Genomic DNA, 57,671 nt, shown 5'->3' on the forward strand with positions numbered 1-57,671 from the left:
GGCGAAAAGGCCGTGTTGACCGACACCATGGACACGGTGAAGGCCAACCTCTCGGCGATGAATTCTGAAATCAAATTGCTGGCGCAGGCCGCGGCCAACGGCGACTTCAGCGTGCGTGGCGATGCGCAGCGCTTCCAGTACGACTTCCGCGCCATGGTGGAGAGCCTCAACACCTTGATGGCCACCGCCGATGGCAACCTGAGCGCCTTGTCGAAGGTGCTGCAGGCGATCGCCGCCGGTGACCTGACCGAACGCATGCACGGCGACTTCCACGGCGTGTTTGCGCAGATGCGTGACGACGCCAACGCCACCACCGAGCAGCTGTCCGGCATTGTCGGGCGCATCCAGCACGCCACGGTGTCGATCAATGCGGCCGCCAGCGAGATCGCGGCCGGCAACAACGACCTCTCGCAGCGTACCGAGCAGCAGGCAGCGAATCTGGAAGAAACCGCTGCCTCGATGGAAGAGCTCACCTCTACCGTCAAGCAGAATGCCGAGCATGCGCGCCAGGCCAACCAGCTGGCGATTGGTGCGGCATCGGTCGCCTCGCAAGGCGGCGCGGTGGTGGCGCAGGTCGTCACCACCATGTCCGGCATCGAAGTGTCATCGAAGAAGATCGCCGAGATCATCAGCGTCATCGACGGCATCGCGTTCCAGACCAATATCCTGGCGCTGAACGCAGCGGTAGAAGCCGCGCGTGCCGGCGAACAAGGCCGTGGGTTTGCCGTGGTCGCCTCGGAAGTGCGTACGCTGGCCCAACGCTCGGCCGGTGCGGCGAAAGAGATCAAGCACCTGATCGACGACTCGGTGAGCAAGGTGGCCGAAGGCTCGGTGCTGGTGGACCAGGCCGGTACCACCATGGCCGAGATCGTCGCCAGCGTGCAGCGTGTGACCGACATCATGGGGGAGATTTCTGCCGCCTCGCAGGAGCAGTCGTCCGGCATCGAGCAGGTCAACCTCACCGTCACCCAGATGGACGAAGCCACCCAGCAAAACGCCGCTTTGGTCGAAGAAGCCACTGCGGCTGCGCGTTCGATGGAAGAACAGGCCGGCCAGTTGTCCGATGCGGTGTCGATCTTCAAGCTGCAGCAGCAGAGTGCACCGATGGCAATTGCCAGCCGGCCCGCATCCACGCGTGTTGCCGGCGAGGCGCCGGCCAGCAAGCAGGCTGCGACCAGCAAGCCCGCGGCTACCAAGCCGCGTGCTTTGGCACGTCCGGTGGCCGCCGTAACGGCTTCGGCTGGCGACTCGAGCTGGCACGAGTTCTAAGCGGTAACCGCGCAACTGCCTGGCCGTCGCCAAGACGGGAGTGTCAGCGCACCTCAAAACGCCCCGATCCTGTCGGGGCGTTTTGCTATGTGGCGGCCACCGGACGGTGCTCCGCGCCCCGGTAGCCGGTATTGCTTGACCCTGCCGTTGGTCGAAAGGTGATCAAGCACACCATCCTGCGGCCGATACAGACAGCAATGAGGGCTGTCTGGCCCACACCACGTCGAGGAAGCCCGCATGCACACCACCAAGTCCATTCGTTCTGCGCACCACCTGTTGGGCTGTGCGCTCGGCGTGGCCATGCTGGCGGCCTGCGTATCGTTGCCGCCGTCACTGGCAACGCCGGCGGCGCCTGCCTCGGTGCTGCTGGACAACGTCCCGGTGGGCGCGCTGCAGTCGCTGGCGATCGACCTGGTGCAACTGCGCAACACGCAGCGTGCGCAGCTCGCCGCCGCGCACGACCCGGCCCGCATCGACGCCTACGACGAACGCCTTGGCAATCTGCGTCAGCGCATCGCGCGGCACGCAGGCTACGTCCAGGCCACCGTGCCGCAGGGCGAACAGGCGCAGCAGTTCGCGCGTGTGCAGCAGCAACTGGGCCAGTACCTGGCGCAGCACCGGCAAGCCAATCGCGCCCTGCACGATGGCGATCTGCATGCTGCCCAGGCGTTGTCGCTGGGCTATGCCGGCGACACGCGGCACCTGCTGTGGACCGAACTGCAGAGCCTGCAGCAATCGGTCGCCAGCGTGAGCAGCACGCCGCGCCGTTGAGGTCGCGGCAAGGCCGCGGCGCATCGCGCGCGGCCCCTGCCATCGCAATGCATGCAGCGCTCATTGCCGATCCACGCCAGCCCTTGCTCGAAGCACGTGCGCGGTTGCGGTTGCGGTTGCGGTTGCGCAGCGTAACCAGCGATGGATTCACGGGGTTGCCGACCACACGGCAGAACTTGCGATCAACAAAAGCGCAGGCGGCACCACCTTTAGCCCTGACGATCGCCCTCGCCTCGTGGATCAGACGCGTAGATCAGAGATGTCGCGCGCCACTGGCAGCTACTGTTGCCAAGTGAGTAACGCGTGGCTTCGCTGCGAAATCCAGCGTCCGTGCAGCAGCCGCGCGAAACATCAGTGCGCCCCTGAGCAGCCGCTCCGAGATTAGTGTCTGCCGTAGCCAGCGCTGGCATGCGTGCACCGATCGTCCAGCGCCCTGATGACGCAACGCGCGCCGGGTATCAGCTCCTTGAGCTGCCCACTCATCGCATTCCCCGCGGCAGCAAGCAAGTTACCCAGCGGTGCCAACGCGACGCCCAGTGTGTTGCACCTCCCATGGCCGAGACCGCCACGGCGCCGACGTTCAGTGCGTTGCGTGCAATCGATTGGTGCACCACCGGCCGTTTGGCACCGCGCGACTACTGAATGCGTAATGCGCTAGCACATTGAGTGTCAAGTCGCGCTCAACATTTCTGCGATCTGGTCGCTATTCGACTTAAGCCTGTCACACATTCCCTAGTCGGATACCCGTCATGACGTTCAAGACCACGATTGCAAAAACGCTGGCCAACGTACCGCTCAAGCGCAAGTTCCTCGCCCAAACGGCGCTGGTGGCGCTGGGCATCATTGCGTTGGCGGTAATCGCCGCGCGCATGCAATACGTGGATCTCACCGACACCCGTCGCGATGGCCTCAAGAGTCAGATCGAGATGGCCATGGCGGTGGTCAACGGCTACCAGGAACGCGCCGAAAAGGGCGAGATGGACGTGGACACCGCCAAGAGCCGCGCACTGGCGACCCTGTCCACCATGCGCGCGCGCGGCGGCGTGGATTACATCTACGTCACCGACCAGGCGCCGGTGATGCTGATGCACCCCACCCGCCCCGACCTCAACGGCAAGCCGCTGAACGATGTGCTGAGCCCGGACGGCAAGCGCATCTTCCCGGCCTTCGTCACCGCCGCGCAGGCCGGCGGCGGGTATGTCGACTACACCTGGGCCAAGCCCGGTGAAAAGGACCCGGTGCAGAAGACCTCCTACGCGTCGCTGTACAAGCCGTGGGGCTGGGTGATCGGCACCGGCGTGTACCTGGACGACACCCAGTCGCAGGCGCTGGTGTTCACCGGCATCGTGGCTTTCGCCGGCGGCGTGCTGGTCCTGGTCAACCTGCTGGTGGGCTGGCTGATCGGCAACTCGATCCTGGAGCCGGTGGCGCGCGCGTTGGCCGCGATCAAGGGCGTGGCACGCGGCGATTTGAGCGTGCGCACCGCCGAGCACGGCAATGACGAAATCGGCCAGATGCTCAAGGCCACCGACGACATGGTGCACACGCTGGAGCGCTTCTCCGCGCAGACCAAGGTGATGATGCACAAGCATGCCGGCGAAGACGTCAGCCACCGCATGCCCACCGATTTCCCGGGCGTGTACGGCGAACTGGCCGGTGGCATCAACACGATGATCTTCGAACACCTCGATGCCATCGTCGATGCAATCGGCATTCTCAACGAATACGCACAGGGCGATTTGTCGCGCGATGCCACGCGCCTGCCCGGCACCCGCGCGGTGCTGCACGAAGCCATGGACGCGGCCAAGGCCAGCCTGTTGGCCATCAACACCGAGATCAAGCGCCTGGCGCAGGCCGCGGCCAATGGCGACTTCAGCCAGCGTGGCGATGCAACCCGCTTCAAGCACGACTCCGCGCGCATGATCAACGACCTCAACGCGATGATGGACGTCAGCGACCGCAACCTGGGCAAGCTGTCCGAGCTGCTGGCCGCACTGGCCGAAGGCGACCTCACCGCGCGCATGGAAGGCGATTTCCACGGCGTGTTCGCACGCATGCGTGACGATGCCAACACCACCGCGTTGCAGTTGTCGGGCATCGTGGGGCGTATCCAGCAGGCCGCGCAATCGATCACCGGCTCGGCCAGCGAGATCGCTGCCGGCAACAACGATCTGTCGCAGCGCACCGAGCAGCAGGCCGCCAACCTGGAAGAAACCGCCGCCTCGATGGAGGAACTCACCTCCACCGTCAAGCAGAACGCCGAAAGCGCCCGCCAGGCCAACCAGCTGGCCATCGGCGCAGCCGGTGTCGCCTCGCAGGGCGGCCATGTCGTGAGCCAGGTGGTGGACACCATGTCCGGTATCCAGACCTCGTCGAAGAAGATCGCCGAGATCATCAGCGTCATCGACGGTATCGCGTTCCAGACCAACATCCTGGCCTTGAACGCGGCGGTGGAAGCGGCGCGTGCCGGCGAACAGGGCCGTGGGTTTGCGGTCGTCGCAAGTGAAGTGCGCACGCTTGCCCAGCGCTCGGCTGGTGCAGCGAAAGAGATCAAGCACCTCATCGACGATTCGGTGGGCAAGGTCACCCAGGGCGCGGCGTTGGTCGATCAGGCCGGCAAGACCATGGCCGACATCGTGTCTTCGGTGCAGCGCGTGACCGACATCATGGGCGAGATCTCCGCCGCCTCGCAGGAACAGTCCGCCGGCATCGAGCAGGTCAACCTCACCATCACCCAGATGGATGAGAGCACCCAGCAGAACGCGGCGCTGGTGGAAGAAGCCACCGCTGCGGCCAATGCGATGCAGCAGCAAGCGCAGCAGCTGGACGATGCGGTGTCTTCGTTCCGTGTCACCGCCACGGTGCCGTCGCTGCGCGCACGCGCCGCACAGCACACCGACGCCCTGCTTGCCAGTTATTGAGTGACGTGTCACGCCCGCCGGCACGGCGGGCTTTTCTCCCCACCATGCAGATCAGCTCCATGACCTCTACGCTCTCTTCCGCTCGTCGCGGCGCCAGCCTGGCCTATCGTCTGATGCTGGGGACGGCGGTGGTGGCACTGCTGTGTTTCGGCCTGACTGCCGCGATCACCTACTGGCAAAGCAGCCGCGCGTTGACGGCCTCGGCGCAGGCCACCATGCAGAACGCGGCACGCTATCAGGCCGAGCAGATCGGCAGCGAGCTGGGGCAGGCCCTGACCACCGGCAAGTCCGTGGCCACCACGTTGCTGGTGCAGCGCGCCAACAACAGCATCGACCGCGACACCGCTGCGGCGGTGGTGCACGACCAGCTGCAGGACCATCCCGAGTGGGTCGGCATGGGCACCTTGTGGGAAGCGCAGGCCTTCGACGCGAAAGACAGCGCCTTCGTCAGCGCCAAGGGCCACGACGCCAGCGGCCGCTTCATGACCTACTGGGGACGCGACGGCCAGTCACTGGTGCGCGAACCGCTCACCGATTACGACACCCCGGGCCTGGGCGACTGGAACCTCAAGCCGCGCGAACTTGGCCGCCAGACCGTGGCCGAACCGTACAACTACCAGATCGGCGGCAAGACCGTGCTGATGACCACCTTGTCCACGCCGATCCAGCAAGATGGCACGTTCCTGGGCGTGGTCACCGTGGACATCGCGCTGGCCGCCTTGCAGCAACGGCTGGGTGCGCTGCGCCCGATGGACAGCGGCTATGTCGAGCTGCTGTCGCCGGGCGGCATTGTGCTGGCCTCGCGCGACACCGTGCGGATCGGCAAGACCTTTACCGACGCGCGTCATCGCGCCGTGCTCGATGCCATCAAGGCCGGCAAGGACGCGGTCGATTTCGTGCCTGATGAGAACGGCGCGGTGAGCGCCTATGTGCCGCTGCAAATCGGCCAAGCGCAGGAACGCTTCGCACTGGGCGTGGTGGTGCCGTACGCCACCATCATGCAGCAGGCGCATCGCCTGCTGTGGACGATTCTGCTGGTGGGCCTGGGCTCGGCATTGGTGCTCAGCATCGCGTTGTTTGCGCTGCTACGCCGCCAGGTGGTGCGCCCGCTCGATGCCGCCGCACGCGTGGCCGATGCCATTGCCTCGGGCAAGCTGGACAACCAGATCACCGTGCAGCGCCAGGACGAAGTGGGCCGCCTGCTGAGCGCCATGCAGCGCATGCAGAGCGATCTGCGCCAGCGCATCGAACGCGACACCCAGATCGCCAACGAGAACCTGCGCATTCGCACCGCGCTGGAGCACTCGGAGATGGAAGTACTGCTGGCCGACGAACACCACACCGCGGTATTCATCACCGAGGCGCTGCACACCTCCTTCAAGCACGGCGAAGCCGCCTTCCACGCCAAGGGCCAGACCGGCTTCAGCGCCGATGCGGTGGTCGGCCAGCCGTTGGAGCACGTCTTCGGCAGCGATGCCGACGGCAAGGCGCGCATGCAGCGCCTGCAGCAGCTCACCGCCACCGTCTCGGAGCGCTACACCTTCGGCCCGGTGACGCTGGACCTCACCATGACCCCGCTGTATGCCGGCGATGGCCGCCGTAGCGGCAGCATGCTGCTGTGGCGCAATGTCAGCGCCGAGGTAAGCGTGCAAAACGAAGTGGCCGCCCTGGTGCAGTCTGCGTTGCTGGGCGACTTCACTCAGCGGTTGGCGCTGCAGGACAAGCACGGCTTCTATCTGGAATTCGGCCGCCAGCTCAACGACCTGGTGGACACCACCGCGCAAGGGCTGGAACGTATCTCGCGCCTGCTCAGCGCGCTGGCCGAGGGCGACCTCACCGTGCGCATGGACGGCGACTTTCAGGGCGTGTTTGCCCGCATGCGCGATGACGCCAATGCCACCGTGGCCCAGCTCACCGGCATCGTTTCCGGCATCCAGACCTCGGCCACGCAGATCAATGCAGCCGCCAGCGAAATTGCGGCCGGCAATAACGACCTGTCGCAGCGCACCGAACAACAGGCGGCCAACCTGGAAGAAACCGCTGCCTCGATGGAGGAGCTCACTTCCACCGTCAAACAGAACGCAGAAAGCGCGCGCCAGGCCAACCAGCTCGCAATCGGCGCGGCCAGCGTCGCCTCGCATGGCGGCGAGGTGGTGGCGCAAGTGGTCACCACCATGTCCGGCATCGAAGTGTCTTCGAAGAAGATCGCCGAGATCATCAGCGTCATCGACGGCATTGCGTTCCAGACCAATATCCTGGCGCTCAACGCAGCGGTGGAAGCCGCGCGTGCCGGTGAACAGGGCCGCGGCTTTGCAGTCGTGGCCTCGGAAGTGCGCACGCTTGCCCAGCGCTCGGCCGGCGCGGCCAAAGAGATCAAGCACCTGATCGACGATTCGGTGAGCAAGGTGGCGCAGGGCTCCTCGCTGGTGCACCAGGCCGGCACCACCATGGCCGAGATCGTGGCCAGCGTGCAGCGCGTCACCGACATCATGGGCGAGATTTCCGCCGCCTCGCAGGAACAGTCTGCCGGGATCGAGCAGGTCAACCTCACCGTCACCCAGATGGACGAGGCTACCCAGCAAAACGCCGCCCTGGTGGAAGAAGCCACTGCCGCCGCCCGTGCGATGGAAGAACAGGCCGGCCAGCTCAGCGACGCGGTGGCGGTGTTCAAGCTCAGCCACGCCACCACGCCGGTTGCCGTTGCATCGCTTGTCAAGCCGGCGACACCAGACATCAAGCGCCCGGCTGCGGCAGCCAAGCGCAGCGTGGCGCCGGTACGTCGCACCGCCGCAAAGCCGGCGCCCAGCCAGAGCAGCGGCAACGACAGCCAATGGCAGGATTTCTGATCCTGCGCCGGCCTGCGCATGGCGATGCCTGCGCAGGCCAGCTAAGCGCAGCCATCGCCCGACTGAGCCTGCCTGACACACAAGCGAACGCGACAGCGCACAGCAACATCCGGTGCGACGCCCTGCCCATTCCGCTTGTCGGACACGCATCAAGAACTGACAGGCGCCGCCGTTAGCGTCAATAACATCGGCCGCCTGCGCACCACGCAATTGCCGATCGGTACGCGCACCGCCGCCGTGGCAGCCAGTGCCAGCGCTCTGCGTCAGGACGTTCAACGTTCCAGGGGTCGCCATGAAGCCATGTGTGCTTGCCAGCTGTCTTGCCATGTTCGGTGTCACCGGGCTTGCCCGCGCCGAAGATCCGATTGCCACCGACCGCCCGGATTTCGTCGAGTCCAGCCTCACCGTGGGCCATCAGCGGCTGCAAATTGAAACCAGCGTGGCCGGCGAACGTGATGACGGCCTGGATGGATTCGCGACACCCACGCTGTTTCGTTACGGGCTGGGTCCGACCTGGGAACTGCGCCTGGAAACCGACGGCTGGCAACGGCTGGACGTGGACAATGACGCCAAGGTCTCCGGCATGTCCGACGTTGCGCTGGGCGTGAAGCATCACCTGGCCGGTTCCGATGATGGCAAGGCCTCGCTGGCCTGGTTGCTGCACGTGGACCTGCCCACCGGTGCGCGCGCGTTGCGTGGGCATGGCGCACGCCCCTCGTTCCGCCTGGTGGCCGAGTGGGACCTGAGCGACAGTATTTCCGCTGGCGTGATGCCAGGCGTGATCTGGGATGACGACGGTGAAGGCAACCGCCACACCGCTGGCATTTTCGGCGCGGTGATCGGCAAATCCTGGAACGACCAGGTGCGCTCGTTCGTTGAAGTGGCGCTGCCGCAGATCGCCCGCAGCGAAGATGGCGGCACCGTCGCGCTGCTCGATGTCGGTTCGGCCTGGCTGCTCAGCAACGACGTGCAACTGGATGCGGTGTACAGCTACGGCCTCAATGACCGCTCACCGGACCACGCGCTCGGCGTGGGCCTGTCCCTTCGCTTCTGATCAGGCCACCCAATGAAAATCATGCACATGTTGGGCGTGTTGGTCCTGGTGGCAGTGATCGCACTGCTCGCGCTGGGCGGTGTGGGCTACGGCGGCCAACGAGGCCTGCTGGATGAGATCACCGCGCAAGTGACCTCATCGGATGCACTGCGCAACCACATGCAGGCGGACATGATGCATGACGCCTTGCGCGGCGACGTCACCACTGCACTGCTGGCCGCCTCCCGCAAGGACGCACAGGCGATCGCTGCCGCACGCGCCTCGCTGGGCGAGCACGCCGACGACTTTCGCCAGTCGCTGGCCGCCAATCGCGCCCTGCCGCTGGAGCCGGCGCTACGCAAGGAACTGGAAGACGTCAGCCCCACCCTGCAGGCGTATATCGGTGCCGCCGACCAGCTGATGACGCGGGTGGAAGCCGGCTCCGAGACCGATGCGGCCTATGCGGACTTCACGCAAAAATTCGAAGCGCTGGAAACGCGCATGGGCGCCATCAGCGAGCACATCACTGCACTGAACCAGACCAATCACGCGCATGCCGAAGCGTATAGCCGGCAGGTGATGTGGCAACAAGGCGGCGCCGTGGCGCTGGCGATCGTGTGCCTGGCGTTGGCAGCAGGCTGGATCCTGCGCTCGGTCTCCGGTCTGTTGGGGGGCGAACCGCGCCTGGCGATGGCCGCCGCCCAGCACATCGCCGAAGGCCGCCTGGATCAGCCAATTCCGGTTGCGGCCAAACACGCCAACAGCTTGATGGCCGCCCTGGCGCGCATGCAGCGTGACCTGCGCGAACGCCTGCAGCACGAGCGTGCGGTGGCCGCGGAAAACCTGCGCATCCGCACCGCGCTGGATAACGCCTCCACTGGCATGTACATCGCCGACCCGGACCTGACCATCGTCTACACCAACACCGCGCTGCAGACCTTGCTGCAGACCTATGCAGACGACATCCGCGCCTGCGCGCCGGCCTTTGATCGCGACACCGATCTGGTCGGCAAGCCGGTCTCGCTGCTGGAAGTCGGCAACACGCAGGACGCCGAAATCTATCAACGCCTGGATCGCCAGAGTGCGGCGCAGCGCGAAGTGCAGTACCGCGACGCCTGCATTGCCCAGCAGATCTCCGCAATCCGCAACGAGGCCGGCGCGCATGTGGGTTTTGTCTGCGAGTGGCGCGACCGCACTGCCGAAACCAAGATCGAAGCGCAAGTGGCCGATGTGGTGCGCAGCGCCGCGGCCGGCGACCTGTCCAAGCGCTTGGACAGCAGCGGCAGGCAGGGCTTCTTCCTGCTGCTGGCGCAGCAACTCAATGCCTTGCTGGACGCCAACGCGATCAGCATCGCCGAGGTCTCACGCTTGCTCGGCGCACTGGCCACCGGTGATCTCACCGCGCGCATGCACGGCGATTTCCACGGCGTGTTCGCCACCATGCAGCACGATGCCAACGCCACTGCCGAGCAGCTCGCCGGCGTGGTCGGCCGCATCCAGCATGCCACCGTGTCGATCAATACCGCCGCCAGCGAAATTGCGGCAGGCAATCAGGATCTGTCGCAACGCACCGAACAACAGGCGGCCAACCTGGAAGAAACCGCCGCCTCGATGGAAGAGCTCACCTCCACCGTCAAGCAGAACGCCGAGAGTGCACGCCAGGCCAATCAGCTGGCGATTGGCGCGGCGGGCGTGGCCTCCACCGGCGGCGCGGTCGTGGCGCAGGTGGTCACCACCATGTCCGGCATCGAGGTCTCCTCGAAGAAGATCGCCGAGATCATCAGCGTCATCGATGGCATTGCGTTCCAGACCAATATTCTGGCCTTGAACGCCGCGGTGGAAGCCGCGCGTGCGGGCGAACAGGGCCGCGGGTTTGCGGTAGTGGCCAGTGAGGTGCGTACCCTCGCCCAGCGCTCGGCCGGTGCAGCCAAAGAGATCAAGCACCTGATTGACGACTCGGTGAGCAAGGTGACACAAGGCTCGGCATTGGTGGACCAGGCCGGCAAGACCATGGCCGAAATCGTGGCCAGCGTGCAGCGCGTCACCGACATCATGGGCGAGATTTCCGCCGCCTCGCAGGAACAATCCGCAGGCATCGAGCAGGTCAACCAAACCATCACCCAGATGGACGAAGCCACCCAGCAGAACGCCGCGCTGGTGGAAGAAGCCACCGCCGCCGCACGTGCGATGGAAGAGCAGGCCAGCCAGCTGCGTGACACGGTGGCGGTGTTTACCCTGAGCTCGACGGCAGCGACGGCAGCGACGGCGCCGCAGGTTGCTTCGCCGCGCCGCGTAACGGCCTCATCACCTACCACGGCACGCCCACCGTCACCTGCCAAGCGCACGCGCACCGCCACAGCGGCACCGGCACCGGTGGCCGCCAGTCGTCACGGCAACGAGGAGCAGTGGCAGGACTTTTGACAGGCTGGCTGCTCACGCCGGCCGGCAGCAACGCACGTCCTGCCTGCTGCAGGAGGCCGGCCTCGCCCTGCCCCGCCATCGCGGTGACTGAAGACACGCAAAGGCCCGTCATTCCCAACTGAAGCCCTCGCCGCTGCGATGGAGCGTTCAGGCACCGCGCGTAAAGAATCCAGGGCACGGGCCGTTAGCAACCAGGACATTGTCTCTGCGCAACACCCTGGAGTAAGGAATGAACAAGTTCAACGATTGGCCGATCCGCCGCAAGCTGATGTTTGCCTTCTGCCTGAGCGCCGTGCTGACTGCCCTGCTGGGTGGACTCGGCTTTTCACGCATGAAGCAGATGCAGCAGGAAACCGACCTGATCAATCAGGACGTGGTGCCGGTGCTGAGCCGCCTGTCCGAGCTGCGTGGTTTCGCCGGCGAATTCCGCGTCTATGAAGTGGGCCAGTTCGTCAATCTGGAAGATCCGGAACGCTATGCGATGTTCTTCAAGCGCATGGACGAGATCCAGGCCAAATACGTCGAGACGCAAAAAGTCCTGGATACCAAGATCGGCGCCGCCTCGCCGTTGAAGGCCGAGTACGCCAAGCTGACCGATGCCAGCGCACGCTACTTCGCCGCCAACCAGCAGCTGCGCAAGCTCTATGCAGACCCAGACCGCGCCGCCGCGATGGAATTCTCGCGCAAGCAGTCCGGCGAGATCCGCAAGGAACTGTTTGCCTCGGTCGACAAGATGTACGCGCAGCAGTCCAAGGCACTCGGCGACATGGTCACCGCCAGCGCCGCGTCGTTCAAGTTCACCAGTGCGGTGCTGCTGCTCGGCACGCTGCTGATGGCCGCACTGTCGGTCACCTTCGGTTGGCTGATCGCCCGCAGTATCACCACCCCGCTGTCCAAGGCGCTGGGCGCCATCCAGGCGGTCTCGCGTGGCGATTTGAGCGTGCAGGTCGGCAAGACCAGCAACGATGAAATCGGCCAGATGCTCGAGGCCACCGGCCGCATGACCCAGATGCTGCGCCGCTTCTCCGACGAGACCGCGCGCATGTCGCACCTGCATGCCGCCGAAGACATCACCCACCGCATGCCGGAAGATTTCCCCGGCGTGTACGGCACGCTGGCCGGCGGCATCAATACGATGATCTTCGAGCACCTGGACGCCATCATCGACTCGGTGCGCATCCTCAACCAGTACGCCCAGGGCGACCTCACCGAAGACGCGCGCCGCCTGCCCGGCAGCCGCGCCGTGCTGCACGAAGCCATGGACGCCGCCAAGGCCAGCCTGCTGTCGATCAACACCGAAATCAAACAGCTGGCACAGGCCGCCGCGGCCGGCGACTTCAGCGCACGTGGCGATGCCGCGCGCTTCAAGTACGACTTCGCGGTGATGGTGGCCGATCTGAATTCGATGATGGAAGTCAGCGACCGCAATCTGGGCAAGCTCTCGCAGCTGCTCGGCGCCGTGGCCGATGGCGACCTCACCGCACGCATGGATGGTGAATTCCACGGCGTGTTCGCACGTCTGCGCGACGACGCCAACGCCACCGTGCAGCGCCTGACCGACATCGTCGGCCGCATCAAGCATTCCACGCTGACCATCAACACTGCCGCCAGCGAAATCGCCGCCGGCAACCAGGATCTGTCGCAGCGCACCGAGCAGCAGGCCGCCAACCTGGAAGAAACCGCCGCCTCGATGGAAGAGCTCACCTCCACCGTCAAGCAGAACGCCGAACACGCCCGCCAGGCCAATCAGCTGGCGATCGGTGCGGCCGATGTGGCGTCGCATGGCGGCAGCGTGGTCGGCCAGGTGGTCACCACCATGTCCGGCATCGAAACCTCGTCAAAGAAGATCGCCGAGATCATCAGCGTCATCGACGGCATTGCGTTCCAGACCAACATCCTGGCCTTGAATGCCGCGGTGGAAGCCGCGCGTGCCGGCGAACAGGGCCGCGGCTTTGCCGTGGTGGCCAGTGAAGTGCGCACGCTGGCGCAGCGCTCGGCTGGCGCAGCCAAGGAGATCAAGGGCCTGATCGACGACTCGGTCAGCAAGGTGGCCGAAGGCTCGGCGCTGGTCCACCAGGCCGGCACCACCATGAGTGAAATCGTCTCTTCGGTGCAGCGCGTGACCGACATCATGAGCGAGATCTCCGCCGCCTCGCAGGAACAGTCGGCCGGCATCGAGCAGGTCAACCAGACCGTGACGCAGATGGACGAAGCCACGCAGCAAAACGCGGCGTTGGTGGAAGAAGCCACCGCTGCGGCGCGCTCGATGGAAGACCAGGCACAGCAGCTCACCGAAGCGGTGGCGCTGTTCCGCCTGTCCAGCGAACTTGAATCGGTGACGCGTGCGACGCCGGTGGTACGTGCGCAAGCCGCAGTGGCCCGCCCTGCTGCCAAGGCCGCTGGCCTCGCCAAGCCGAGCAAGCCGGTGGTGCGTGCCGCGCCCCGGGCAGTGACGACCTCGAACGAATCGGATTGGGCGGAGTTTTAAGCGCCCGCGCCGCAACGTCGAGTGCTGACAAGACCAAGCCGCGTTTCTCATGGAAACGCGGCTTTTCTTTTGCACTGGTTTGCCGCATCCCCGCAGTGCGCAGCGTCATGAGCGCGGGTTGAGCACTCTCCATCAAGCACGCGCCTCAGGCGCCTGGCCTTGCCAACGGTAGGTTGTTCGTGCCGGCGGCAACGCGACTCAATGAGTCACGTGCTTGTCGGGCCCGCCAGGATCTTCGCCGCAACGCGTTCGGTCGCGACCGCTTGGTAACGCTTCCAGCGTAAGTTGCTATTCCTAAAGCAGTTTTTTGCTTCATTTGCATAACCATAGTTATGCGATTTTTGGCATGGAGGTATTCAGTGCGACCAGGCGGAGGCCGCTACTGCCCATAGCAGCGCGTGGAACGAACCCAGCGGCCGCGCGTGCAACGCACCCTTCGCCTCGCCTTACGGAACCCTCGTCATGAATGCACTCCTGCAGCGCTACAACGTTGGGCCCCGTCTGGCCAGCGCATTTGCCATCCTGATCCTGCTCTCTGGCGTCATCGCCTTTATCGGCTACCGCGGCTTGAGTTCGGCGCGTGCACTGGTAGACCACATCGTGCACCAGAACATGCTCAAGATCCGCCTGTCCAACGACATGGTGAACGCCAATTACGTCATCGCGATGCAGCTTCGCAATATCGTGCTGCCGACATCGGATGAAGAAAACCGCGTCTTTATCGCCGAGATAAAAAAGGCGCGCGAGGAATACGCAAAAGCACGCGAGCAGCTCTATGCCACCCCTCCCTCCGACGAGGGTAAGGCGATCCGAGATGAGATCGATCGACGCCGCGGTGTCGCCAAAGAATTGAATGACAAGGTCATCGAGCTGAGCCTGGGTGGCAAAAGCGACGAAGCACTCGCCCTGCTGCTGACCAAGGCCGCTCCTACATTGCAAAGCTGGCAGGACAAGATCAACGAGAACATCGCGCTGCAAGACAAATTGGCGGCCGACGCGTCCGCCGGTGCGCTGCAGTCGATGGATGACTCACGCAAGCTGCTGGTGGCCGGCACGGTGCTGGTGGTGCTGCTCAGTGGTGCGCTGGGCCTGCTGATCACCCGCAGCCTGACCCAGCCGCTGAGCCGCGCCACCCGCGCCGCCGAGTCGATTGCCGGCGGCAAGCTCGATAACGATGTCGATACGCAAGCCACCGACGAAAGCGGACGTCTGCTCAAGGCGATGAGCAAGATGCAGGACCAATTGCGCAACCTGATCACCGCACAAACCGACATGGCCAAGCGCCATGACGATGGCCAGATCAGTTTCCGCATCGATGCCTCCGCATTCCCCGGCGATTATGGCCGCATGGCCCAAGACACCAATCTGCTGGTGGCTTCGCACGTCGCCGTGCAGACCGACCTGGCACGCATCATGGGCCGCTACGCCATTGGCGATCTCAGCGACGACATGAGCAAGCTGCCCGGCGAAAAGGCCGTGTTCACCGACACCATGGCGCAGGTGAAAACCAACCTTGGCGCGATGAACCACGAAATCAAGCATCTGGCGCAGTCCGCGGCCAACGGCGACTTCAGCGCACGTGGCGACGCCGAGCGCTTCCAGTACGACTTCCGCGTGATGGTGGACAGCCTCAACACCTTGATGTCCACCGCCGATGGCAACCTGCAGTCGCTTTCCAGCCTGTTGCAGTCGATCGCTGCCGGCGACCTCACCGCACGCATGAGTGGCGAGTTCCGCGGCGTGTTCGCACAGATGCGCGATGACGCCAACGCCACCGCCACGCAGCTGGCCGAGATTGTCGGCAGCATCAAGACCTCGGCGGTGTCGATCAAGGGCGCGGCCAGCGAAATTGCCGCCGGCAACCAGGACCTGTCGCAGCGCACCGAACAGCAGGCCGCCAATCTGGAAGAAACCGCAGCTTCGATGGAAGAGCTCACCTCCACCGTCAAGCAAAACGCCGAAGGTGCGCGCCAGGCCAATCAGCTGGCCATTGGTGCGGCCAGCGTGGCTGTGCAGGGCGGCGAAGTGGTCGGCAAGGTCGTCGAGACCATGTCCGGTATCGAAGCCTCGTCGAAGAAGATCGCCGACATCATCTCCGTCATCGACGGCATTGCCTTCCAGACCAACATCCTGGCGTTGAACGCTGCGGTGGAAGCAGCACGTGCTGGTGAACAAGGCCGCGGTTTTGCGGTGGTGGCATCGGAAGTGCGGACGCTTGCGCAGCGCTCCTCGGGCGCCGCCAAGGAGATCAAGGACCTCATCGACGACTCGGTGCAGCGCGTGGCCGAAGGCTCCGCACTGGTGCACACCGCCGGCAAGACCATGGGCGAAGTGGTGGCCAGCGTGCAGCGCGTCACCGACATCATGGGCGAGATCTCTGCCGCCTCGCAGGAGCAGTCGGCCGGCATTGAGCAAGTGAACCAGACCATCACCCAGATGGACGAGACCACCCAACAGAACGCCGCGCTGGTGGAAGAAGCTACTGCCGCCGCGCGCTCGCTGGAAGAACAGGCCGTGCAGCTCACCGAAGCAGTGGCCGTGTTCAAGACCGACGCCGGCTATGTGGCCGCACCGCTGCAGCAGGCGTCACGCCCGGCGGTCACCTCGGCGATCAAGGCGAAAGTAGTCGCTGCCGGCCGCACGGCGGCGTCCAAGCCACGCGCCGTCGTCACCACTGCCAGCAACGAGGCCAGCTGGCAGGAATTCTGACTGAATGAAGCCAGCCGGCCTCCAGGCCGGCTGGCTCAAGGGCAACCGGGCGCCGCCGATACGCTGCGTACGCCTACGAGAATTCTTCATGACCACGTCGCCCGCGCTGTCGTCCAAGCCCGCTCTCCCATCCCCACGTCGCTGGACGCATCGTTGGGACGACCTGGGTATCAGCCGCAAACTCGGCTTGATCGGGGTGCTGGCCCTGGTCGGTCTGGTCATCCCGGTAGTGCTGTATAGCGGCAAGCTCAATGAGAGCGTCGCCATCAGCAGCAACGAACTGCGCAGCTATGGCCCATTGGCCAGGATGCTGGGGCTGATCACCGACCTGCACGCCGAACATGTGGATAGCGGCGACGCCGCTACCGCAGCCGCGGCACGCGCAGACAGCGATCTGCAGGCCTTGCTGAGCACCACCGCCACGCTGGAAGGGTTCGAGCGCAGCCAGAAGGCACTCACCGCCTTGCAGCAGCAGCGCAGCGCCGGCAAGGATGCAGCGGCCTACACCGGCCTGAGCGAACACGCCTTCGCCGCACTGGATGCGATGCGCGATGACAGCCAGTTGGTTTACACCCCCTATATCGAGAGCTACCACCTGGTGGTGGCCACCCTGATCTACAGCCCGGACGCAACCGAGTCGCTGACCCGGCTGGATGCCGCCAGCGACCCGTCGCAGGCTGGCGAAAGCACCGCCATGCTGCGTGAGCAGCTGGGCCAGCTGCAACGCAACCATGCCCGTTTCCGCCATGAGCTGGAAAAGGCGATGGGCTTGCTGGAACAACCCGACCCCGCGCTGGCAGCCGCAGCGCAAGCCGAGGCAACCCAGGCCAAGACTGCACTCGCCGCATTGAGCGCTGCCCTGGACGCCAACGATGCCCAGGCTGATGTGCAATGGAATGCGGCACTGGATGCGGTGGGCCAGGCGATGCAGCAACTCAGCAGCGTCTGCCTGCAAGCCCTGCAGCGGCAATCCGAGCGCCACCTGGAGGACGCCCGCAATGCGATGTGGCAAGCCATTGCCGGCTTGTCGGTGCTGGCCTTGCTGATCGCCGGCCTGTGCTGGTACACGCTCTCCGCCCTCACCCGCAACGTGCGGCGCGCCGCCAGCGTGGCTGCGCAGATTGCCCGCGGCCAGCTGGACGAACACATCGTGCCGCCCAGCCAGGATGAAACCGGCCAGCTGCTGGACAACATGCGCAAGATGCAGGAGCAGCTCCAGGCGGTGCTGGCAGCGCAGTCGGAGATGGCGCAGCGCCACGACGCCGGCCAGATCAGCTACCGCATGGACGCCGACAGCTTCCCCGGCGACTACGGCACCATGGTGCGTGACACCAACGCCTTGGTCGGCTCGCATATCGCAGTGAAGATGCAGCTGGCGCAAATCATGTCGCGCTATGCCATCGGCGATCTGAGCCAGGACATGCAGCGCCTGCCCGGCGAAAAGGCCGTGTTGACCGACACCATGGACACGGTGAAGGCCAACCTCTCGGCGATGAATACCGAAATCAACTTGCTGGCGCAGGCCGCGGCCAATGGCGACTTCAGCGTGCGTGGCGATGCGCAGCGCTTCCAGTACGACTTCCGCGCCATGGTGGAGAGCCTCAACACCTTGATGGCCACTGCCGACGGCAACCTGGAAGCCTTGTCCGCCGTGTTGCGCGCCATCGCCGCCGGCGACCTCACCACGCGCATGCAGGGCGAGTTCCATGGCGTGTTTGCACGCATGCGCGACGACGCCAACGCCACGGTGAGCCAGCTGGCCGATATCGTGGGCCGCATCCAGCGTTCCACCGACACCATCAACGATGCCGCCAGCGAAATTGCCTCTGGCAATCAGGACCTGTCGCAGCGCACCGAGCAGCAGGCCGCCAACCTGGAAGAAACCGCCGCGTCCATGGAGGAACTCACCTCCACCGTGCGCAACAATGCCGACCACGCGCGTCACGCCAATCAGCTGGTGCTGGGCGCGGCGCAGGTGGCGTCGCAAGGTGGCGAGGTGGTGAGCCAGGTAGTCGGCACCATGGCCGGCATCCAGGCAGCGTCGAAGAAGATCGCCGACATCATTTCGGTGATCGACGGCATCGCCTTCCAGACCAATATCCTGGCCTTGAACGCCGCAGTGGAAGCCGCGCGTGCCGGCGAACAGGGCCGCGGCTTTGCCGTGGTCGCCAGTGAAGTGCGCACGCTGGCGCAACGCTCGGCCGGTGCTGCGAAGGAGATCAAGCAGCTGATCGAAGATTCGGTGCAGCGGGTCGAACACGGCAATCAGTTGGTGGGCCAGGCCGGCCAGACCATGCAGGAAATCGTCAGCTCAGTGCAGCGCGTGACCGACATCATGGGCGAGATCTCCGCTGCTTCGCAGCAGCAGTCGCAGGGTATCGAGCAGGTGGGCCAGACCATCACCCAGATGGACCAAGCCACCCAGCAGAACGCCGCACTGGTGGAAGAAGCCACCGCCGCCGCCCGCGCGATGGAAGAACAGGCCCAGCAGCTGCGCGATGCGGTCTCGGTGTTCCGCCTGCAGGCCGCATCGGCGCGGCCCGTACTGGGACGCGCGGCCTGAGCCACGCTGCCGGCGCTTGCAAAGCGAGTGCTGGCAGTTGCTTCCTCCCGATGACCGGCGATCCAGCCGAATCCCCCTCAAAATCGGCCCGGCCTGTAGCAAGGCCGGGCCGCTTGCGTTAAAGCACAACGCGCAGCACAACGCATGGCGCGATCGCATCAAGCCGGCTGCGCAGGGCAAGCCTTGCTTGGTCTGAGGCGCACTTCGGATCGTTTGCACAGACGCCAAGCACGCCAACACGCATGCCACCCCTGCCCTTCGTGACACGGGCACTGCGGTTCCTACCGGCGTGTGCCGCGACAGCTGCAATTGCTGCAGCACCATTGCAGGTGCGGTTACGCCACCGCGTGCGCATCGGCAGTGCACCCGCCCCAAGCCTCATGACGCCGCCCCTTGCCCAAGCAGCGGCAACCAAACCGTGATGCGCGTCGTGAGCACTGCGTGCACGGCCATTGCAGCGCTCACCCCTGAAAACGCCTGAAAACACGGCATTTCGGCACGTATCTACACGCGCAGCTCACCTCCGTGACGCTGAACCATATGGAAACGGGCGCGGCTGTTCAGTGCTCAATCGCAGCGCCGTTACCGGACACAAGCAAACGCGCATCGGCGCGGCATGACGTGCACACCGCACGCTCCTGCCCCGGCCGCCACGTCTGCCCAGCTCCGGACAGCCGCGCCTCCCCTGCGCGTGCCTGGCCAGGGCGCTACCGCCCTCCCATGCCACCTGCTTGAGACCCGAAATGATCGCTTTCCTTCAACGCTACAACGTGGGCACGCGCCTGAGCTTTGCCTTCGGCACACTGATCCTGTTGTCCTGCGCCCTGGTGGCTGCGGGCCTCTACACGCTGGCGCAGGCACGCGAACGGTTGGACACCGTGGTCAACCGCAACATCACGATCATGCAGCACCTGCAGGACATGACCGACGACACCTCGGTGATCGCCGTGCAGCTGCGCAACCTGGTACTGCCCACCTCTCAGGAAGACAATCTGCGCTTTGCGGCCCTGATCCAGGACAAGTCCAAGGCCTACGAACAGACCCGCCAGACCCTGTACGTATTCTCGGCATCGCCGGAAGCCCAGGCGATCCGCGACAAGATCGATACCGCCAGCGCCGCAGCCGCCAAGGCCAATGCGCAGGTCACCGAGCTGGGGCTGGCGTCAAAGGCAGACGAAGCGCTGGCCACGCTGATGCAGCAGGCCGCCCCCGCCACCGAAGCGTGGCAGAGCGCCCTGGCCGAGTATTCGGCACTGCAGCGCAAGCGCGCCAAAACCGCCTATGAAGACGCCACCGCCGCAATGGCACGTGGCCGCGCGATGTTGATCGGCGGCGGCATTGCCGTGCTGTTGTTCAGTGGCTTGCTCGGCTGGATGATCACCCGCAGCCTGGTGCGCCCGCTCAGCCAGGCCACGCTGGCCGCCGAGGCGATCGCCAACGGGTCGCTCGACAACGATGTGCGCAGCACCGCCAACGATGAAACCGGCCGTCTGCTGCACGCCATGGACCGTATGCAGAGCCAGGTGCGCAACCTGATCACCGCACAGCTCAACATGGCCAAGCGCCACGAAGAAGGCCAGATCAGCTTCCGCATGGATGCCGCCGCATTCCCCGGTGACTTTGGCCGCATGGCCAGCGATACCAACGAACTGGTGGCCAGCCACATCAAGGTGAAGATGCAGACCATCCACCTGGTGGAGCGCTATGCCATCGGCGACCTGAGCGAAGACATGCCGCGCCTGCCCGGCGAAAAGGCCGCCATCACCGCGGCGATGGATCAGGTCAAGACCAACCTGTCCACGATGAACCAGCAGATCAAGCACCTGGCGCAGGCCGCGGCCAGCGGCGACTTCACCGCACGTGGCGATGCCGACAAGTTCCAGTTCGACTTCCGCCTGATGGTGCAGAGCCTCAACACCTTGATGTCCACTGCCGACGGCAACCTGCAATCGCTGTCCAGCCTGTTGCAGTCGATCGCCGCCGGCGACCTCACCGCACGCATGACCGGCCAGTACCAGGGCGTGTTCGCACAGATGCGCGACGACGCCAATGCCACCGCCGAACAGCTGGCCAGCATCGTCGGCCGTATCCAGCATGCTGCCGATGCAATCGGCCTGGCTTCCAGCGAAATCGCCTCGGGCAACCAGGATCTGTCGCAGCGCACCGAGCAGCAGGCCGCCAATCTGGAAGAAACCGCCGCCTCCATGGAAGAACTCACTTCCACGGTGAAGCAGAACGCCGAGCACGCCAGCCAGGCCAATCAGCTCGCCATCGGCGCCGCGGCCGTGGCTTCGCAAGGTGGCGAAGTCGTCGCCAAGGTGGTCACCACCATGGCCGACATCCAGGGCTCTTCCAAGAAGATTGCCGAGATCATCAGCGTCATCGACGGCATCGCCTTCCAGACCAACATCCTGGCCTTGAATGCCGCGGTGGAAGCGGCGCGCGCCGGCGAACAAGGCCGTGGCTTTGCAGTGGTGGCATCGGAAGTGCGCACCCTCGCCCAGCGTTCGGCCGGTGCGGCCAAGGAGATCAAGCACCTCATCGATGATTCGGTCAGCAAGGTCACCCAGGGCGCGGCGCTGGTCGATCAGGCCGGCACCACCATGGCCGATATCGTGGCCAGCGTGCAGCGCGTGACCAACATCATGGGCGAGATTTCCTCTGCCTCGCAGGAGCAGTATTCGGGCATCGAGCAGGTCAACCAGACCGTGACCCAGATGGACGAAACCACGCAGCAGAACGCCGCCCTGGTGGAAGAAGCCACCGCCGCCGCCCGCGCAATGGAAGAACAGGCCCAGCAGCTCACCGAAACGGTGGCCGTGTTCAAGCTCGCCGCGCAGGCACCGGTGGCACGCCAGCTCTCGGCCATTGCCAGCGCACCGGGCAATGCCCGCTCCGCCGCACGCCAGGCCGCGCGTACCCCCGTGGCAGCCGCAGCGCCGCGCCCGGTGCGCACCGCACCTGCCACCACTGCCGATCAGTCCGACTGGCAGGAGTTCTAAGAGCAGCCATCAAAACGACTGCGCATCCGCCAGGCGGGCGCGGCCGGTGCTAGGAATCGGCATGTACCGCCGTACTCCGGTTCCTCCGTGCCGGCCGCACCCACCTGACCGCCACTCGCTACGCTCTGTTAGCCGCTGTAAGCCCAGCGCGTCATCCGTGTTGCACCGGTCTGCTCCAGCGGACCGGCCAGGCCGCTTCCCGCGAGGGAGGCGGCCTTTTTTTTGTAGCAAACGGCGGCAGATGCAGGCACACGCCACGGGCATGTCTCTAAGCGAAATCAGGCCTGCCAACGCGCTAGGTCATCCATGCGCGGCGTCACAGACCAGCCAGACCGGGGCGCGACACTGTGACCGAGCACAACAATTGTGCTGAATTCTTCATAGTTCATATCAATTTCCTCCAAAGGCAGCCGCTATCAGTTTCACACATTCGTAACGCCCCTCCCCCGGGCAAGGTCGAGACCTATGCATTCCTTCCACCGGCTTTCCGTCGGCACCCGTTTGTCCGCGTTACTGACGCTGGTCATTGCCCTCTCGCTTGGCGCCCTGGCGCTGATGATCTATCGCCAATCGGCCAACGACATCGAATCGCAGGTCAAGGCCGAGCTGCTGTCCAGTACGCGACTGATGAACCAGTCGGTCGGCATGTACGACGTGACCCTGACCGAAAGCACCCAGCGCCTGGGCAGCGTGTTCGACGACATGCTCGGCAGCGGGGCGCGCCAGCTCGACACCACCACCACGGTGAAGATCGGCGATCAGGACACCCCGACCCTGCGCACCGGCACGCAGGCGCAGAACCTCAATTTCACCGCAGTGGACCGCTTTGCGCAGGCCACCGGCGGCGTCGCTACCATCTTCGCGCGCACCGGCGACGACTTCGTGCGCATCACCACCTCGCTGCGCAACAAGCAGAACGAGCGCGTGATCGGCACCCTGCTCGACCGCAAGGGCAAGGCTTACGCCGCGCTAGCCGAAGGCAAGGCCTTCACCGGCCAGGCGCAGTTGTTTGGCGACCAGTACATGACCCACTACCAGCCGCTGCGCAATGCCGCCGGCGAAGTGATCGGCGCGCTGTTTGTCGGCCGCAACTACACCCAGGGCCTGGCCGCACTGAAGGCCCAGGTCAGCACCACCAAACTGGGCCAGGACGGCTATTTCGTCATCGTCGACATGGCCCCCGGCGAGCACCAGGGCCAGGTCATCGCCGCGCCGGCCGGCACACCGGCCACGCTGGCGGCACTGGTACCGGCCGAACAACAGGCCCAGCTGCAATCGGTGCTGGACGGCAAACTGACCAGCACCACGCTGCAACTGCGCGACGCCAAGGGCGCCAGCCAGGCCTACGAGGTCACCGCGCAGCGCTACACGCCGTGGCAGTGGGCGGTGATCGGCACCCAGCCGCACACGGCGATCGATGGGCCGCTGGATGCATTGATGGGCAGCATGCTGCTGCTCTCGCTGGTGGTGCTGGTGCTATGCATTGCGGTGGTGTTCGTGGCCGCGCGCAAGATGGTTACCCGCCCGCTGCTCGCCGTGGAGCGCGTGCTGGGCGACGTGGCCGCCGGCCGTCTGGACAGCACCATCGAGGTCGATCGCCAGGACGAACTGGGCCGCCTGCTGCTCAGCGCCCGCACCATGCGCGACGACCTGCGTGCACGCCTGGAGCGCGATCAGTTGATCGCCAACGAAGCGCTGCGCATCCGCGTGGCGCTCGACGATGTCACCACCAATGTCATGATTGCCGATGCGGATCGCCGCATCGTCTATGTCAACCGCCCCCTGCAGCGCATGCTCAAGAATGCCCAGGACGACCTGCGCCGTGACCTGCCGCACTTCGATGCAGACGCCTTGATCGATGCCAGCATCGATCAATTCCATCGCAAGCCCGAGCATCAGGCGCGCATGCTGGATCAGCTCACCAGCACGCATACCGCACAGATCGTGGTCGGTGGCCGCACCATGCGCCTGATCGTCAATCCGGTCGTCAGCCCGGCTGGCGAGCGCATGGGCTTCGTCGTCGAGTGGGCCGACCGCACCCAGGAAGTGCAGGTGGAAGAAGAAGTCGCGCGGATCGTGCAGGCCGCCGCTGCCGGCGATCTGAGTGAGCGGGTCGGCACCGCCGGCAAGCAGGGCTTTTTGCTGCAGCTCGCGCAGCAGCTCAACATGTTGCTGGACAACAACGCCGACGGCCTGTCGCGGGTGTCCGCGCTGCTGTCGTCGCTGTCGCAGGGCGACCTCACCGCACGCATGGACGGCGATCTGCAAGGCGTGTTCGCCACCATCCGCGACGATGCCAACGCCACCGCCGACCAGCTGGCCGGCATCGTGCGCCGCATCAAGGACTCCTCGCTGGCAATCAACTCGGCCGCCACCGAAATCGCCACCGGCAACAGTGACCTCTCGCGCCGCACCGAACAGCAGGCCGCCGCGCTGGAAGAAACCGCAGCCTCCATGGAAGAGCTCACCGCCACCGTCAAGCAGAACGCCGACAACGCCGACCAGGCCAACCACCTGGTGTTGAACGCCGCCGGCGTGGCCGCGCAAGGCGGCGATGTGGTCGGCCGCGTGGTCACCACCATGGCCGACATCGACGCCTCGTCCAAGAAAATCGCCGAGATCATCAGCGTCATCGACGGCATCGCGTTCCAGACCAACATCCTGGCCTTGAACGCCGCGGTGGAAGCCGCGCGTGCCGGCGAACAGGGCCGTGGGTTTGCGGTGGTCGCCTCCGAAGTGCGCACCCTCGCCCAGCGTTCAGCCGGCGCCGCCAAGGAGATCAAACACCTCATCGAGGATTCGGTGGCGCGCATCGGCAACGGCGCCGCGCTGGCCTCGGAAGCCGGCAGCACCATGCAACAGGTGGTCAGCAGCGTGCAGCGCGTGACCGACATCATGAGCGAGATCACCAGCGCCTCGCGCGAGCAGGCCGCCGGCATCACCCAGGTCAACCAGACCGTCACCCAGATGGACGAAACCACCCAGCAGAACGCCGCACTGGTGGAAGAAGCCACCGCCGCTGCCCGCTCGATGGAAGAGCAGGCCGCGCAATTGGTGGACGCGGTGGCCGTGTTCCGGCTCGAGCAGGAAGACCGCCTGAGCACGCTGCTGGCCAACGCCCGCCACGCCTATCACTGAGACGTACTTACAGCGTGTCCCGCGAGGGTTGACTGGCAAGAGCCCCGCCGCACACTTGCAGCGACGAGTGCGCGGTGCCCTCGCCGCTCGCGGGACACGCCGTGAACCCGTCCATGGGGGCTCGATGGCGGCATCCATGCCGCCAACGGTCCCGCAATCGGCGAGGACACCGCACCAGATAGTTCGCTGGTGGTGTGTTGAAGAGCGAGCAAACCGGGCCGCACAGTTGCCAACTGCTCTGCTCAGACTCTGCGCACCGACCATCTCGACTGGTCCTTGTCCGCTCACCGTCGCAGGACCCTTGGCGGCATGGATGCCGCCACGGAGCTTACAGGGACGTACTTGCAGCGTGTCCTGCGATCGTGGGCGGGCAAGGGCCCTGCAGCAAAACGCGAGGAGTCGAGGGCGCGGTGCCCTCACCGCTCGCAGGACACGCCGTGAACCCGTCCATGGGGGCTCGATGGCGGCATCCATGCCGCCAACGGTCCCGCAATCGGCGAGGACACCGCACCAGATAGTTCGCTGGTGGTGTGTTGAAGAGCGAGCAAACCAGGCCGGATAGTTGCCAACTGCTCTGTTGCGACACTGCGCACCGACCATCTCGACTGGTCCTTGCCCGCTCACCGTCGCAGGACCCTTGGCGGCATGGATGCCGCCACGGAGCTTACAGGGACGTACTTGCAGCGTGTCCTGCGATGGTGGGCGGGCAAGGGCCCTGCAGCACACTTGCAGCGTCGAATGCGCGATGCCCTCACCGCTCGCGGGACACGCAGTGAACCCATCCATGGGGGCTAGATGGCGGCATCCATGCCGCCATCGGTCCCCGCACACCGCACTACGCAGGTGGCTGGTTGCTGCGCCGAAGAACGAACACATCACGCCAGAACCGCGCTGGTTGCTGCGTTGAAAGCTCCGCGCATCCACCATCGCGACTGATCCTTACCAGCGACAGGCAGACGCGTTTTGTCGGCGGCGCTTAAAGATTTCGCTTTGCCGCCGATATCAAGGCGACGCCGGGGCAACCCTCCGTGCGTCTTCCCGCTACCACTGTGCTTGTGCCCATGTCCGAAGGCGATACCTCAGAGCTCGACCACGACGCCGATCACCTCGCCGAAGGTGACGAGCGCTATCTGCTGCGCAACAAGCGGCAGATCCGTGGCCTGCTGCAACAACTGATCGACCAACGTGCCGTGGTGACCATGCATGTGGCCGGCCGCGACATGGCCGTGCCCACCGCCGTGCTGGAAGTGGACGAAGACGACGACTGTGTGATCCTGGACGGCAGCCATAATGACGCCTCCAACCGTGCCATCGAACAGGCCAAGTATCTGCTCTGTTACGCGCAGCTGGAACGGGTCAACATCCGCTTCCGCCTGGAAACGCCGGAGCGGCTGGAACGCGACATCCACGTTGCCTTCCGCGCCACCCTGCCCGATTCGCTCTATCACCTGCAGCGCCGCGAATCGTACCGGCTGGAAACGCCCATCACCGATTCGCCCACCTGCACCATCCGCCAGGACGCTGCCAGCGGTGGCAATCTCAACCTGCAGCTGCGGGTGATCGACATCAGCAGCGGCGGCCTTGCGGTGTCACTGGCCACCGGCATGCCGCTGCTCGAGCCGCAACACACCTACCGCGACTGCACCCTGCAACTGCCCGATTCCGCGCCCATCGCGCTGCCGCTCACCGTGTGCAGCCAGTACAAGATGACCTTGCCCAACGGCAGCGAAGGCTTCCGGGTGGGCATGCAATTCAGCGACCTGCCGCGTGGCGCGGACGAAACCATCCAGCGCTACATCTTCCGGGTCGACCGCCAGCGCAATGCGCGCAAGAGCGGCGTGTTCTGAACCCTCCCGCACCACCGCCCCCCTGCACCTAAAGTTGCCGCCTCAGGCGCCGATGTTGCAAGGGTAAGCCTCTGCCGCAATCCGACATTAGCCGCAACGCCCGGAGTTTCCATGAACGACAAAAGCACTGCCACCGGCACCGGTGGTGAATTCCTCAGCTTCGCCCTGGGCGAAGAGCACTACGGCGTGGACATCCTGAAAGTGCAGGAAATCCGCGGCTATGACTCGGTGACCCGTCTGCCGGACGCGCCCGACTACATCAAGGGTGTGATCAACCTGCGCGGCACCATCGTGCCGGTGATCGACCTGCGCCTGAAGCTGCGCCTGAAAGAAGCGCGCTACGACGCCTTCACCGTGATGATCGTGCTCAACGTCGAAGACCGCGTGGTCGGCATCGTCGTCGACAGCGTCTCGGACGTGATCCCGCTCAATGACGACCAGATCCGCCCCACCCCGGAATTCGGCGCTGCCGTCGATACCCGCTTCATCTCCGGCATCGGCACCCAGGACGATCGCATGCTGATCCTGCTGGATATCGAAACCCTGCTCGACAGCACCGAGCTCGGTCAGCAGCAATTGGCCGAAGAAGCCGCCTGAGTTTCACAGGCCAGCTGGCCGGCGCAAGCGGTCGTCGGTGGGTGTGCAGTGCAGGATCGCGACGGCTTCGGCCCAGGCGATCTGGGCACTGCCCACGCCCACCGGCGGCCGCTTCGCCGTTGTGGCGAGCCCAAGCGCTGGGCGTAATGCCATCTGGTGTCGGGAAGCTCCTGACACGAGACGCACAACGATAATGAAGTGAGATGAAAATCACGTTTTTCGGATTCAAGTTGAACGGCAGCTAGCCGATAGCTGAATAGAAGCCCGCGCACCTAAACGGGTCACCGTTCGACTTTTGATTCTGGAGAATCTCTATGAAGTTCCTGCTCTCGCTCCTCCCCGTTGCTGCTCTCGTGATCGTTGCTCCCACGCTGTCGGCTCAATCGCAGGAAATGATTCCGCCGGAAATGGCGACCCGCTTCGTCGGCAAGGACGGCATGGTGTGCGGCAAGGTCGAAAAGGCCAAGTACGCGCAGAGCTCGGAGGGTGAGCCGACCTTCCTGTACATGGGCGGCATGTTCCCGCGCCACACCTTCTCGGCCCGCATCGACGGCGCCAACCGCGGCAAGTTCAGCTTCGCCCCGGAAACGCTGGAAGGAAAGGACGTCTGCGTCCTCGGCAAGATTCAGCGCGACAGCTCGCGTGCCGAAATCGAAGTCAGCTCGCCGGCCAGCCTGAAGCTTGCGACCATCAAGTAATTGCAGAGCACAACGCCACGTCCCAGGACGTGGCGTTGTGCTGTAAGCGGTTACGCGGACTGACTTCTACGGGGGAATCGTGTCAATGCAATGGATCAACAATCTGAAACTGATGCCGCGCCTGATGCTGGCGTTCGGCATCGTGCTGCTGATCATGCTTATTCAGGGGATCATCGCCTACTCGGGCCTGGCCTCGCTCAACGACGTCACCAGCGGGCTGGCAGGCAACACCATGTCCAGCGTGCGCGAAGCCGGCGATCTGCGCGGCATGCTCGGCGAGTTCCGCAACTCGTCCTATCAGAGCCTGGTGCGCGCCAGCGACTCGGTCAAGCAGGAAGCCAAGGCCAACGTTGGCAAGCTGCGCAAAGACATCGACGGTGTGATCAAGGACTACCCACGCCTGATCGAGAGCCCCGAACAAAAGAAGCTGTTTGACACCTTCGTGGCGGACTGGAAGAAGGCCTCGGCCTCCTATGCCAGCGTCGATGAAATGCTCGAACTCAATCTCCCCGACGATGCCGTGGACACCTTTGTGGGTGAGACGCGCACGTTGCACAACAAGGCCAAGGATTCACTGGCCGCGTTGATCGCCGAAGACAACCGCCTGGCGCAGGCTGCCAAGGCCAAGGCCGAATCGGTGCATGCCACCTCGGTCACCCTGACCGTGCTGGTGGTGCTGATCGGCGTTGCCGGCGGCCTGGGTCTGGCGTTCCTGTTTGCCCGCGCCATCGTGCGCAGCATGCGCGGCGCCGTGGCCACTGCCTCCGAAATTGCCGGCGGCAAGCTCGATGGCCAGATCAATGTGCAGGGCCAGGACGAAGTGGGCGAACTGATGCGCGCCATGCAGCGCATGCAGCGCGACCTGCGTGAGCGCATCGAACGCGACCAGCAGGTGGCCAACGAAAACCTGCGTATCCGTATCGCACTGGACAAGTCCTCCACCGGGCTGTTCATCACCGATACCGAGCGCAAGCTGATCTACGCCAACGACTCGTTCAAGAAGACCGTGGCGCATTACGAAGGCAGCATCCGTCTGGCTTCCAGCGACTTCGACGCCTCCAAGGTCATCGGCCAGCATGTGAGCTACCTCGGCCTGTCCGACGCCACGCTGCGCAAGGCCATGGCCGCGCTGGATCGCGACGGCACCACCACCTTCGAAGAACGCTTCGGCGAAGCGGTGTTCGCCCAGACCGTCACCACCATCCAGGACGAAGATGGCCAGTGGGTGGGCGATGTCTGCGAATGGCGCGACCGCACCATCGAAGTCCAGGTCGAAGACGAAGTGGCCCGCATCGTGCGCGCCGCCGCTGCTGGTGACATGACCGGCCGCGTCGATACCGACGGCAAGCAGGGCTTCTTCCTGCAGCTGGCCCAGCAGCTCAACGGCTTGCTGGATGCCAACGCCGCCAGCATCGAGCAGATCTCGGCATTGCTCTCGGCGCTGTCGCGGGGCGACCTCACCGTGCGTATGCATGGCGAGTTCAAGGGCGTGTTCGCGCAGATGCGTGACGATGCCAATGCCACTGCCACGCAGCTGGCCGACATCGTGGGCCGCATCAAGCTCTCGTCGACGGCAATCAATGCCTCGGCCGGCGAAATTGCCTCCGGCAACCAGGACCTGTCGCAGCGCACCGAGCAGCAGGCCGCCAACCTGGAAGAAACCGCCGCTTCGATGGAGGAACTCACCTCCACCGTGCGTCAGAACGCCGAGAGCGCCCGCCAGGCCAACCAGCTGGCGATCGGTGCAACCGGTGTCGCCTCGCAAGGTGGCGAAGTGGTGTCGCAGGTGGTCAACACCATGTCCGGCATCGAAGCCTCGTCCAAGAAGATCGCCGACATAATCTCGGTCATCGACGGCATCGCGTTCCAGACCAACATCCTGGCCTTGAACGCGGCGGTGGAAGCCGCACGTGCCGGCGAACAGGGCCGCGGCTTCGCAGTGGTGGCCTCGGAAGTGCGCACGCTGGCACAGCGTTCGGCCGGTGCCGCCAAGGAGATCAAGGGCCTGATCGACGACTCCGTGCACAAGGTGGCCGAAGGCTCGGCGCTGGTGCGCAAGGCCGGCAGCACCATGGCCGAAATCGTCGCCAGCGTGCAGCGCGTCACCGACATCATGGGTGAGATCTCCGCCGCCTCGCAGGAGCAGTCCGCAGGCATCGAGCAGGTCAACCAGACCATCACCCAGATGGACGAAACCACCCAGCAGAACGCCGCGTTGGTGGAAGAAGCCACTGCTGCTGCCCGCTCGATGGAAGAACAGGCCGGCCACCTGGCCGAAGCGGTGTCGGTGTTCAAGCTGGACGCGCCTGCAGCACCCGTCCACGCCCGCCCGGCAGCCTCACGCCCGGTCGCGGTGAAGTCGGCTGCCAAGCCGGCACGCAGCGCTGCAGCACCGGCTCGCCCGGCCAAATCCGAAACCGCCCTGGCGGATGGAAACTGGCAAGAGTTCTGAGGTGTAGATTGACCCAACAACGCCCCGGTCTCCCGGGGCGTTGTGCATTTGGGGCACTGCCGCAGGCACAGTGGTGTGCAGCCCCCCTGCAGTGCGACCGCCCGTCGTCGCGGATGCACCCGTTGCAAATGGCGCTTCAGTTGCATGCCAACGTGGCCGATACCTGGTTATAGCTCACCACGCGTATGGATATGACGACGACCTCCACTCCCGCATCAGACACACGCGAGTTCGACTTTGGCGACCGCGATTTCAAGCGCGTCTGCGACCTGATCTATCAGCGGGTCGGCATCGCCCTGGCTCCCGCCAAACGCGACATGGTCTATGGCCGGCTGTCGCGCCGTTTGCGCGTGCTCGGCCTGCGCTCGTTCCGCGACTACCTGGACCAGCTCGAATCCGGCAACGACGATGAAGAATGGCAGGCGTTCACCAATGCGCTGACCACCAACCTCACCTCGTTCTTCCGCGAGCCGCACCACTTCGACAAGCTGCGCGAAGAACTGCAGAAGCGTGCCTCGCAGGCACCGCTGAAGATCTGGTCGTGCGCCGCCTCCACCGGCGAGGAGCCTTACTCCATCGCCATCACTGCCTGCGAAGCCTTCGGCACGCTCACCCCGCCGGTGAGCATCGTCGCCACCGACGTCGACACCCAGGTGCTGGAAACCGCCTCGCGCGGCGTCTACGCCATCGACCGCGTTGCCTCGCTGGATGCGGCGATCAAGCGCAAGTATTTCCAGCGCGGCAGCGGCCCCAACGAAGGCAAGTGCCGGGTCATTCCTGCACTGCGGCAGTTGATCGAATACCGCCAGTTGAACCTGTTGTCCTCGCGCTACGACGTTGGCGGCCCGTATGCGGCGCTGTTCTGCCGCAACGTGATGATCTATTTCGACAAGCCCACCCAACGCGGCATCCTGTCGCGCCTGGTCACCCACATGGGCGACGACGGCTTGCTCTACACCGGACATTCGGAGAATTACCTGCATGCGGCCGACCTGATCCAGCCGTGCGGGCGCACGCTGTATCGGCGCGCCCCGCGCGCAGGAGCCGGATCATGAGCACCGCCGTGCAAGTCGACGATGTCATGCGCTACCGCGATTCGCGGTTCCAGACCATCACCGCCAAGCTGCTGCCCACCCAGTACCTGGTGGTCGATGACGACACCGCGTTGACGACCACCTTGGGATCGTGCGTTGCGGCCTGTCTTCGCGACCCAGTGCTGAAGATCGGCGGCATGAACCACTTCCTGCTGCCGGAAGGTCAGGTCGGGGATGGCGCACCCGCGCGCTATGGCAGTTATGCGATGGAGTTGCTGATCAACGACATGCTCAAGCGCGGCGCACACCGTAAGCGCATCGAAGCCAAGGTCTTCGGTGGCGCCAACGTGCTCAAGGGCTTCACCAGCAACCCGGTGGGCACGCGCAACGCCGAGTTCGTCCGCCAGTACCTGCAGGCCGAGCACATTCCCATCATTGCCGAAGATCTGTGCGGCATCCATCCGCGCAAGGTGTGGTTCTTCCCGACGACTGGCCGCGTCGTGGTGCAGCGCCTGCCGCACGCACACGAAGCCGAAGTCGCCGCCGCCGAATCGGCCGTGCGCGCCCGTCTGTCCAAAGCCCCGGTCACCGGTGGCGTGGAGTTGTTCGAATGACGCTGGAAACTCCTGTGCGTGTGTTGATCGTCGACGACTCGGCGGTTGTGCGTCAGATGCTCACCGAAATCCTCTCGCGCGACCCCGGCATCGAAGTCGTCGGCTCGGCCGCCGACCCGTTGCTGGCGCGCGAAAAGATCAAACGCCTCAATCCGGACGTGATCACGCTGGATGTGGAAATGCCACGCATGGACGGGCTGGTGTTCCTGGAAAACCTCATGCGCCTGCGCCCCACCCCGGTGGTCATGATTTCCTCGCTGACCGAACGCGGCGCCGACACCACGCTGCAGGCGCTGTCGCTGGGCGCGGTGGATTTCATCTCCAAGCCCAAGATCGACGTTGCGCGTGGCCTGGAAGGCTATGCAGAAGAAATCGTCAGCAAGGTCAAGATGGCCGCCAAGGCCAAGGTGAGCGCGCTCAATCGTCCCAGCGCGCCCAAGATCACCCTGGACATGCAGTCCGCGCCCGTGCCGGGCAGCGCGCTGCGCTTCCGCACGACTGACCGCCTGATTGCCATCGGCGCCTCCGCCGGCGGCACCGAGGCACTGCGCGTGGTGCTGGAACACATGCCGGCCGACGCGCCGGCGGTGGTCATGACCCAGCATCTGCCGGCCAGCTTCAGCACCGCGTTTGCCGAGCGCCTGAATCGCCACTCGGCGATGTCGGTGCGCGAAGCCAGCGACGGCGAAGCCATTCTGCCGGGCCACGCCTACCTGCCGCCGGGCGGCCAGCATCTGCGCATCATCCGTGACGGTGCGCGCTGGCGCTGCCGTATCGACGACGGCCCGCCGGTCAACCGCCACAAGCCGGCGGTGGACGTGCTGTTCCGTTCCGTCGCCGCCAACGCCGGCCCGAATGCGGTCGGCGCCATCCTTACCGGCATGGGCGACGACGGCGCACGCGGCCTGCTGGAAATGCTGCAGGCCGGTGCGCCCACGCTGGTGCAGGACGAAGCCAGCAGCGTGGTCTGGGGCATGCCCGGGGCTGCCTACAAACTGGGCGCTGCGCAGGAAGTGGTGCCACTGGAACGCGTGGCCGAACGCCTCATCGCGCTGTCGGCACAGGCACGCTGAAGCGTATGACCGCACCTCCCCCGCATCCAGCCGACCCCGCGGCGGACCCAGGCAGTCCGGGATCCGCCGCGGCCGGCCATGCGGAAACGCCGACACAGATCGATGCCATGCCGGGAGAGAGTGCGTCGGACACCCGTTCGCGCCTGCTCGCCCAGGCGCTGGATGGCAGCAGCAGCGCCATCCTGATCTGCGATCTGCAATCGCGCCTGCTCTACGCCAACGATGGCTTCGAGCGCATGTTCGGCTACACCGAAGCCGAACTGGTCGGCCAGCGGCCCTCGCACGTGCTGACCCGTGCGCTCAGTGACCAGACCGAGGTTGCGCGCATCCGCGAACGCGCCGATGCCTTGCAACAGACCCAGGCCGACCTGCTGGTGTACCGCAAGGACGGCACGCCGCTGTGGATCTCGCTCAACTTCAACCCGATCTACGATGCCCAGCACAACCCATCGCATTACGTCGCGGTGCTCACCGACATCACCGAAACCAAGATGCACGAAGTGCTGCAGCACCGCGTGCTGGAAGCGCTGGTGCAAGAGCGCCCCCTGATCGAGGTGATGACGCTGATCTGCACCGAGGTGGAACGCATCGCCCCGGAAGTGCTGGCCACGGTGATGAGCGCCGACAACGACGGCTGCCTGCACTCGCTGGCCGCACCCAGCCTGCCGCCCGAGTATGCCGATGCGGTCAATGGCCTGAAGATCGGCCCCGGCGCCGGCGCCTGCGGCACCGCTGCCTGGCGCGGCCGCGCGGTGATGGTGGAAGACATCGCCAACGATCCGTTGTTTACCAATTTCCGTGATCTGCTGTTGCCGATGGGCCTGCGTGCCTGCTGGAGCACGCCGATCCGCGCCAACAGCTCGCGCGTGCTCGGCACCTTTGCGTTGTATTACCGCAGTGTGCGGCGCGCCGATGCCTGGCACGTCAAACTCACTGATCTGTGCCAGCAGCTGTGCACCCTGGCGCTGGAGCGCGAACAGATCCGCCAGCGCGTGCATCAACTGGCCTTCTATGACGCACTCACCGGCCTGCCCAACCGCATCATGTTCAGTGCCCGCGCCGAGCAAGCCCTGACGCATGCCGAATATGCCGGCGAGCCGGCTGCGTTGATGTTCATCAACATCGACCGCTTCAAGCTGATCAACGACAGCCAGGGCCACGCGGCCGGCGACGGCCTGTTGCGCGACATCGCACTGCGCATCGGCGAACAGCTCACCGCCACCGCCATGCTGGCGCGCCTGGCCGGCGATGAATTCGCCCTGGCCTTGCCGCAGTGCAGCGCCGAGCAGGCCAGCGCCACCGCCGAACGCCTGCTCGGCACCATCGCCGGCCCGCTACCAGTGGGCCACATGACCGTGCACCCGTCTGCCAGCGTCGGCGTGGCGATGTTTCCCGAGGACGGGCGCGACATCAACATCCTGCTGCGGCATGCCGATCTGGCCATGAACCGCGCCAAGAAGGAAGGCGGCGGGCGTTTCCGCTTCTTCAGTGCCGACATGAATCGCATGGCGCAGGAGCGCGTGGCACTGGAAGCGGAGCTGCGCCAGGCGATCGGCCGCAATCAACTGCAGTTGCACTACCAACCGCAATTGCTCAGCCAGGCGCCACATGCGCTGTATGGCGTGGAAGCCTTATTGCGCTGGAACCACCCGCAACTGGGCGCCGTGTCGCCCGCGCGCTTCCTGCCGGTGGCCGAAGAGCAAGGCATGATGCCGCAGCTCAATGACTGGGTGCTGCGTCGCGCCTGCGAACAGGTTGCCGATTGGCGCCAACGCGGTGTGCCGGTGGCGCGGGTCTCGGTCAATCTGTCGGCGAGCAGCTTTGAAAGCCCGCGCATGCTCACCGACCTGCTACGCCTGATCGACGACATGGGCGTGCAGCCGTCGGACCTCACGCTGGAAATGACCGAGAGCGTGATGCTCTCCGGCCAGCCCGGCGTGCTGGAGAACCTGCACGCTATCCGCGAAGCCGGCATCTCCTTGTCGCTGGACGACTTCGGCACCGGCTATTCCAGCCTGAGCCACCTGCACCGCCTGCCGATCGACGAACTTAAGCTCGACATGAGCTTCGTGCGCGACATCGAACACAGCGAAGACGCGCGCGCGCTCACCACCTCGGTGCTGCGCATCGGCGAGCACCTGCGCAAGCACGTGGTGGCCGAAGGCGTGGAGAACGAAGCCCAACGCTTGCTGCTGGCCGATCTGGGCTGCGAAGTGCTGCAGGGCTACCTGTTCTCGCGCCCGCTACCCGCCGCCGCCCTGGAAGCCTGGTTGGGTGCGCAGTCTTAGCGGGTTGCAGTCTTGGCGGTTTGCTTCAGCCTCGACGGTTGCATGCAGTGCAATCGTTAAACTTTTGATCACGCTTGAGCTGGTGGTACTCGCTTGGGCTGGTGGTACTGGAGTAAGCCGTACCCTCATCCGGCGCTTTGCGCCACCTTCTCCCGATGGGAGAAGGAAACCAAAGCCCCTCTCCCTGCGGGAGAGGGGTTGGGGTGAGGGTACGGGCTTCATCCCGCACGCGCCCAACTCCTCAAGCACTACCCCACTGTCCGCTTCAACCAACCCAACAACTGGGCAGTGACGAACGCAGGATTCTCCAGCGACGCGATATGTCCGGCATCGGGCACCAACTCGTAATCGCAGCCGATCACTTCTGCCATCAGCCACAACTCTTCCGGCGGGCGCGGAATATCGTATTCGCCACCCAGCAAGAACGTATTTGCCGGATTCAGCGCAGACAACGCCTCCAATCGATCGGCACGCCCGAAGATCAACCGGCCCAGCGGCACCACCGATGCGCGCAGCTGCTCGGCCGACATCGCCGCCAATCGCTGCGCAAACGCAGCCGGCAATGCAGAGCTCAGATCGATACCAGGCCGAAAGAAAATCGGCACGATCGCCTCGATCAACGCAGGCGTTACCTGCCCTGCCGCTTCGATCGCATCGAGCAGACCGAAATAGCGCGTTTGCGTCACCTGCGGCTCAGCCCCCAGGAAGGTATCCATCAGCACCAGGCTGCGCACGCGCTCCGGTGCCAGCAGCGCCAGCTCGGCGCCCCACATGCCACCGACCGACAAACCGACCACCGCACACTGCGGCAGTTCCAACGCATCCAGCAGCATCAGCATCTGCTCGGCAAGATCGCCAACCGTCTGCGTGCCATCCGGCAGCGCCGCCGATTGCCCATGCCCCCACAGCTCGGGAACGATGACCCGATAATGTTGCGAGAGTGCGTGAACCTGCGGTTCCCACATCGCCGCATCCCAGAGGTAACTGTGTCCCAGCAACACCGGGAACCCTTGACCATGTTGTGCGTAGTGCAGCGGTTGACCAGCGATCGTGCAAGTGGGCATTGGACATCGAACGGCAGTGGCGGAAGCGGCGACACTCTAGACCCGGGAACTTCAGATTTTTTTTGCAACGCGCCAGAGGAGTTACCTGCGAGTTGCCTTGGCGCACGCACTTGTGTGGCCAAACGAAGCCAGTGCCCGCTAAACGCAAAACGCCCGGCAGTGCCGGGCGTTTCGCAACGAACGTGCTGCGCTCGATCAGGCAGCGACGGTGTCGGCCACGTCCTGATATTCCTGGATCTGATCGAAGTTCATGTAGCGGTAGATCTGTTCGCCACTGGTCTTGATCACACCCACGTCGGCCATGTACTCGTCCTTGGTCGGGATGCGACCCAGACGCGAGCAGATTGCCGCCAGCTCCGCCGAACCCAGGTACACGTTGGTGTTGCGGCCCAGGCGGTTCGGGAAGTTACGCGTGGAGGTGGAGAACACCGTGGCGCCCTCGCGTGCCTGCGCTTGGTTGCCCATGCACAGCGAGCAGCCGGGCATTTCCATGCGTGCACCGGCCGCGCCGAAGGTGCCGTAATGGCCTTCCTTGGTCAGCTCGGAGGCATCCATCTTGGTCGGCGGTGCCACCCACAGACGAGTCGGGATATCGCGCTTGCCTTCCAGCAGCTTGGCGGCGGCACGGAAGTGGCCGATGTTGGTCATGCACGAACCGATGAACACTTCGTCGATCGCCGCACCGGCAACCTCCGACAGCGTCTTGACGTCGTCCGGGTCGTTCGGGCACGCCACGATCGGCTCATGGATATCGGCCAGATCGATCTCGATGACGGCGGCGTATTCGGCATCGGCATCGGGCTGCAGCAGCTGCGGATCGGCCAGCCACTCTTCCATCTTCTTGATGCGGCGGCCCAGCGTGCGCGCATCCGCATAGCCTTCGGCAATCATCCAGCGCAGCAGGGTGATGTTGCTGGTCAGGTATTCGATGATCGGCGCCTTGTCCAGGTGCACGGTGCAACCGGCCGCGGAACGCTCGGCGGACGCGTCGGACAGCTCGAACGCCTGCTCCACCTTCAGGTTCGGCAAGCCTTCGATTTCCAGGATACGGCCGGAGAAGATGTTCTTCTTGCCCTGCTTGGCCACGGTCAGCAGACCGTCCTTGATCGCATACAGCGGGATCGCGTTGACCAGGTCACGCAGGGTCACGCCCGGCTGCATTTCGCCCTTGAAACGCACCAGTACGCTCTCGGGCATGTCCAGCGGCATCACACCGGTGGCGGCGGCGAAGGCCACCAGGCCGGAGCCGGCCGGGAACGAAATGCCGATCGGGAAACGCGTGTGCGAGTCGCCGCCGGTGCCGACGGTGTCGGGCAGCAGCATGCGATTGAGCCAGCTGTGGATCACGCCATCGCCCGGACGCAGCGACACGCCGCCGCGGGTGGAGATGAACTCCGGCAAGGTGTGGTGGGTCTTGACGTCCACCGGCTTCGGGTAGGCCGCGGTGTGGCAGAACGACTGCATCACCAGGTCGGCCGAGAAGCCCAGGCAGGCCAGGTCCTTCAGCTCGTCGCGGGTCATCGGGCCGGTGGTGTCCTGCGAGCCCACCGAGGTCATCTTCGGCTCGCAATAGGTGCCCGGACGCATGCCCTGGCCTTCCGGCAGACCGCAGGCGCGGCCAACCATCTTCTGTGCCAGCGAGAAGCCCTTGCCGGTGTCCGGCGGGTCCATCGGCAGACGGAACAGGTCCGACGCCGGCAGGCCCAGGAATTCGCGTGCCTTGGCGGTGAGGCCACGGCCCACGATCAGCGGAATGCGGCCACCGGCGCGCACTTCGTCGAACAGCACGTCCGACTTCATCGCGAACTCGGCAATCACCTGCCCGTCCTTCAGCGCCTTGCCGTCATACGGACGCAGCTCGACCACGTCGCCATGCTCCATCTGCGACACGTCCAGCTCGATCGGCAACGCGCCGGCATCTTCCATGGTGTTGTAGAAGATCGGTGCGATCTTCGAACCCAGGCACACGCCGCCGAAGCGCTTGTTCGGGATGTACGGAATGTCTTCGCCGGTCCACCACAGCACCGAGTTGGTCGCCGACTTGCGCGAGGAACCGGTACCGACCACATCGCCGACGTAGGCGACCAGATGGCCCTTGGCCTTGAGATCGGCAATGGCCTGGATCGGGCCGCGCTTGCCGTCTTCTTCGGGCACGAAGGCCGCACCTTCGCGCGCATTCTTCAGCATTGCCAGTGCGTGCAGCGGGATGTCCGGGCGGGTGGTCGCATCCGGCGCCGGCGACAGGTCGTCGGTGTTGGTTTCGCCCGGCACCTTGAACACGGTGATGGTCATGCTCTGCGGCACTTCCGGCTTGCTGGTGAACCACTCGGCATCGGCCCAGCTCTGCAGCACGGCCTTGGCGTGCGCGTTGCCGGCTTCGGCCTTTTCCTGCACGTCATGGAACGCATCGAACACCAGCAAGGTGTGCTTGAGCGCTTCGGCGGCGGTGGCGCCGAGCTCGGCGTTGTCAAGCAGCTCGATCAGCGGATGGATGTTGTAACCGCCCAGCATGGTGCCCAGCAGTTCGGTGGCACGCGTCGGCGAGATCAGCGCGCTGGTTTCGGTGCCGAACGCCACCGCGGCCAGGTACGAGGCCTTGACCTTGGCCGCGTCATCCACGCCGGCCGGCACGCGCTGGCTGAGCAGCTCGACCAGGAAGGTCTCTTCGCCGGCGGGCGGGTTCTTCAGCAGCTCGATGACCTCGGCGGTCTGCTGCGCGGTCAGCGGCAGCGGCGGGATACCGAGCGCTTGGCGCTCTGCAACGTGGTGGCGATAGGCTTCCAACATGCGGATTCTCCAAAGGACAGCTAGTGAATGTGTAGAACGCGAAAAACGTGGATCAGGCAGCGGGCTTGGGCACGATGATCTTCAAGCCCTTGAAGTAGTCGCGGAAAAAACTGTCGTCGCGGGTGATCAGGCCGTCGCATTGCAGCATCGCGTGCGCACCGATCAGAAAGTCGGCCACCACCCGCTCGCGCTTGCCGCCGCGGGCACGGAAGCGGCGCTGCATCTCGCCGGCGCGCAAGGCCGATTTGGCCTCCAGCGCGTTGAAGCGGATGCTCATGTCTTCCAGCACCGACAGCGCTTCGGCGCCATCGCGCAGCGCGCTGCAGACCTCGGCCAGCACCACGTCGCAGACCACCACCGGGCCGGTGCTCAGGCATTGGCGCAGGCAGGCTTCGGCGGCGTCGGCTTGCGCGCTGTCGGCCAGCAGGTCGACCAGCACCGATGAATCAATGGCGATCATGCGCCGGCTTCGGGATCGAGCGGATCGCCCGGCGCACGCCCACGGATGGCACGCATCGCATCGTCGGTGCTGGCAAAGCCGTCCAGCTTGAAGCGGCCGCGTGCACGTGAAATGGCATCGTCAACACTCTTGCGCAGAATGATGCGGCCGCCTTCCAGCTCGACCTTGAGCGTGGTGCCCTTGGTCAGCCCCAGCGCGTCGCGCACCGCCTTGGGCAGCGTGATCTGGCCTCGTTCGGCAACAGTGGCTTCCATGGGCGCTCCGCGGAAAAGTATGCATGAATTCTACATACTTGACTTGTCGTACTCAAGGCCACATACCGGTGTGCACAAACCGGGCGTACACACTGAATCGGTCACACTGTGGCCGAGCCTAAAGCCTGCAAGCCATAGGAGTGATGCATGAGCGATTCCTTTTCCACCCGTACCTCGCTAGAGGTCAACGGCCAGCGCTACAACTACTACAGCCTGCCCAAACTGGGCGAGCGCTTCGATGTCGCCCGCCTGCCCTACTCGATGAAGATCCTGCTGGAGAACCTGCTCCGGCATGAAGACGGTGGCGTCACCGTCGGCAAGGACCACATCGAAGCGGTCGCCAAGTGGGACCCGGCCGCCGAACCCGATATCGAAATCGCCTTCATGCCGGCGCGCGTGGTGCTGCAGGACTTCACCGGCGTGCCCTGCGTGGTCGACCTGGCCGCGATGCGCGATGCGGTGGTCAAGCTCGGTGGCAATGCCGACCAGATCAACCCGCAGATTCCCTCCGAACTGGTCATCGACCACTCGGTGCAGGTGGACGTGTTCGGTAAGCCCGAGGCGCTGGACCTCAACGGCAAGATCGAATTCCAGCGTAACCAGGAGCGCTACGGCTTCCTGCGCTGGGGCCAGAAGGCCTTCGACAACTTCAAGGTGGTGCCGCCCAACACCGGCATCGTCCACCAGGTGAACCTGGAGAATCTGGCACGCGTGGTGATGAGCGCGGACAAGGACGGCACCCAGATCGCCTATCCGGACACCGTGTTCGGCACCGACAGCCATACCACCATGATCAACGGTATCGGCGTGCTGGGCTGGGGCGTGGGTGGCATCGAGGCGGAAGCGGCGATGCTCGGCCAGCCTTCCTCCATGCTGATTCCGCAGGTGGTGGGCTTCAAGCTCACCGGCAAGCTGCCCGAAGGCGCCACCGCCACCGACCTGGTACTCACGGTCACCCAGATGCTGCGCAAGCACGGGGTGGTGGGCAAGTTCGTGGAGTTCTACGGTGAAGGCCTGCAGCACCTGCCGCTGGCCGACCGCGCCACCATCGGCAACATGGCGCCGGAATACGGTGCCACCTGCGGCATCTTCCCGGTTGATAACGAATCGCTGACCTACCTGCGCCTGTCCGGCCGCAGCGAGGAGCAGATTGCACTGGTGGAGGCCTACGCCAAGGCACAGGGCCTGTGGCATGACGCCGACACCCCGCATGCGCAGTACAGCGCCACGCTGGAGCTGGACATGGGCGACGTCAAACCGTCGCTGGCCGGCCCCAAGCGCCCGCAGGACCGCGTGCTGCTGGAAGACATGCAATCCAACTACCGCGAAAGCCTCAAGCCGTTCGCCGAGGCGCGCAGCAAGCGCCTGGCCGATACCAAGCAGGAAGACCGGCTCAAGAACGAAGGCGGCGGCGGTACCGCAGTGGGCGCCAAGGCCTCGCAGGCCGAAAGCGCTGGCGATAGCGGTGCGGGCTGGCAGCTGCGCGATGGCTCGGTGGTGATCGCTGCGATCACCTCGTGCACCAACACCTCCAACCCGGCAGTGATGCTGGGCGCTGGCCTGCTGGCCCGCAATGCCGCGGCCAAGGGCTTGAAGGCGCAGCCCTGGGTGAAGACCTCGCTTGGGCCGGGCTCGCGCGTGGTCACCGACTATCTGACCAAGGCCGGCGTGCTGGCCGACCTGGAAAAACTCGGCTTCTACGTGGTGGGCTACGGCTGCACGACCTGCATCGGCAACTCCGGCCCGCTGCCGGAAGACGTCTCGGCGGCGATTGCCAAGGATGACCTGGTGGTGACTTCGGTGTTGTCTGGCAACCGCAACTTCGAAGGCCGCGTGCATCCCGAGGTCAAGATGAACTACCTCGCCTCGCCGCCGCTGGTGGTGGCGTATGCGATCGCCGGCACCACCGACATCGACCTCACCCGCGACCCGCTCGGCACCGGCAGCGACGGTCAGCCGGTGTACCTGCGCGACATCTGGCCGAGCAACAAGGAAATCGGTGACACCATCGCCGCCACCGTCGGCCCGGAAATGTTCAAGCAGAACTACGCCGATGTGTTCAAGGGCGATACGCGCTGGAACACCATCGCCTCGCCGGATGGCGCGCTGTACGAATGGGATGCCGCGTCCACCTACATCAAGAACCCGCCCTACTTCGAAGGCATGACGATGCAGGTGGGCCACGTCGACGACGTGCATGGCGCGCGCATCATGGGACTGTTCGGCGACTCGATCACCACCGACCACATCTCCCCGGCCGGCAACATCAAGAAGGATTCGCCCGCGGGCCGTTTCCTGCAGGAGCGCGGCGTACAGCCGGCCGACTTCAACAGCTACGGCAGCCGGCGCGGCAACGACGATGTGATGGTGCGCGGCACCTTCGCCAATATCCGCATCAAGAACCTGATGTTCGGTGGCGAGGAAGGCGGCAACACGCTGTATTTCGGCAAGGACGGCGCGGCGCCCGAGAAGCTTGCCATCTATGACGCGGCAATGAAGTACAAGGCCGATGGCGTGCCGCTGGTGGTGCTGGCCGGCAAGGAATACGGCACCGGCTCCTCGCGGGATTGGGCCGCCAAGGGCACCAACCTGCTGGGCGTCAAGGCCGTGGTCGCCGAAAGCTTCGAGCGCATCCACCGCTCCAACCTTGTCGGCATGGGCGTGCTGCCACTGCAGTTCCTGGAAGGCGAAAATGCGCAGACGCTGGGCCTGGATGGCTCCGAGGTGCTGGACATCACCGGCCTGCAGGACGGCGCCAGCCGTCGCGCCACCATCGATGCGAAGAAGTCCGATGGCAGCGTCAAGCAGTTCCAGGTCAAGGTGCTGCTGCTGACGCCGAAGGAAGTGGAGTACTTCAAGCACGGCGGCCTGCTGCAGTACGTGCTGCGCCAACTGGCCGCCCGCAAGGCAGCCTGATCGCACTGAACTGATGTTCCCGACACTCCCGCCGCCCGGCGGGAGTGTCGTTTTTGGCCAACGGATGTCTCGCAAGCGTGGCTGGGAATCGCCTGATGGCGGTGAAACAGCACTAAACCAAGAAGAGCGCACGCAGAGCACTACGCCCACATGGTCGCGCTCGCTGATATTGGGACCTGCCCTACCCGCCACCCGCCGTCCACTGCGCGTGGTACAGCTCCCAGTCGCTGCCACGCAGCCGCCAGCCGGTGGTGACCTGATAGTGCTGCGCCTGACCAGGCAGCCAGCGTCCGCCGCCGCCGGTCAGCAACACGCTGAAGCGCACGGTTGCCGTACTGCCCTGCATCTGCACGTCCACCGGCCCAACGGTGACGCCGATCGCTTGATGACCCAGCAGCTGCAGTTGCAGCAGGCGCCGCGCCCCGGCCGCGTCCATGCCGTGCTCGCCGACAAAATCCTCTGCCACCGGCGCCATCGCCTGGCGCGCATCGCGTGCTTCGATCGCCGCGCGCATCTGCTCCACCGTGGCACGCAGCCGCTGCTCCGGGCCCGGCTTCGCGCAGCCGGCCAGCAGCAGCACGCAGAACGCGACTAGCCCGACCTGCCACCTCAAAATGCTGCTGCGCATCACGCTTCGCCTTTTCCATCCATGACGGTATGCTGCCAGTTGCTGTGGCGCCGTGGAACATGGCACGCCATCAACGAATACCCTGGAGGGGGGGCAGATGAGTCAGGCACGTCCTTGGTTGCAAAGTTATCCGGCCGGAGTGGCCGCGGAGATCGATCTGGAGCAGTTCCGCACCGTGGCGGAGGTTTTCGCCACATCGGTGGCGCGCTTCGCTGATCGTCCCGCGTATCACAGCTTCGGCAAGACCATTACCTACCGCGAAGCAGATCAGCTGGTCGACCAGTTCGCGGCCTATCTGCTCGGCGAGTTGCAGCTGAAAAAAGGCGACCGCGTCGCCTTGATGATGCCCAACTGCCTGCAATACCCGATTGCCACCTTCGGCATCCTGCGCGCCGGTTTGACCGTGGTGAACGTCAACCCGCTCTACACCCCGCGCGAGCTCAAGCACCAGTTGATCGACTCGGGCGCCAGCGTGCTGGTGGTCATCGACAACTTCGGCACCACCGTGCAGCAGGTGATCGCCGACACGCAGGTCAAGCAGGTCATCACCACCGGCCTGGGCGACATGCTCGGGTTCCCGAAAGCCGCACTGGTCAACTTTGTCGTCAAGTACGTCAAGAAGCTGGTGCCGGAGTACCGCATCAACGGCGCGATCCGCTTCCGCGACGCGCTGGCACTGGGCCGCAAGCACCGCGTCCCGACCCTGCAGATCGAGCCGGACGACATCGCCTTTTTGCAGTACACCGGCGGCACCACCGGCGTGGCCAAGGGCGCGATGCTGACCCACCGCAACCTGGTCGCCAACATGCAGCAGGCGCACCAGTGGCTGGCCGGCACCGGCAAGCTGGAAGAAGGCCACGAGGTGGTGATCACCGCGTTGCCGCTGTATCACATCTTCGCGTTGACGGCGAACGGCCTGGTCTTCATGAAGATCGGCGGCTGCAATCACCTGATCAGCAACCCGCGCGACATGCCGGGCTTCGTCAAGGAACTCAAGAAGACCCGCTTCACCGCGTTTACCGGCGTCAACACGCTGTTCAATGGCCTGCTCAATACGCCCGGCTTCGATCAGATCGACTTTTCGTCGTTGAAGATGACCCTCGGCGGCGGCATGGCAGTACAGCGCTCGGTCGCCGAACGCTGGAAGCAGGTCACCGCCCTGACTCTGGTCGAGGCTTACGGCCTGACCGAGACCTCGCCCGCTGCCTGCATCAACCCGATGGATCTGGTCGATTACAACGGCTCGATCGGCCTGCCGATTCCGTCTACCGATGCCTGCATCAAGGACGACGATGGCAAGGTGCTGGCGCTGGGCGAGATCGGCGAGCTGTGCATCAAGGGCCCGCAGGTGATGAAGGGCTATTGGAAGAAGGCCGACGAGACCGCCAAGGTCATGGACGCCGAAGGCTGGCTGCACACCGGCGACATCGCGCGTATGGACGAACGTGGCTTCGTCTATATCGTCGACCGCAAGAAGGACATGATTCTGGTGTCCGGCTTCAACGTGTACCCCAACGAGATCGAAGACGTCATCGCGACGATGCCGGGCGTGCTCGAAGTGGCCGCAGTCGGCGTGCCGGATGAAAAGTCCGGCGAAATCGTCAAGGTGGTGATCGTCAAGAAAGACCAGGCCCTGACCGCCGAGGACGTAAAGGCGCACTGCCGCACCAACCTGACCGGCTACAAGCAGCCGCGCGTGATCGAGTTCCGCAAGGAATTGCCGAAAACCAACGTCGGCAAGATCCTGCGTCGCGAATTGCGGGATGCGGCCAAGGGTTAATCGTCGATCTTCGGCATATAAACTAAAACGATAAACCAATGCTTGACTCAAGGGCTTTCCCGTCAACGGGAAAGCCCTTTGCGTTCAAACATATAGGGCCGGTGTAGGATCGCTTCGTGGAGCCCGCACCGCCCGCTGCGCCACATCATCCGCGGGCGATCTCCTCGAGACAAGCTCATGAGCATGATCGAAACCCTACAGGTTCAAACTACTCAATCCACGATCCGCACGCACTCCAGCCATGACGATGCAGCACATTGGCTGTTCATGCACGCTGATGCATCCAGTGGCGTCAGGCCCTGCTTCCGCCCTCAGTTGATGACGGAGATGCACAACGACCTGGACTCTATTTCCCACTTCTCAAAGCACGAATCCAATCGCTTGCGGAGCCTTGTTCTTGCCTCCGATGCGAACGCTTTCAACCTCGGCGGTGACCTGGATTTATTCAGCCAGCTGATTCGTGCACGCGACAGACAAAGCCTTTTGCACTATGCGGAAAGTTGCGTCCGCGGTGTGTTTGCGTTTCATCGTGGGCTGTCCGGCAACTTCAGAACCATTGCCCTTTTACAAGGCGACGCACTTGGTGGTGGCCTGGAAATGGCATTGTCGTGTCACACCATTATTGCGGAGGAAGGCATTGGCATGGGGCTCCCCGAAGTCCTCTTCGGATTGTTTCCCGGCATGGGCGCCTACTCGTTCTTGTCAAGGCGGGTATCGCCTCAATTAGCCGAGCGCATCATTCTCGATGGGCGCGTCTACAGCAGCGAAGAAATGCATGCCATGGGAGTCGTCGACATTCTCGTACCACGCGGAAAAGGCATTCAGGCAACCCACGACTTGATTACCAGGCAGCAACGCACCCCCCAGTCGTACCTTGCGATGAATCGCGCAAGAGAACTGTGCAATCCAGTCACACATGCAGAATTGATGGCGGTCACCGAGGTCTGGGTCGATGCTGCGTTGGAGCTGGGCGAAAAGTCACTCAAGACGATGGACCGTCTGGTAAAAGCGCAAACGCGCCGAGCTGCAAAGGGAATTGCCTGATTAGCATGACAGCATGCCATCAGGGGGATCAGGCCCGGCGTACCGCCGGGCTTCTGGTCACGACGCGTCTTCTCCGGAATCTTTTCCGAAACGTTCTTTAGCGCGCGATTCAAGCGCGGCACGACCCAACTGCAGACTGCGTTGCAGCTGAGCCACACGCATCTGCCATTCGGTCATGATCTGCGCATCGGACATGTCCATCAACTCACCACCCTGCTCGGCCAACGTCACCAGACCAAGATTGCTGGCAACGCCCTTCGTCGCATGAGCATGCTCACGCAACTGCCCCCAATCGTCCGCCTGCGCATCGATGGTCATCGCAGCGATACAGGATTCGGCATCACTCAAACATTGGCGGATAAACTCCTTCTCGAAATTCGCCCCCATGCCGAGAGACGCCAACTCGTCGAGCACAGTGCCGTCGAGAACTCCATCCGGCGCCACGCCGAGACGTACAGGCATCACATTCGCCTGCGGCAATTTTCCATTCACTGCAATTTCGGCAAGCGTGTCCAGCAGCTTTACCGCAACAACCGGCTTGGCCAGAAAAGCATAAGCGCCCGCTTGCTCGCAGTTGCGAATTGCCTCCGGCGTTACATCTGCACTCAAGACAACAACCGGGGTTCTAGGTTGGGATCCTGCCTGCATGACACGTAATTGCTTCAGCAAATCCAAACCACTGACGCCAGGCATATGCAGGTCGACAATGGCCACGTCGAAGTCGGCCTCAGAAAGGGCATCCAGCACTTGCTCGCCGCCATTGACGCAAGTCACCTTGTGACCGGCTTTTTGCAATAGCCGCTGCAACACCATCCGGTTGGCCGCATGGTCGTCCGCCACCAGGATCTGCAATGTTCGAACGCGCGCCCGGTGACGCAGGAACGGGTCGGTAAACGCGATGACGTTGCCAGTATCTCCGGGTGCGGCGTTGTCTTTTACCGTCCTGACAGCAGCCAACTCGCTCGCTAGGTCGAACGGCAATTCGAACCAGAAGCGACTGCCACCACTCGGATTCTCTACAAAACCGATTTCGCCGCCCATCGATTCGACCAGTCCTTTGGCGATCGTAGTGCCAAGGCCACTGCCCTCAAAACGTCGCGCCAAACTGTTATCGGCTTGCTCGAAGGCCTCGAACAAGCGCGGCTGCATATCGAGTGGAACCCCGATACCCGTATCGATCACATCAAAACGCAAGCGCACCTTGTCCGGTGTGGAACGCTCGACGACCCCGATCGTGACGTCGATATGCCCTCTATCGGTGAACTTGACCGCATTGCCAGTCAAATTCAACAGGATCTGACGAAGATGTCCTGCATCGCCCTGCAAGAGATCGGGCACATCGGGGGCAATGGCCACCGCATAGTCCAGACCCTTGACCCTTGCCTGCGGCTGAAGAATCAAATCAATAGTGCCGAGAAGATCCCTAAGCGCGAAATCCCGATGCTCGACCCGGACTTTGCCCGCTTCGATGGCAGAGATGTCCAGGACCTCTTCCACCAATGAAAGCAAACTCCGGGCAGACGCCTGAATTGTGTTCAAGCACTCCCGTTGCTCGGCATCCAGACGAGTGGTTGCCAAAACCTCTGTCATGCCCGAAAGCCCGTTGAGCGGGGTCCGGAACTCGTGGCTCATGTTTGCCAGAAAGCGACTTTTCGCTTCACTGGCGCGCCGCGCTTCTGCGGTAGCACGCGTCAGCTTGCTGAGGAGGCCGGACAGGTATAGCGGAATGGCGGCAAGTCCAAGCCACAAGCCAATACCCAAACCGAAGTTGCGCTTCCAGTAGGCATTAGTCGCCAGCGTAATGCCAAAACTCAGCATCGCCATGACGACCGCAAGATAGAGATAGCGATTGCCAAAGCGCAGACCGTTGCCGATGGTTACCCACATCACCACGACGTAGATGCACGCCATCGGCTCGCCAATGGCACTCATGGCCATCGACATCAGCCCGTAGTCCGCCAGCATGCCGATGACGCGCCGCGGGTGCGAACGCTCCGGCTTCAGTACGATCCAGGTAAAGATCATCAGCGCCAAGGCCTGACTGAGCAGGGTCAGACCGACGACGTAAAAAAGTTGCGTTGACGGCAATGCCCAGCGACTGGCGAACAGCACCTCGTAGGTCAGAATCAGCGCCACCATGGCAATGCGGATCAACGCCTGACCATGTTCACTGTCCTGGCGCTGCGCAAGCCTGCTACGCACCTCGCTGAGTAAGGCCAACATCCTCAAACCCCAGGACGCGCCGATGCGGTGGAGAACTGTCCGCAGATCTGCTCCAGTTGCGCGCGCCCGCGCAGCAGTGCGTCCACGCAGCGCGGGTCGAACAGCCGACCGCGTTGGGCGTACAGGTAGGCTAGTGCTGCATCCATCGTCCATGCTTCCTTGTAAGGCCGTGCCGAGAGCAGTGCGTCGAAGACGTCGGCCACTGCCACGATGCGTGCTTCCAGCGGTATCGCTTCGCCCACCAGGCCGTCGGGATAACCGCTGCCATCGTAACGCTCGTGATGGCGCAGCGCGATCAGCGCGCCCACCTGGATGAAGCGGTTCTGGCTGCCGCTGAGCAGCTCATAGCCGATGCGCGGGTGGCGCTTCATCACGTTCATTTCGTCTTCGGTGAGCTTGCCCGGCTTGAGCAGCACCGAATCGGGAATGGCGATCTTGCCCATGTCGTGCAGTGGCGCGGCCATCTCGATGATGCGCACTTCTTCTTCCGACAAGCCCAGCTGCTCGGCCACCAGGCCGGCCACGTGCGACATCCGCTCCAGGAAGGCACTGGTGCCGCCGTCGCGGTATTCGATAGCACGTGCCAGGCGCGAAAGCGTTTCGCGTTCGCGCTCTTCCACCTCGTTCATGCTCGCAAGCAGGCGTTGCTCCAGCGACAGCGCACGTTGCTTGACGCTCTCGCTCTGCTGGCGCAACTGCAACAGGTTCGAGCAGCGGGCGCGCAGTTCGCGCGGCCGGATCGGCTTGACCAGGAAATCGATCACGCCCGCTTCCAGCGCCGCCTGGCGGATCGGCTCGTCGCCGACGATGGTGATCAGGATGATCGGAATGTCGCGGTGGCTCGGCAAACGGCGCAGCCGCCGCGCGAATTCCAGCCCGTCCATGCCCGGCATCCGGTAATCGAGCAGCAACAGATCCACGCGACCAGCTTCGCACCAGGACAGCGCGTCCAGCGGATCGCCGAAATCGTAGACCTTCAACTCCGGCGCGATGTCTTCGATGACATGACGCAGCATTGTCCGCGCGGACATCTGGTCATCGACAATGACGATGTTCAATCCCAGATCCGCCTTTTCCGACCAGCTTCCCCATGTCTCCGCCGAAGATACACCCGCCGGATTCCCTAAAACATCCTGCATAACCGTTTCTCCTCTCGTTCGAGAACGGGAAAGCGACGACGTCGGTCCCTGAACCGACTCCTCCGGCCACACCGTGACCGAAGCTCCGCCCTAGCATATGCAGTATCTGTGCCGTCGGCACGCGGCGGCACAAAAAAATCAGGCTTCCGGGCGCATGTAGGGGAACAGCAGCACGTCGCGAATGGAGGTACTGCCGGTCAGCAGCATCACCAGCCGATCGATACCGATGCCCAGCCCACCGGTCGGCGCCATTCCGTACTCCAGGGCACGGATGTAGTCGGCGTCGTAATGCATCGCTTCGTCGTCGCCGCCATCCTTCGCCTGCACCTGGGCCTGGAAACGCGCCGCCTGGTCTTCCGGGTCGTTGAGCTCCGAGAACCCGTTGGCCAGCTCCTTGCCATTGATGAAGAGCTCGAAGCGGTCGGTATACCCCGGCTCGGTGTCGCTGGCGCGTGCCAGCGGCGACACCTCGACCGGGTGGTCGGTGATGAAAGTCGGCTGCACCAGCGTGTGTTCGACGGTGGCTTCGAAGATTTCCAGCAGCAGCTTGCCCCAGCCGTAGGACGGCTTGACCTTGATCTTGAGCCGCTCGCAATGGCGCAGCAGCGCGGCGCGGTCGGTGCAATCGGCTGCGCTGATCTCCGGGTTGTGGTGGCGCACCGCCTCATCCATGCGCCAGCGTCGGAAAGCCGGCGCCAAATCAATGTCGGCACCGTCCCAGCTGACCTGGGTGGTGCCGAGCACGCTCTGGGCGGTGTCGCGGATCACCTGTTCGGTCAGGTCCATGATCTCGTGGTACGTGGCATAGGCCTCGTAGAGCTCAAGCATGGTGAATTCGGGGTTGTGCCGGGTCGACACGCCTTCGTTGCGGAAATTGCGGTTGATCTCGTAGACGCGCTCCAGCCCACCGACCACCAGCCGCTTGAGATACAGCTCCGGGGCCACGCGCAGGTACAGGTCCAGATCCAGCGCGTTGTGGTGGGTGGTGAACGGCTTGGCAGTGGCGCCGCCGGGGATGTAATGCATCATCGGCGTTTCCACTTCCAGGAAGCGGCGCGCGTCCAGCCAGGCGCGGATGGCGCGGATGATCTTGGAGCGCTTGATGAAGACCTCGCGCGCTTCCGGGGTCACGATCAGGTCAACATAGCGCTGGCGATAGCGCTGCTCCACGTCCGACAGGCCGTGCCACTTGTCCGGCAGCGGACGCAGCGACTTGGTCAGCAAACGCAGCGCACTGGCCTTGACCGACAGCTCGCCGGTCTTGGTACGGGTCAGCCCGCCCTCCACCGCCACGATGTCGCCCACGTCCCAACCCTTGAAGGCGGTGTAGGCATCGCCCAGCACATTGCCCTGCAGGAACAACTGCACGCGCCCGGACTCGTCCTGGATCTGCGCGAAGCTGGCCTTGCCCATCACCCGCTTGGCCATCAACCGGCCCGCCAGCTTGACGCTGCGGTCGGCCGCTTCCAGCGCTTCGGCAGTCCAGGTTTCGGCATCGGCGAACTCGGCCTGCAGGTCGCCGGCAAAGTGGGTGCGCACGAAATCGTTCGGATAGGCGATGCCCTGGCCGCGCAACGCGCCCAGTTTCGCGCGCCGCTCGGCGATGAGGCTGTTCTCGTCGGCGGGGAGCTGCGGCGTGGGGGTCTGTTCGGTCATGGCGGGAATCGATCTGCAATGGGTCGGGCACGGGCCCGGTGGGGGTAAGGCGCCAGTGGGGCCGGCGCCGCTGCGACGGTGCAGCGCAATGGAACGATCGCGTAGCGGTGTCGCGTGGTGTGAGATGGCAAGGCGTCGCTGGCGAGCAACGCGGTATCCGCAGTGCTGCAGTGCGCCGGTGCGACGTTACCGCCGCACTGGCGCACCGCACTCAGGCATCCAGGCGTTTGGAGCCCGCCGCCAGGCCGGCCTTGAGGCTGGCTTCGACGAATTCGTCCAGATCGCCATCGAGCACCTTCTGGGTGTCGCTGCGTTCGATGCCGGTGCGCAGATCCTTGATGCGGCTCTGGTCGAGCACGTAGTTACGGATCTGGCTGCCCCAGCCGATGTCGGACTTGGTCGCTTCCAGCGCATCGCGCTCGACGTTGCGCTTCTGCACTTCCAGCTCGTACAACTTGGCGGCCAGCATCTTCATCGCGTTGTCGCGGTTCTGGTGCTGGCTGCGGCCGGTCTGGCAGGCGACCACGGTATTGGTCGGGATGTGCGTGATACGCACCGCCGACTCGGTCTTGTTGACGTGCTGGCCGCCGGCGCCGGAGGAGCGGTACACGTCGGTACGCAGGTCGGCCGGATTGATGTCGATTTCGATGTTGTCGTCCACTTCCGGCGACACGAACACCGAGGTGAAACTGGTATGCCGGCGGTTGTCCGAATCGAACGGCGACTTGCGCACCAGCCGGTGCACGCCGATCTCGGTCTTCAACCAGCCATAGGCGTACTCGCCTTCGATGCGGATCGTGGCCGATTTGATGCCCGCCACTTCGCCGCCGGAGACTTCCATCAGCTCGGTCTTCCAGCCGCGCGATTCGGCCCAGCGCAGATACATGCGCAGCAGGATTTCCGCCCAGTCCTGGGCTTCGGTACCGCCGGCGCCGGCCTGGATGTCGACGAACGCGTTGGCGCCGTCCATCTGCCCGGAGAACATGCGCTGGAATTCCAGCTTTTCGACGTGTGCCTGGTACTTGTCCAGGTCGGCGATCACCGCCACGGCGGTGTCTTCGTCCTGCTCGCTCTCGGCCAGGTCCAGCAACTCGCCGGCATCGGTGAGGCCGGCCAGCACATCGGCGATGCCGATGACGGTCTTTTCCAGCATGGAGCGCTCGCGTCCCAGCGCCTGGGCGCGCTCGGCGTCGTTCCAGACATCGGGGCTTTCAAGCTCCCGGCTGACTTCCTCTAGACGCTCTTTCTTGACGTCGTAGTCAAAGATACCCCCTGAGCGAGAGCACGCGATCGTTGAGATCGGTGATGCGCTGGCGGATCGGATTGGTTTCGATCATGACGGACTTCCGGCAAACAAGCCCGGTAGTTTAGCAAGCGGGCGGCGACGGCGGAACGCGGTGGCCATCCAGTTCAGCCCGGCACAACCGGCACCGCTGGCGCCTCGGCATGGCCGGCGGCCCGCCGCAGCGACGCCAGGTAACGACGGCTGCACGGCAGCGGGCCATTGCCGGACAGGTGCACGCGCGCCTCGCCGGCGTCCAGCGGCTCGATCGAAACCACGCAGCCCAGGTTGACGATGTAGCTGCGATGGATCCGCACGAACACGGCCGGGTCGAGCTTCGCCTCGATCGCCGTCATCGTGCTGCGCAGCGGATAATCGTGCCCGCGCACATGCAGATTGACGTAATTGCCGGACGCCTGCAGCCATTCAATATCGGCGGCGGCGACCAGGAAATCGCGCCCCAACTTACGCACCAGAAAGCGTCCCGGGCGCTCGAGCGACTCCACCGGCGCGCCTTCGTCGGGCGCAGCCAGCAGCCGTACTTCGCCCTGCAAGCGCCGCAACAGAAACCGGTAGCCGTGCATGCACGCGACGATGATCGCGAAGGTGCGCACGTCCTTGAGATATTCGTAGACCAGTTCCTGCGGCCACGCGCCGAACTCGTAATGCTCGCCCAGCAGCCGATAGGCCAGCATGCGTAGCCCGACCATCGTCAGGACGTGCACCACCGAGACTGCCACGCTGACCAACAGATACCAGGGCAGCCGGCGCCACCAGGTATCCAGATGCAACGGCAGCTTGCGCGTGAACCAGCCAATGACGGGGACGAGCATCAACAGCCAGACCAGGCCGCTGGACAGCTCCCAGACCCAGGGTTCCCAGCTCTGGATCGGCAGCCCGGCGCGCCGGCGATCCATCAACTCGGTCACCGCGTTGCCGCTGGCGTTGACCACCACCACCAGTAGCCAGAAGAACATGCCTGCGCTGCGCTGCCACGGCAGAAAGCGCTCCAGGGTCGTGCGGGCGGGGTCAGTGCTCATCCCCATATTCTAGGGCTCGCACGGCCGGTCGCCCCCACTGCAGACGCCATTCGTCCCTGAATCTCCCGATGTCGCCCCTATCCGCTGGGCGCCTGCAGCGCCATCCCATGTAGTTGGCCCCCATCGGCGATGGCAGAGGCAGCCAATGCAAAGGCGTCACGATCTGGACTGGCTGCGCGTCATCGCGTTTGGCCTGCTGGTGCTTTACCACGTCGGCATGTCCTACGTGACCTGGGACTGGCACGTCAAAAGTCCCACCACCCAGCTGATGCTGGAGCCGCTCATGCTGCTCAGCAGCTCGTGGCGGATGTCGCTGCTGTTCCTGATTTCCGGTGTCGCCACAGCGTTCATGCTGCGCAGGCCGGAGGGCTTGCTATATCGACGATCGCGCCAGTTGCTGCTGCCGCTGTTGTTCGGCATGGCCGTGATCGTGCCGCCACAGTCCTATTATCAAGTGGTGGAACAATGACCCGGCGGCTACCAGGAGGGCTACCTGGCGTTTTATGCAAAGTATCTGAGCGCCTACCAAGGATTCTGTGGCGCCGACGGCGACTGTCTGCGCCTGCCGACCTGGAACCATCTGTGGTTCCTGCCTTACCTGTGGGCTTACACGCTGGTGGCCTGGTTCCTTTGGCGCCTGCCTCCTGCCGACGCGATGGTGCGGATACGCGCATGGACCGCGCGGGCAGTTCGGGGCTGGCGGGTGTTGTTGTTACCGGTGACGCTCCTGGCGCTGGCACGTCTGCTGCTGGTGGCTCGCTTCGAGCAGACCCATTGGCTGTTCGACGATTGGTACAACCACGCGCAGTACCTGCCGATCTTCCTGATCGGAGTGCTGATTGCGCCAATGACCAGCGTCTGGGAGTCGCTGCAACGCCTGCGCTGGGTGGCACTGCTGCTGGCCGTTTGCAGCTATGCGTTGATGATCCAGACCTGGTATTTCTCCATTTACGATGACGCGCACCTGCGCCCACCACGCTGCGCCTGCTCTTGCGGGTGCTGTGGGCGGTCGACCAGTGGTGCGCGATTGCCGCCATCCTGGGCTTTGGCTACCGTTTCCGTCATGCAGACGGCGCCGCCTTGCGTTATCTCACCGCTGCCGTGTTTCCGGTCTATGTGCTGCATCAGACCATCATCCTGGTCCTGGCGCATTCCCTGAAGCCGCGGGCACTGCCGCAACTGGTCGAGAGTGCGACGCTGATCGTCGCGACCGCCGCGCTGTGCCTGGCGGGCTACGAGGTCATCCGCAGGCAGCGCTGGCTACGGCCGCTTTTGGCCTGCCAGCGATGACAAGGCTGCGCGCGGCTCCCGTCATAAAGAAAGAGACGGCGACGTAGCGACGCCAGAGCCGGCCTTCGCTCGGATGAAACTATTCGCGCATCTCGGGCCAATCGCCCGCTTGCCGTCACCTGTTCGTCCCCGTGGGACCGCAACTGGTCACACAGTGACGGCATTGCTCCCTTGGCGCAGCTGTATGGGGCCGGATTGCCGAGGATGCGGGCACGCCTTCCAACGACACGACCATGAACGAGCGCCGCCACGATATCGATGCCTTGCGCGTCTTCGCCTTCGCCCTGCTGATCCTCTATCACGTGGGCATGGCCTACGTGGCCGGCTGGGAGTTCCACCTCAAGAGTGCCTATACCGCCGAGTGGTTGCAGGCGCCGATGATCGTTCTCAACCGCTGGCGCATGCCGCTGCTGTTCATGATCTCCGGCATTGCGATCGGACTGGCGCATGCGGAACGCGCGCCGTGGCAGTTCGCATGGCGACGCTGCGGCCGGTTATTGCCTCCATTGCTGTTCGGCATGTTCGTGGTGGTGGCGGTGCAGGCGTACTGCCAGGGCGTGACGAATGGAAAGGTCAGCCCGGGCTTTGGCGCCTTCCTGCTGCGCTATTGGCAGGTGCGTCCCTGGCCGGCCGGCAGCTTCGATGGCTGGGAGCACGGCATCACCTGGAACCATCTGTGGTATCTGGCCTACTTGCTGCCGTACACGCTGTTGCTCCTGGCGCTAATGGCGCTGGCCCGCGCACTGCCGACGCTGGCACTGCCACGGCTGCCCGCCGCCGTGCTGGTACCGACACTCTTGCTGCTGCCCATCCTGTGGGAAAGCATCTGTGTGCTGTGGGTGCTGCCGCGCTACCCGCCCACCCACGCCTTGGTCGGCGACTGGTTCGTGCATGCCGAATCGTTCCCGTTGTTCCTGCTGGGCTATCTGCTGGCGCATAACGCGCGCTTTTGGCGCTGGGCGGTGCAGCTGCGCTGGCTCACCTTGGCGAGCGCGGCGCTGGCAATCACGGTGGAGCTGACCTTGCGGGCGGGCGCCCAATCGCTACTGCCGGCCGGCTTGCAAACCGCGCTGGCCGCGCTGCCGCTGGGGACGATCGAGCGCCTCGCGCGCGCTGCCTATACATGGCTGGCCTTGCTCGCTTTGCTGGGCTGGGCGCGGCATCGCCTCAACCGCCCGTTCGCCTGGTTGCCGTACTGCACCGAGGCCGTGTTTCCCTGGTACATCCTGCATCAGAGCCTGATCATCGTCGCGTTGTACTGGCTGGCGCCGTTCAAACTCGGTGCGTGGCTGGAGCCGGCCCTGGTGCTGGCGGCGACCGTGGCCGGATGCCTGTTGCTGCATGAGCTGGTCATCCGCCGCCTGCGTTGGCTGCGTCCGTTGTTCGGCGTGCCGGCGCGTCCCCGCGCCGCGCCCGCTGTGGGCACGGCTGTCTCTGCGGCTGCTGAGCACCCAGGCGAGCCTAGGCAATGCGATCAACGCCGCGTGTTGTCCTAACCCGCGCCAACCGTGCTCCGCCGCGGGATGGACGGCAGCTGCCGGCGGCACGCAAGATGCGCGTCCGTTCCTGTTGTTGAAGATCATCGATGCGCCCTTCCCTGTGTACCGCTCTGTTGTTGCTCTCGCCTGTCGCCGCGCTCGCCGCACCGGCCACCAGCGTCGATTTCAGTCACGACGACTGGACCATCGCCTGCGACAACACCCGTACTTGCCGCGCTGCCGGCTACCAGGCCGATGACAGCGACCCGCCGGTTTCGGTGTTGCTCACCCGCAAGGCCGGTGCCGGCCACGCGGTGACGGCGGAGCTGATGCTGGGGCAGTACGACGAGGTCAAGATGCCGGCCTCGCTTAGCCTGCAGATCGATCAGCGCGACCAGGGCAAGCTGGCGCTGGATGGCAAGCGCGGCACTGCGGTGCTGACCAGTGCGCAGGTCGGTGCACTGCTGGCGGCGTTGCCACGCAGCAGCAAGATCGTGGCGGTCGGCAACGATGGCCGGCGCTGGCAGTTGTCCGATCGCGGCGCGGCCGCGGTGCTGCTGAAAATGGACGAATTCCAGGGCCGGATCGGCACGCGCGGGGCACTGGTGCGCAAGGGCGACCGCGACGAAACCGCCGTGCTGCCGCCGTTGCTGGCACCCCAGGTCCGCGCGGCCAAGCTCGCCGCAGCGCAGGCAGGCGACGCACGCCTGGGCACGCTGCCGGCGCTGTATCAGGCGCTGCGCGCCACCCTTCCTGCCGATGAGGAGTGCAAGGGGCTCGACGCCAGCGATGCGTCGGAACCGCTGAACGTCACGCGCCTGACCAACGACAAGCTGCTGGTCTCCACCGATTGCTGGATGGGCGCC

General features: G+C 64.5%; 34 protein-coding genes, 1 other RNA gene and 4 pseudogenes (1 of these 39 running past the window's edge). 27 read left to right on the top strand and 12 right to left on the bottom strand.

Annotated elements, in window-relative coordinates; translation table 11 throughout:
- The 12 genes from QRM60_RS00005 to QRM60_RS00060 all read left to right on the top strand — a co-directional run.
- Window positions 1-1,269 (top strand): methyl-accepting chemotaxis protein (locus QRM60_RS00005; protein WP_285445322.1); only part of this gene is annotated, 1,269 nt, incomplete at its 5' end.
- A gap of 237 nt (window positions 1,270-1,506) precedes the next feature.
- On the top strand, window positions 1,507-2,040 hold the full coding sequence (locus tag QRM60_RS00010) for a hypothetical protein (protein ID WP_011037052.1): 534 nt from the start codon (window positions 1,507-1,509) through the stop codon (window positions 2,038-2,040).
- 749 nt (window positions 2,041-2,789) lie between these two features.
- The gene (locus tag QRM60_RS00015) at window positions 2,790-4,961 is read left to right on the top strand and encodes a methyl-accepting chemotaxis protein (protein WP_285445323.1); all 2,172 of its coding nucleotides are present in this window, start codon (window positions 2,790-2,792) and stop codon (window positions 4,959-4,961) included.
- 59 nt (window positions 4,962-5,020) lie between these two features.
- Window positions 5,021-7,807, top strand: coding sequence for a methyl-accepting chemotaxis protein (locus tag QRM60_RS00020; protein WP_285445324.1), 2,787 nt, complete (start codon window positions 5,021-5,023; stop codon window positions 7,805-7,807).
- Between the two features lie 292 nt (window positions 7,808-8,099).
- Window positions 8,100-8,861, top strand: coding sequence for a transporter (locus QRM60_RS00025; RefSeq protein WP_042599006.1), 762 nt, complete (start codon window positions 8,100-8,102; stop codon window positions 8,859-8,861).
- Between the two features lie 12 nt (window positions 8,862-8,873).
- A complete protein-coding gene (locus QRM60_RS00030) occupies window positions 8,874-11,261 on the top strand; it encodes a methyl-accepting chemotaxis protein (protein ID WP_285445325.1) in 2,388 nt (795 codons plus the stop codon).
- Window positions 11,262-11,490: 229 nt separating this feature from the next.
- Window positions 11,491-13,749 carry a methyl-accepting chemotaxis protein gene (locus tag QRM60_RS00035; protein ID WP_285445326.1) on the top strand — a complete coding sequence of 753 codons (2,259 nt, stop codon included), beginning with the start codon at window positions 11,491-11,493 and terminating at the stop codon, window positions 13,747-13,749.
- 462 nt (window positions 13,750-14,211) lie between these two features.
- A complete protein-coding gene (locus QRM60_RS00040; RefSeq protein WP_285445327.1) occupies window positions 14,212-16,458 on the top strand; it encodes a methyl-accepting chemotaxis protein in 2,247 nt (748 codons plus the stop codon).
- An 88-nt stretch (window positions 16,459-16,546) separates the two neighbouring features.
- Window positions 16,547-19,021: a methyl-accepting chemotaxis protein gene (locus tag QRM60_RS00045; RefSeq protein ID WP_285445328.1), complete on the top strand. Its 2,475-nt coding sequence runs from the start codon at window positions 16,547-16,549 to the stop codon at window positions 19,019-19,021.
- A 743-nt stretch (window positions 19,022-19,764) separates the two neighbouring features.
- Entirely contained in the window at window positions 19,765-22,023 is a 2,259-nt protein-coding gene (locus QRM60_RS00050) for a methyl-accepting chemotaxis protein (RefSeq protein ID WP_285445329.1), read from the top strand.
- A gap of 61 nt (window positions 22,024-22,084) precedes the next feature.
- Window positions 22,085-22,157, top strand: a non-coding RNA gene (locus tag QRM60_RS00055) — sX9 sRNA.
- 331 nt (window positions 22,158-22,488) lie between these two features.
- Window positions 22,489-25,161, top strand: coding sequence for a Cache 3/Cache 2 fusion domain-containing protein (locus QRM60_RS00060; protein WP_285445330.1), 2,673 nt, complete (start codon window positions 22,489-22,491; stop codon window positions 25,159-25,161).
- Between the two features lie 65 nt (window positions 25,162-25,226).
- Here the strand turns inward: QRM60_RS00060 and QRM60_RS21445 are convergent.
- Both QRM60_RS21445 and QRM60_RS21450 read right to left on the bottom strand, forming a co-directional pair.
- Window positions 25,227-25,509: pseudogene (locus QRM60_RS21445) on the bottom strand (hypothetical protein); the annotation flags it as partial.
- Window positions 25,510-25,577: 68 nt separating this feature from the next.
- Window positions 25,578-25,845: pseudogene (locus QRM60_RS21450) on the bottom strand (hypothetical protein).
- 377 nt (window positions 25,846-26,222) lie between these two features.
- On the opposite strand from QRM60_RS21450, the gene QRM60_RS00065 reads away from it, so the two are divergent.
- The 8 genes and pseudogenes from QRM60_RS00065 to QRM60_RS00100 all read left to right on the top strand — a co-directional run.
- Complete coding sequence (locus QRM60_RS00065; RefSeq protein WP_040941363.1) at window positions 26,223-27,008, top strand: flagellar brake protein; 786 nt, start codon at window positions 26,223-26,225, stop codon at window positions 27,006-27,008.
- 111 nt (window positions 27,009-27,119) lie between these two features.
- Window positions 27,120-27,605, top strand: coding sequence for a chemotaxis protein CheW (locus QRM60_RS00070; RefSeq protein WP_011037040.1), 486 nt, complete (start codon window positions 27,120-27,122; stop codon window positions 27,603-27,605).
- Between the two features lie 314 nt (window positions 27,606-27,919).
- The gene (locus tag QRM60_RS00075) at window positions 27,920-28,303 is read left to right on the top strand and encodes a hypothetical protein (RefSeq protein WP_003486337.1); all 384 of its coding nucleotides are present in this window, start codon (window positions 27,920-27,922) and stop codon (window positions 28,301-28,303) included.
- 85 nt (window positions 28,304-28,388) lie between these two features.
- A complete protein-coding gene (locus tag QRM60_RS00080) occupies window positions 28,389-30,755 on the top strand; it encodes a methyl-accepting chemotaxis protein (RefSeq protein WP_228440607.1) in 2,367 nt (788 codons plus the stop codon).
- Window positions 30,756-30,940: 185 nt separating this feature from the next.
- Window positions 30,941-31,810 carry a CheR family methyltransferase gene (locus tag QRM60_RS00085; RefSeq protein ID WP_011037038.1) on the top strand — a complete coding sequence of 290 codons (870 nt, stop codon included), beginning with the start codon at window positions 30,941-30,943 and terminating at the stop codon, window positions 31,808-31,810.
- The gene (gene cheD / locus QRM60_RS00090) at window positions 31,807-32,403 is read left to right on the top strand and encodes a chemoreceptor glutamine deamidase CheD (protein ID WP_024937701.1); all 597 of its coding nucleotides are present in this window, start codon (window positions 31,807-31,809) and stop codon (window positions 32,401-32,403) included. The genes QRM60_RS00085 and cheD overlap by 4 nt, the downstream gene beginning before the upstream one ends.
- Complete coding sequence (locus QRM60_RS00095) at window positions 32,400-33,476, top strand: chemotaxis response regulator protein-glutamate methylesterase (RefSeq protein ID WP_011037036.1); 1,077 nt, start codon at window positions 32,400-32,402, stop codon at window positions 33,474-33,476. Before cheD ends, QRM60_RS00095 begins: the two co-directional genes overlap by 4 nt.
- A gap of 134 nt (window positions 33,477-33,610) precedes the next feature.
- Window positions 33,611-35,764, top strand: a pseudogene (locus tag QRM60_RS00100) (EAL domain-containing protein); the annotation flags it as partial.
- A 248-nt stretch (window positions 35,765-36,012) separates the two neighbouring features.
- On the opposite strand, the gene QRM60_RS00105 reads toward QRM60_RS00100, so the two are convergent.
- The 4 genes from QRM60_RS00105 to QRM60_RS00120 form a co-directional block, all read right to left on the bottom strand.
- Window positions 36,013-36,828, bottom strand: a complete 816-nt coding sequence (locus QRM60_RS00105) for an alpha/beta fold hydrolase (RefSeq protein ID WP_115555908.1) — start codon at window positions 36,826-36,828, stop codon at window positions 36,013-36,015.
- 195 nt (window positions 36,829-37,023) lie between these two features.
- Window positions 37,024-39,615, bottom strand: a complete 2,592-nt coding sequence (acnB, locus tag QRM60_RS00110; protein WP_285445331.1) for a bifunctional aconitate hydratase 2/2-methylisocitrate dehydratase — start codon at window positions 39,613-39,615, stop codon at window positions 37,024-37,026.
- A 52-nt stretch (window positions 39,616-39,667) separates the two neighbouring features.
- On the bottom strand, window positions 39,668-40,075 hold the full coding sequence (locus QRM60_RS00115) for a type II toxin-antitoxin system VapC family toxin (RefSeq protein ID WP_011037032.1): 408 nt from the start codon (window positions 40,073-40,075) through the stop codon (window positions 39,668-39,670).
- Window positions 40,072-40,329 carry an AbrB/MazE/SpoVT family DNA-binding domain-containing protein gene (locus QRM60_RS00120; protein WP_011037031.1) on the bottom strand — a complete coding sequence of 86 codons (258 nt, stop codon included), beginning with the start codon at window positions 40,327-40,329 and terminating at the stop codon, window positions 40,072-40,074. Before QRM60_RS00120 ends, QRM60_RS00115 begins: the two co-directional genes overlap by 4 nt.
- A 147-nt stretch (window positions 40,330-40,476) precedes the next feature.
- On the opposite strand from QRM60_RS00120, the gene acnA reads away from it, so the two are divergent.
- Window positions 40,477-43,245, top strand: coding sequence for an aconitate hydratase AcnA (acnA, locus tag QRM60_RS00125; protein WP_285445332.1), 2,769 nt, complete (start codon window positions 40,477-40,479; stop codon window positions 43,243-43,245).
- 181 nt (window positions 43,246-43,426) lie between these two features.
- Here acnA and QRM60_RS00130 read toward each other — a convergent pair whose 3' ends face one another.
- Window positions 43,427-43,873 carry a nuclear transport factor 2 family protein gene (locus QRM60_RS00130; protein ID WP_161962666.1) on the bottom strand — a complete coding sequence of 149 codons (447 nt, stop codon included), beginning with the start codon at window positions 43,871-43,873 and terminating at the stop codon, window positions 43,427-43,429.
- A gap of 97 nt (window positions 43,874-43,970) precedes the next feature.
- Between QRM60_RS00130 and QRM60_RS00135 the strand changes: the two genes are divergently transcribed.
- Both QRM60_RS00135 and QRM60_RS00140 read left to right on the top strand, forming a co-directional pair.
- Window positions 43,971-45,653 (top strand): long-chain fatty acid--CoA ligase, encoded by a 1,683-nt coding sequence (locus QRM60_RS00135; protein ID WP_285445333.1) that lies wholly within the window; start codon window positions 43,971-43,973, stop codon window positions 45,651-45,653.
- A gap of 177 nt (window positions 45,654-45,830) precedes the next feature.
- On the top strand, window positions 45,831-46,697 hold the full coding sequence (locus tag QRM60_RS00140; protein ID WP_042598991.1) for a crotonase/enoyl-CoA hydratase family protein: 867 nt from the start codon (window positions 45,831-45,833) through the stop codon (window positions 46,695-46,697).
- A 57-nt stretch (window positions 46,698-46,754) separates the two neighbouring features.
- On the opposite strand, the gene QRM60_RS00145 is transcribed toward QRM60_RS00140, so the two are convergent.
- The 5 genes from QRM60_RS00145 to QRM60_RS00165 form a co-directional block, all read right to left on the bottom strand.
- Window positions 46,755-48,920, bottom strand: coding sequence for an ATP-binding protein (locus QRM60_RS00145; protein ID WP_285445334.1), 2,166 nt, complete (start codon window positions 48,918-48,920; stop codon window positions 46,755-46,757).
- A gap of 2 nt (window positions 48,921-48,922) precedes the next feature.
- Window positions 48,923-50,059, bottom strand: coding sequence for a two-component system response regulator (locus QRM60_RS00150; RefSeq protein ID WP_011037024.1), 1,137 nt, complete (start codon window positions 50,057-50,059; stop codon window positions 48,923-48,925).
- 138 nt (window positions 50,060-50,197) lie between these two features.
- Window positions 50,198-51,715 (bottom strand): lysine--tRNA ligase, encoded by a 1,518-nt coding sequence (gene lysS, locus QRM60_RS00155; protein WP_057672586.1) that lies wholly within the window; start codon window positions 51,713-51,715, stop codon window positions 50,198-50,200.
- Window positions 51,716-51,926: 211 nt separating this feature from the next.
- Window positions 51,927-53,052 (bottom strand): peptide chain release factor 2 gene (gene prfB / locus QRM60_RS00160; protein ID WP_100097357.1). Its coding sequence is split into 2 segments (ribosomal slippage): window positions 51,927-52,976 and window positions 52,978-53,052, totalling 1,125 coding nucleotides; the frame shifts between segments, so codons are not numbered across the junction.
- Window positions 53,053-53,125: 73 nt separating this feature from the next.
- Complete coding sequence (locus QRM60_RS00165; protein ID WP_225041607.1) at window positions 53,126-53,974, bottom strand: LytTR family DNA-binding domain-containing protein; 849 nt, start codon at window positions 53,972-53,974, stop codon at window positions 53,126-53,128.
- Between the two features lie 280 nt (window positions 53,975-54,254).
- On the opposite strand from QRM60_RS00165, the pseudogene QRM60_RS21455 reads away from it, so the two are divergent.
- The 4 genes and pseudogenes from QRM60_RS21455 to QRM60_RS00185 form a co-directional block, all read left to right on the top strand.
- Window positions 54,255-55,196 (top strand): annotated as a pseudogene (locus QRM60_RS21455) (acyltransferase).
- A complete protein-coding gene (locus QRM60_RS21460) occupies window positions 55,139-55,327 on the top strand; it encodes a hypothetical protein (RefSeq protein WP_343237639.1) in 189 nt (62 codons plus the stop codon). Before QRM60_RS21455 ends, QRM60_RS21460 begins: the two are co-directional and overlap by 58 nt.
- A 233-nt stretch (window positions 55,328-55,560) precedes the next feature.
- Window positions 55,561-56,823 carry an acyltransferase family protein gene (locus QRM60_RS00180; protein ID WP_285445337.1) on the top strand — a complete coding sequence of 421 codons (1,263 nt, stop codon included), beginning with the start codon at window positions 55,561-55,563 and terminating at the stop codon, window positions 56,821-56,823.
- 89 nt (window positions 56,824-56,912) lie between these two features.
- Window positions 56,913-57,671: the 5' portion of a DUF1176 domain-containing protein gene (locus QRM60_RS00185; RefSeq protein WP_285445338.1), read on the top strand. Its footprint extends 270 nt past the window's final position; 759 of the gene's 1,029 nt are visible here — the first part of the coding sequence; it begins with the start codon at window positions 56,913-56,915; the stop codon falls past the right edge of the window.

This window comes from Xanthomonas sp. fls2-241-TYG-148, assembly GCF_030208815.1.
Classification (GTDB): Bacteria; Pseudomonadota; Gammaproteobacteria; order Xanthomonadales; family Xanthomonadaceae; genus Xanthomonas; species Xanthomonas campestris.

Coding starts and splice junctions, on each gene's coding strand:
- lysS (WP_057672586.1), bottom strand. CDS start 51,715: ATGACCGAACAGACCCCCACGCCGCAGCTCCCCGCCGACGAGAACAGC.
- QRM60_RS00025 (WP_042599006.1), top strand. CDS start 8,100: ATGAAGCCATGTGTGCTTGCCAGCTGTCTTGCCATGTTCGGTGTCACC.
- QRM60_RS00135 (WP_285445333.1), top strand. CDS start 43,971: ATGAGTCAGGCACGTCCTTGGTTGCAAAGTTATCCGGCCGGAGTGGCC.
- QRM60_RS00150 (WP_011037024.1), bottom strand. CDS start 50,059: ATGCAGGATGTTTTAGGGAATCCGGCGGGTGTATCTTCGGCGGAGACA.
- QRM60_RS00145 (WP_285445334.1), bottom strand. CDS start 48,920: ATGTTGGCCTTACTCAGCGAGGTGCGTAGCAGGCTTGCGCAGCGCCAG.
- QRM60_RS00105 (WP_115555908.1), bottom strand. CDS start 36,828: ATGCCCACTTGCACGATCGCTGGTCAACCGCTGCACTACGCACAACAT.
- QRM60_RS00035 (WP_285445326.1), top strand. CDS start 11,491: ATGAACAAGTTCAACGATTGGCCGATCCGCCGCAAGCTGATGTTTGCC.
- QRM60_RS00075 (WP_003486337.1), top strand. CDS start 27,920: ATGAAGTTCCTGCTCTCGCTCCTCCCCGTTGCTGCTCTCGTGATCGTT.
- QRM60_RS00015 (WP_285445323.1), top strand. CDS start 2,790: ATGACGTTCAAGACCACGATTGCAAAAACGCTGGCCAACGTACCGCTC.
- QRM60_RS00020 (WP_285445324.1), top strand. CDS start 5,021: ATGACCTCTACGCTCTCTTCCGCTCGTCGCGGCGCCAGCCTGGCCTAT.
- QRM60_RS00045 (WP_285445328.1), top strand. CDS start 16,547: ATGACCACGTCGCCCGCGCTGTCGTCCAAGCCCGCTCTCCCATCCCCA.
- QRM60_RS00180 (WP_285445337.1), top strand. CDS start 55,561: ATGAACGAGCGCCGCCACGATATCGATGCCTTGCGCGTCTTCGCCTTC.
- QRM60_RS00095 (WP_011037036.1), top strand. CDS start 32,400: ATGACGCTGGAAACTCCTGTGCGTGTGTTGATCGTCGACGACTCGGCG.
- QRM60_RS00085 (WP_011037038.1), top strand. CDS start 30,941: ATGGATATGACGACGACCTCCACTCCCGCATCAGACACACGCGAGTTC.
- QRM60_RS00165 (WP_225041607.1), bottom strand. CDS start 53,974: ATGTTCTTCTGGCTACTGGTGGTGGTGGTCAACGCCAGCGGCAACGCG.
- QRM60_RS00115 (WP_011037032.1), bottom strand. CDS start 40,075: ATGATCGCCATTGATTCATCGGTGCTGGTCGACCTGCTGGCCGACAGC.
- QRM60_RS00140 (WP_042598991.1), top strand. CDS start 45,831: ATGAGCATGATCGAAACCCTACAGGTTCAAACTACTCAATCCACGATC.
- QRM60_RS00010 (WP_011037052.1), top strand. CDS start 1,507: ATGCACACCACCAAGTCCATTCGTTCTGCGCACCACCTGTTGGGCTGT.
- QRM60_RS00070 (WP_011037040.1), top strand. CDS start 27,120: ATGAACGACAAAAGCACTGCCACCGGCACCGGTGGTGAATTCCTCAGC.
- cheD (WP_024937701.1), top strand. CDS start 31,807: ATGAGCACCGCCGTGCAAGTCGACGATGTCATGCGCTACCGCGATTCG.
- QRM60_RS00065 (WP_040941363.1), top strand. CDS start 26,223: ATGTCCGAAGGCGATACCTCAGAGCTCGACCACGACGCCGATCACCTC.
- QRM60_RS00120 (WP_011037031.1), bottom strand. CDS start 40,329: ATGGAAGCCACTGTTGCCGAACGAGGCCAGATCACGCTGCCCAAGGCG.
- QRM60_RS00080 (WP_228440607.1), top strand. CDS start 28,389: ATGCAATGGATCAACAATCTGAAACTGATGCCGCGCCTGATGCTGGCG.
- QRM60_RS00040 (WP_285445327.1), top strand. CDS start 14,212: ATGAATGCACTCCTGCAGCGCTACAACGTTGGGCCCCGTCTGGCCAGC.
- QRM60_RS00030 (WP_285445325.1), top strand. CDS start 8,874: ATGAAAATCATGCACATGTTGGGCGTGTTGGTCCTGGTGGCAGTGATC.
- QRM60_RS00060 (WP_285445330.1), top strand. CDS start 22,489: ATGCATTCCTTCCACCGGCTTTCCGTCGGCACCCGTTTGTCCGCGTTA.
- acnA (WP_285445332.1), top strand. CDS start 40,477: ATGAGCGATTCCTTTTCCACCCGTACCTCGCTAGAGGTCAACGGCCAG.
- acnB (WP_285445331.1), bottom strand. CDS start 39,615: ATGTTGGAAGCCTATCGCCACCACGTTGCAGAGCGCCAAGCGCTCGGT.
- QRM60_RS00130 (WP_161962666.1), bottom strand. CDS start 43,873: ATGCGCAGCAGCATTTTGAGGTGGCAGGTCGGGCTAGTCGCGTTCTGC.
- QRM60_RS00050 (WP_285445329.1), top strand. CDS start 19,765: ATGATCGCTTTCCTTCAACGCTACAACGTGGGCACGCGCCTGAGCTTT.